General features: G+C 66.6%; 50 protein-coding genes, 2 tRNA genes and 3 pseudogenes (2 of these 55 running past the window's edge). 29 read left to right on the forward strand and 26 right to left on the reverse strand.

What is annotated here, in order from left to right; all coding sequences use genetic code 11:
* A pseudogene (locus tag XarbCFBP7408_RS09330) lies at nucleotides 1-1484 on the reverse strand (hypothetical protein) (its annotated part extends 1573 nt beyond the left edge of the window); the annotation flags it as partial.
* Nucleotides 1485-1618: 134 nt separating this feature from the next.
* On the opposite strand from XarbCFBP7408_RS09330, the gene aroQ reads away from it, so the two are divergent.
* The 4 genes from aroQ (at nucleotide 1619) to accC (ending at nucleotide 4464) form a co-directional block, all read left to right on the forward strand.
* Nucleotides 1619-2065 (forward strand): type II 3-dehydroquinate dehydratase, encoded by a 447-nt coding sequence (gene aroQ, locus XarbCFBP7408_RS09335; protein ID WP_104562716.1) that lies wholly within the window; start codon nucleotides 1619-1621, stop codon nucleotides 2063-2065.
* Nucleotides 2066-2162: 97 nt separating this feature from the next.
* A complete protein-coding gene (accB, locus tag XarbCFBP7408_RS09340) occupies nucleotides 2163-2648 on the forward strand; it encodes an acetyl-CoA carboxylase biotin carboxyl carrier protein (RefSeq protein ID WP_016903367.1) in 486 nt (161 codons plus the stop codon).
* A 76-nt stretch (nucleotides 2649-2724) separates the two neighbouring features.
* Nucleotides 2725-3054 carry a four helix bundle protein gene (locus XarbCFBP7408_RS09345; RefSeq protein WP_258072092.1) on the forward strand — a complete coding sequence of 110 codons (330 nt, stop codon included), beginning with the start codon at nucleotides 2725-2727 and terminating at the stop codon, nucleotides 3052-3054.
* Between the two features lie 42 nt (nucleotides 3055-3096).
* Nucleotides 3097-4464, forward strand: a complete 1368-nt coding sequence (gene accC / locus XarbCFBP7408_RS09350) for an acetyl-CoA carboxylase biotin carboxylase subunit (RefSeq protein WP_016903366.1) — start codon at nucleotides 3097-3099, stop codon at nucleotides 4462-4464.
* Nucleotides 4465-4627: 163 nt separating this feature from the next.
* Here the strand turns inward: accC and XarbCFBP7408_RS09355 are convergent, their stop codons facing one another.
* Nucleotides 4628-5005 carry a hypothetical protein gene (locus tag XarbCFBP7408_RS09355; protein ID WP_104562718.1) on the reverse strand — a complete coding sequence of 126 codons (378 nt, stop codon included), beginning with the start codon at nucleotides 5003-5005 and terminating at the stop codon, nucleotides 4628-4630.
* Entirely contained in the window at nucleotides 5002-5928 is a 927-nt protein-coding gene (locus XarbCFBP7408_RS09360) for a hypothetical protein (RefSeq protein WP_104562719.1), read from the reverse strand. The genes XarbCFBP7408_RS09355 and XarbCFBP7408_RS09360 overlap by 4 nt, the downstream gene beginning before the upstream one ends.
* Nucleotides 5929-6295: 367 nt before the next feature.
* Between XarbCFBP7408_RS09360 and prmA the strand changes: the two genes are divergently transcribed.
* Nucleotides 6296-7216, forward strand: coding sequence for a 50S ribosomal protein L11 methyltransferase (prmA, locus tag XarbCFBP7408_RS09365; protein ID WP_104562720.1), 921 nt, complete (start codon nucleotides 6296-6298; stop codon nucleotides 7214-7216).
* 12 nt (nucleotides 7217-7228) lie between these two features.
* Here the strand turns inward: prmA and XarbCFBP7408_RS09370 are convergent, their stop codons facing one another.
* Complete coding sequence (locus XarbCFBP7408_RS09370; RefSeq protein WP_104562721.1) at nucleotides 7229-7732, reverse strand: hypothetical protein; 504 nt, start codon at nucleotides 7730-7732, stop codon at nucleotides 7229-7231.
* A gap of 147 nt (nucleotides 7733-7879) precedes the next feature.
* Between XarbCFBP7408_RS09370 and XarbCFBP7408_RS09375 the strand changes: the two genes are divergently transcribed.
* The 3 genes from XarbCFBP7408_RS09375 (at nucleotide 7880) to fis (ending at nucleotide 10112) form a co-directional block, all read left to right on the forward strand.
* Nucleotides 7880-8257 (forward strand): helix-turn-helix transcriptional regulator, encoded by a 378-nt coding sequence (locus XarbCFBP7408_RS09375; RefSeq protein WP_104562722.1) that lies wholly within the window; start codon nucleotides 7880-7882, stop codon nucleotides 8255-8257.
* 344 nt (nucleotides 8258-8601) lie between these two features.
* The gene (locus tag XarbCFBP7408_RS09380; protein ID WP_104562723.1) at nucleotides 8602-9723 is read left to right on the forward strand and encodes a DUF3426 domain-containing protein; all 1122 of its coding nucleotides are present in this window, start codon (nucleotides 8602-8604) and stop codon (nucleotides 9721-9723) included.
* 116 nt (nucleotides 9724-9839) lie between these two features.
* Complete coding sequence (gene fis / locus XarbCFBP7408_RS09385) at nucleotides 9840-10112, forward strand: DNA-binding transcriptional regulator Fis (RefSeq protein ID WP_002804983.1); 273 nt, start codon at nucleotides 9840-9842, stop codon at nucleotides 10110-10112.
* Between the two features lie 322 nt (nucleotides 10113-10434).
* Here the strand turns inward: fis and XarbCFBP7408_RS23120 are convergent, their stop codons facing one another.
* A complete protein-coding gene (locus XarbCFBP7408_RS23120; RefSeq protein ID WP_181106370.1) occupies nucleotides 10435-11889 on the reverse strand; it encodes a hypothetical protein in 1455 nt (484 codons plus the stop codon).
* Nucleotides 11890-12383: 494 nt separating this feature from the next.
* On the opposite strand from XarbCFBP7408_RS23120, the gene XarbCFBP7408_RS23475 reads away from it, so the two are divergent.
* From XarbCFBP7408_RS23475 to yccS, 4 genes are all read left to right on the forward strand, one after another.
* Nucleotides 12384-12686, forward strand: a complete 303-nt coding sequence (locus XarbCFBP7408_RS23475; protein WP_181106372.1) for a hypothetical protein — start codon at nucleotides 12384-12386, stop codon at nucleotides 12684-12686.
* Nucleotides 12676-14259: a bifunctional phosphoribosylaminoimidazolecarboxamide formyltransferase/IMP cyclohydrolase gene (gene purH / locus XarbCFBP7408_RS09405; RefSeq protein ID WP_104562724.1), complete on the forward strand. Its 1584-nt coding sequence runs from the start codon at nucleotides 12676-12678 to the stop codon at nucleotides 14257-14259. The genes XarbCFBP7408_RS23475 and purH overlap by 11 nt, the downstream gene beginning before the upstream one ends.
* 125 nt (nucleotides 14260-14384) lie before the next feature.
* Entirely contained in the window at nucleotides 14385-15695 is a 1311-nt protein-coding gene (purD, locus tag XarbCFBP7408_RS09410; RefSeq protein ID WP_104562725.1) for a phosphoribosylamine--glycine ligase, read from the forward strand.
* A gap of 116 nt (nucleotides 15696-15811) precedes the next feature.
* On the forward strand, nucleotides 15812-18025 hold the full coding sequence (gene yccS, locus XarbCFBP7408_RS09415; RefSeq protein ID WP_104562726.1) for a YccS family putative transporter: 2214 nt from the start codon (nucleotides 15812-15814) through the stop codon (nucleotides 18023-18025).
* A 143-nt stretch (nucleotides 18026-18168) separates the two neighbouring features.
* Here yccS and XarbCFBP7408_RS09420 read toward each other — a convergent pair whose 3' ends face one another.
* Complete coding sequence (locus XarbCFBP7408_RS09420; protein WP_104562727.1) at nucleotides 18169-19359, reverse strand: MFS transporter; 1191 nt, start codon at nucleotides 19357-19359, stop codon at nucleotides 18169-18171.
* 97 nt (nucleotides 19360-19456) lie between these two features.
* Here XarbCFBP7408_RS09420 and XarbCFBP7408_RS09425 point away from each other — a divergent pair, with 97 nt between their 5' ends.
* From XarbCFBP7408_RS09425 to XarbCFBP7408_RS09440, 4 genes are all read left to right on the forward strand, one after another.
* The gene (locus tag XarbCFBP7408_RS09425) at nucleotides 19457-20359 is read left to right on the forward strand and encodes a LysR family transcriptional regulator (protein WP_104562728.1); all 903 of its coding nucleotides are present in this window, start codon (nucleotides 19457-19459) and stop codon (nucleotides 20357-20359) included.
* A gap of 67 nt (nucleotides 20360-20426) precedes the next feature.
* The gene (locus XarbCFBP7408_RS09430) at nucleotides 20427-22349 is read left to right on the forward strand and encodes an MFS transporter (protein WP_104562729.1); all 1923 of its coding nucleotides are present in this window, start codon (nucleotides 20427-20429) and stop codon (nucleotides 22347-22349) included.
* A gap of 240 nt (nucleotides 22350-22589) precedes the next feature.
* Entirely contained in the window at nucleotides 22590-22934 is a 345-nt protein-coding gene (locus XarbCFBP7408_RS09435) for a CD225/dispanin family protein (RefSeq protein ID WP_016902410.1), read from the forward strand.
* The gene (locus XarbCFBP7408_RS09440; RefSeq protein ID WP_104562730.1) at nucleotides 22934-23344 is read left to right on the forward strand and encodes a DUF2752 domain-containing protein; all 411 of its coding nucleotides are present in this window, start codon (nucleotides 22934-22936) and stop codon (nucleotides 23342-23344) included. Before XarbCFBP7408_RS09435 ends, XarbCFBP7408_RS09440 begins: the two co-directional genes overlap by 1 nt.
* A gap of 41 nt (nucleotides 23345-23385) precedes the next feature.
* On the opposite strand, the gene XarbCFBP7408_RS09445 is transcribed toward XarbCFBP7408_RS09440, so the two are convergent.
* Nucleotides 23386-24279: a hypothetical protein gene (locus XarbCFBP7408_RS09445; RefSeq protein ID WP_104562731.1), complete on the reverse strand. Its 894-nt coding sequence runs from the start codon at nucleotides 24277-24279 to the stop codon at nucleotides 23386-23388.
* A 79-nt stretch (nucleotides 24280-24358) separates the two neighbouring features.
* On the reverse strand, nucleotides 24359-25249 hold the full coding sequence (gene nudC / locus XarbCFBP7408_RS09450) for an NAD(+) diphosphatase (protein ID WP_104562775.1): 891 nt from the start codon (nucleotides 25247-25249) through the stop codon (nucleotides 24359-24361).
* Between nudC and XarbCFBP7408_RS22355 the strand changes: the two genes are divergently transcribed.
* Nucleotides 25209-25511 (forward strand): hypothetical protein, encoded by a 303-nt coding sequence (locus XarbCFBP7408_RS22355; RefSeq protein ID WP_146093755.1) that lies wholly within the window; start codon nucleotides 25209-25211, stop codon nucleotides 25509-25511. The genes nudC and XarbCFBP7408_RS22355 overlap by 41 nt on opposite strands.
* 68 nt (nucleotides 25512-25579) lie before the next feature.
* Here the strand turns inward: XarbCFBP7408_RS22355 and XarbCFBP7408_RS09455 are convergent, their stop codons facing one another.
* The 4 genes from XarbCFBP7408_RS09455 to XarbCFBP7408_RS09470 all read right to left on the reverse strand — a co-directional run bounded on the left by XarbCFBP7408_RS09455 (nucleotide 25580) and on the right by XarbCFBP7408_RS09470 (nucleotide 29142).
* A complete protein-coding gene (locus tag XarbCFBP7408_RS09455; RefSeq protein ID WP_104562732.1) occupies nucleotides 25580-26842 on the reverse strand; it encodes a lipase family protein in 1263 nt (420 codons plus the stop codon).
* Between the two features lie 640 nt (nucleotides 26843-27482).
* Nucleotides 27483-27869 (reverse strand): iron-sulfur cluster insertion protein ErpA, encoded by a 387-nt coding sequence (gene erpA / locus XarbCFBP7408_RS09460; protein ID WP_024938186.1) that lies wholly within the window; start codon nucleotides 27867-27869, stop codon nucleotides 27483-27485.
* Between the two features lie 82 nt (nucleotides 27870-27951).
* Complete coding sequence (locus XarbCFBP7408_RS09465; RefSeq protein WP_016902416.1) at nucleotides 27952-28401, reverse strand: bactofilin family protein; 450 nt, start codon at nucleotides 28399-28401, stop codon at nucleotides 27952-27954.
* Nucleotides 28402-28404: 3 nt separating this feature from the next.
* Entirely contained in the window at nucleotides 28405-29142 is a 738-nt protein-coding gene (locus tag XarbCFBP7408_RS09470) for a DUF6776 family protein (protein WP_104562733.1), read from the reverse strand.
* 143 nt (nucleotides 29143-29285) lie between these two features.
* Here XarbCFBP7408_RS09470 and XarbCFBP7408_RS09475 point away from each other — a divergent pair, with 143 nt between their 5' ends.
* From XarbCFBP7408_RS09475 to XarbCFBP7408_RS09485, 3 genes are read left to right on the forward strand one after another with little or no spacing between them, the layout of a single operon-like run.
* Nucleotides 29286-29912 (forward strand): DUF4126 domain-containing protein, encoded by a 627-nt coding sequence (locus XarbCFBP7408_RS09475; protein WP_104562776.1) that lies wholly within the window; start codon nucleotides 29286-29288, stop codon nucleotides 29910-29912.
* Between the two features lie 38 nt (nucleotides 29913-29950).
* Complete coding sequence (locus tag XarbCFBP7408_RS09480) at nucleotides 29951-31912, forward strand: EAL domain-containing protein (protein WP_181106376.1); 1962 nt, start codon at nucleotides 29951-29953, stop codon at nucleotides 31910-31912.
* Between the two features lie 39 nt (nucleotides 31913-31951).
* Nucleotides 31952-34219: an ATP-binding protein gene (locus XarbCFBP7408_RS09485; protein ID WP_181106389.1), complete on the forward strand. Its 2268-nt coding sequence runs from the start codon at nucleotides 31952-31954 to the stop codon at nucleotides 34217-34219.
* Between the two features lie 324 nt (nucleotides 34220-34543).
* Here the strand turns inward: XarbCFBP7408_RS09485 and bfr are convergent, their stop codons facing one another.
* From bfr to XarbCFBP7408_RS09500, 3 genes are all read right to left on the reverse strand, one after another.
* Nucleotides 34544-35014 (reverse strand): bacterioferritin, encoded by a 471-nt coding sequence (bfr, locus tag XarbCFBP7408_RS09490; RefSeq protein ID WP_104562735.1) that lies wholly within the window; start codon nucleotides 35012-35014, stop codon nucleotides 34544-34546.
* Nucleotides 35015-35365: 351 nt separating this feature from the next.
* The gene (locus XarbCFBP7408_RS09495) at nucleotides 35366-35575 is read right to left on the reverse strand and encodes a (2Fe-2S)-binding protein (protein ID WP_104562736.1); all 210 of its coding nucleotides are present in this window, start codon (nucleotides 35573-35575) and stop codon (nucleotides 35366-35368) included.
* A gap of 80 nt (nucleotides 35576-35655) precedes the next feature.
* On the reverse strand, nucleotides 35656-36273 hold the full coding sequence (locus XarbCFBP7408_RS09500) for an RNA pyrophosphohydrolase (RefSeq protein WP_024938192.1): 618 nt from the start codon (nucleotides 36271-36273) through the stop codon (nucleotides 35656-35658).
* A 118-nt stretch (nucleotides 36274-36391) separates the two neighbouring features.
* Here XarbCFBP7408_RS09500 and XarbCFBP7408_RS09505 point away from each other — a divergent pair.
* Nucleotides 36392-36468: transfer RNA gene (locus XarbCFBP7408_RS09505), tRNA-Met, on the forward strand.
* 52 nt (nucleotides 36469-36520) lie between these two features.
* Nucleotides 36521-36594: transfer RNA gene (locus tag XarbCFBP7408_RS09510), tRNA-Gln, on the forward strand.
* Between the two features lie 453 nt (nucleotides 36595-37047).
* On the opposite strand, the gene rpsI is transcribed toward XarbCFBP7408_RS09510, so the two are convergent.
* Nucleotides 37048-37440 carry a 30S ribosomal protein S9 gene (gene rpsI / locus XarbCFBP7408_RS09515; RefSeq protein ID WP_016902423.1) on the reverse strand — a complete coding sequence of 131 codons (393 nt, stop codon included), beginning with the start codon at nucleotides 37438-37440 and terminating at the stop codon, nucleotides 37048-37050.
* 2 nt (nucleotides 37441-37442) lie between these two features.
* Nucleotides 37443-37871: a 50S ribosomal protein L13 gene (gene rplM, locus XarbCFBP7408_RS09520; protein WP_003483082.1), complete on the reverse strand. Its 429-nt coding sequence runs from the start codon at nucleotides 37869-37871 to the stop codon at nucleotides 37443-37445.
* A 181-nt stretch (nucleotides 37872-38052) separates the two neighbouring features.
* On the opposite strand from rplM, the gene coq7 reads away from it, so the two are divergent.
* Nucleotides 38053-38706, forward strand: a complete 654-nt coding sequence (gene coq7 / locus XarbCFBP7408_RS09525) for a 2-polyprenyl-3-methyl-6-methoxy-1,4-benzoquinone monooxygenase (RefSeq protein WP_104562737.1) — start codon at nucleotides 38053-38055, stop codon at nucleotides 38704-38706.
* A gap of 330 nt (nucleotides 38707-39036) precedes the next feature.
* Here the strand turns inward: coq7 and XarbCFBP7408_RS09535 are convergent, their stop codons facing one another.
* On the reverse strand, nucleotides 39037-39351 hold the full coding sequence (locus XarbCFBP7408_RS09535) for a DMT family transporter (RefSeq protein WP_104562738.1): 315 nt from the start codon (nucleotides 39349-39351) through the stop codon (nucleotides 39037-39039).
* 162 nt (nucleotides 39352-39513) lie between these two features.
* Nucleotides 39514-40308, reverse strand: coding sequence for an adenosylmethionine decarboxylase (speD, locus tag XarbCFBP7408_RS09540; RefSeq protein WP_005990692.1), 795 nt, complete (start codon nucleotides 40306-40308; stop codon nucleotides 39514-39516).
* A 137-nt stretch (nucleotides 40309-40445) separates the two neighbouring features.
* Between speD and crp the strand changes: the two genes are divergently transcribed.
* Entirely contained in the window at nucleotides 40446-41138 is a 693-nt protein-coding gene (gene crp / locus XarbCFBP7408_RS09545; protein WP_024938194.1) for a cAMP-activated global transcriptional regulator CRP, read from the forward strand.
* Between the two features lie 287 nt (nucleotides 41139-41425).
* Here crp and XarbCFBP7408_RS09550 read toward each other — a convergent pair whose 3' ends face one another.
* The 7 genes from XarbCFBP7408_RS09550 to XarbCFBP7408_RS09585 form a co-directional block, all read right to left on the reverse strand.
* A complete protein-coding gene (locus tag XarbCFBP7408_RS09550) occupies nucleotides 41426-42142 on the reverse strand; it encodes a haloacid dehalogenase-like hydrolase (RefSeq protein WP_104562739.1) in 717 nt (238 codons plus the stop codon).
* Nucleotides 42135-43007, reverse strand: coding sequence for an indole-3-glycerol phosphate synthase TrpC (gene trpC, locus XarbCFBP7408_RS09555; RefSeq protein ID WP_429001379.1), 873 nt, complete (start codon nucleotides 43005-43007; stop codon nucleotides 42135-42137). The genes XarbCFBP7408_RS09550 and trpC overlap by 8 nt, the downstream gene beginning before the upstream one ends.
* Nucleotides 43008-43061: 54 nt before the next feature.
* Nucleotides 43062-44099 (reverse strand): anthranilate phosphoribosyltransferase, encoded by a 1038-nt coding sequence (gene trpD, locus XarbCFBP7408_RS09560; RefSeq protein WP_104562741.1) that lies wholly within the window; start codon nucleotides 44097-44099, stop codon nucleotides 43062-43064.
* Nucleotides 44100-44221: 122 nt separating this feature from the next.
* Complete coding sequence (locus XarbCFBP7408_RS09565; RefSeq protein ID WP_104562742.1) at nucleotides 44222-44854, reverse strand: flavin reductase family protein; 633 nt, start codon at nucleotides 44852-44854, stop codon at nucleotides 44222-44224.
* 190 nt (nucleotides 44855-45044) lie between these two features.
* On the reverse strand, nucleotides 45045-45623 hold the full coding sequence (locus XarbCFBP7408_RS09570; protein WP_104562743.1) for an anthranilate synthase component II: 579 nt from the start codon (nucleotides 45621-45623) through the stop codon (nucleotides 45045-45047).
* A 1133-nt stretch (nucleotides 45624-46756) separates the two neighbouring features.
* Nucleotides 46757-47545 (reverse strand): DUF1868 domain-containing protein, encoded by a 789-nt coding sequence (locus tag XarbCFBP7408_RS09580; RefSeq protein ID WP_104562745.1) that lies wholly within the window; start codon nucleotides 47543-47545, stop codon nucleotides 46757-46759.
* Between the two features lie 9 nt (nucleotides 47546-47554).
* Entirely contained in the window at nucleotides 47555-50230 is a 2676-nt protein-coding gene (locus tag XarbCFBP7408_RS09585) for a TonB-dependent receptor (RefSeq protein WP_181106378.1), read from the reverse strand.
* A 102-nt stretch (nucleotides 50231-50332) separates the two neighbouring features.
* On the opposite strand from XarbCFBP7408_RS09585, the gene XarbCFBP7408_RS09590 reads away from it, so the two are divergent.
* The 5 genes and pseudogenes from XarbCFBP7408_RS09590 to XarbCFBP7408_RS22730 form a co-directional block, all read left to right on the forward strand.
* Nucleotides 50333-51490, forward strand: coding sequence for an ROK family protein (locus XarbCFBP7408_RS09590; RefSeq protein ID WP_104562746.1), 1158 nt, complete (start codon nucleotides 50333-50335; stop codon nucleotides 51488-51490).
* A 143-nt stretch (nucleotides 51491-51633) separates the two neighbouring features.
* The gene (gene avrBs2 / locus XarbCFBP7408_RS09595; protein WP_104562779.1) at nucleotides 51634-53784 is read left to right on the forward strand and encodes a type III secretion system effector avirulence protein AvrBs2; all 2151 of its coding nucleotides are present in this window, start codon (nucleotides 51634-51636) and stop codon (nucleotides 53782-53784) included.
* Between the two features lie 454 nt (nucleotides 53785-54238).
* Nucleotides 54239-54387 (forward strand): annotated as a pseudogene (locus XarbCFBP7408_RS23130) (transposase); the annotation flags it as partial.
* Nucleotides 54388-54414: 27 nt separating this feature from the next.
* Nucleotides 54415-54902 (forward strand): annotated as a pseudogene (locus XarbCFBP7408_RS22360) (hypothetical protein); the annotation flags it as partial.
* A gap of 153 nt (nucleotides 54903-55055) precedes the next feature.
* Nucleotides 55056-55467, forward strand: the 5' portion of a protein-coding gene (locus XarbCFBP7408_RS22730) for a hypothetical protein (protein WP_429001786.1). 443 nt of this gene lie beyond the right edge of the window; only the first 412 of its 855 coding nucleotides appear in the window; the start codon lies at nucleotides 55056-55058; its stop codon lies beyond the right edge, outside the window.

Below are 55467 nucleotides of genomic sequence, written 5' to 3' on the forward strand. Positions count from 1 at the left end.
TGCTGGGTGGTCTGTGCCTGCTGCTCCTGCAGTTGGCGTTCTTCCTGTTCGCGTCGTTGCTCTGCCTGGCGTTGACCTTCCAACAGCGCGTGCGCCTGGACTGCTTGTTCGCTCTGCGCCTGATCTTCGCGCTCAGGCTGTGCCTGCTGGAGGTGCTCGCGCACCTGCGCGACGTGCTGCTCTTGCGCAACACGATCTTGCTGTTCGCGTTCTTGTCGCGCCTGCGCCGCAATAGAGGCCTGCATGCGTGCCTGGAGGTCGAGCACTTGCTGCGCACTGGAAGAATCGGAGGCCGAGGTGTCCGCATCTCCCGTCGCTTCGGGCGCCCGAGCAACGGTTGCCGGTTCCTGTCGGTGGTCCCGTGCCTCACTCAACGCCTGCCGGATGTCTTCGCTGCTGGTGACGGCCACCACACGCGTGATCCCATCGCTGCCGCGTTGAAGGTGCGCGATGGGGCTGTCATAGCCATATTGCCCCGACGCATTGCGCTGCAACTGCTGCATGGTCGGCCCGGTGATGCTGTTGGCGTCCCTGGTCCGCTGCGCGGCCAACTCCACGGCCCGTTGGGTGTCCGGATTGACGTTCAAATCAACGCCTGCCGCCCGGTAACGATGCAGCAGTTCGTTGTGCTCCATCTGCGCAGCCGTTGGCGCGGGAAGCGCCTGGATCGCTGCCAAGGCTTCCTGGGAGCGCTCGATCGAGGGCTGCCGCAGTTGGTCGGTCAGTTCCAGCTCCACCGCCAGATTGCCAGTGGCAACGCCATCCTTGCCTGCCCACTGTGCTGACTCGGTGCGCTGGTAAAGCTGAGCGTCCGAACCGAGCACAGCGCCGGGCTTGGCCTGGGCGGCTTGGACGGCCGCAGGCACCTCGACACCGTAAGCCTGTGCCCGCTGCGCGGCATGGTGTTCCAGGTAGGCGGCGGCGATGGCTTCGCGGCCCGTGGCGATGTTGCTTTCGACGCGTCCCAGGGCTTCTTGGTTGAGCTGTTGCGCGCGTTCCGGGGAGGCGGTTTGGTGTTCGTAGCTGCCTCGGTCGTTGGCACCGGACACGGCGGTTTTGACTTGGCGCTCCCATGCCTGGCTCTCGGGATTGCGATGCCAGTTCTGGTTGTCCAATCCCACCTGGTCGCTGGCCCGTGCAGGGAGGTTGAACGGGTCCTGCGGTGGAGGAGCCTTGCCCAGCGCCAGCTCCACTGCCTTTGCGTTGGCCAGCGCGCCCAGTTCCTGCGATTTTTCGTAGCTCGCCACCACGGGCTGCTCGCCGCTCGTGCGCCGGCCATCCTGGGCAAGATCGATGGCCGCTTCGCGCTGCCAGTTGCGACCGTTGAACTGCCACTCCACGCCCGCCTTGTCGGTCTGCTGGTAGATGGCGCGGTTGTCCAGCAGATCGGCGCCTTTGTCGACCCCCTTGCTCATCAAGAGCGCGTCGCCGACCACCAACGCAGCCGGCACGAAGCCGCTGCCGCCCCGTGCTGCGGCCGTAGCGCATGCAGCTCGCGCAATGCTTCTGAATTCTCGGCAAACTTAAAACAATTGTTTAAAACAGCTATAACTTCTGCTATCTGGACAGCATCGGCGACATCGCGCAGACTTCCGGCCTTTCCGCTCTCCCGGATGTCATGGCCCACCTGCTGCTGTTGCACGGCCCCAACCTCAACCTGCTCGGCACCCGCGAGCCGGAGGTCTACGGGCGTACCACGCTGGCGCAGATCGATGCGGCCCTGGTGGACCGCGCGCAGGCCGCCGGGCATGCGCTGACCTGCCTGCAGTCCAATGCCGAGCACGTGCTGGTGGAGCGCATCCACGCCGCGCGCGAGGACGGCACCGCCTACATCCTGATCAACCCGGCCGCCTTCACCCATACCTCGGTGGCGTTGCGCGACGCGCTGCTGGGCGTGGGCCTGCCGTTCGTGGAAATCCATCTGTCCAATCCGCATGCGCGCGAGCCGTTCCGGCACCACAGCTATCTCAGCGACAAGGCCGACGGCGTGATCTGCGGCTTTGGTGCCGACAGCTACCGGCTGGCGCTGGAAGCGGTGATCGCGCGGCTGGAACGCGACGCATGACATCCCGCTCACCCACGCCGGCGCCCGCGCCGACGGCCTGACCCCCTTCCGCCGGCAGCCGCCGGCAACCTCCACCGATTCACCTCATGAGGCCCGTATGGATCTCCGCAAAATCAAGAAACTGATCGACCTGCTCGAAGAATCCAATCTCGCCGAAATCGAGATCAAGGAAGGCGAGGAAAGCGTGCGCCTGGCACGCGTGCCCAAGGGCACCACCGTGATGAGCGCGCCGGTGCAGCAGTACGCACCCGCCCCGCCCGCGCAGGCCCCGGCCGCCCCCAGCATGCCGATGCAGTCGCCCACCGAAGCCTCCACCGGCGGCGCCAAGCAGGCGGCCGCCCTGCCGGAAGGCCACGTGCTGCGCGCGCCGATGGTCGGCACGTTCTACACCTCGCCCTCGCCGGACAAGCCGGCCTTCGTCACCGTCGGCCAGCAGGTCAAGGCCGGCGAGACGCTGGCGATCATCGAGGCGATGAAGATGTTCAACCCGATCGAAGCCGACGTCTCCGGCACCATCGTGGCCATCCTCGGCGAAACCGGCCAGCCAGTGGAATTCGATCAGCCGTTGTTTGTGATTGGCTGAGAGCCGGGAATCGGGAGTGGAGAATCGGGAATCGGCAAAGCGGCCTCATGAACGCCTGGAGGCCTGGCGCGATTCCATGGAGCTTGTGGAAATGATCTATCGGTTCACCGAGGTCTTTCCCGAGCAGGAACGCTACGGCCTGACGGCGCAACTGCGCCGTGCGGCCATCAGCGTCCCGTCGAATATCGCCGAAGGTGCGGCGCGACGTTCAACTCCCGATTACGCGCGGTTTCTCTCGATTGCGCGCGGCTCGCTCTTCGAACTGGATACACAGGTCCAGATCGCCGGACGACTGGGCTATAGCAACACCGAAGACGAAGACATCGTCAGCCAGCAGGTCGACCAGGTCTTCGCCAAGCTCACCGCATTGATGAATGCCTTACGCAGACGTGGAGCCGCACCATGATGCCCGCTTCTCCCCATTCCCCATTCTCGACTCCCTATTCCCATGCTCGATAAAGTCGTCATCGCCAACCGAGGTGAAATCGCGCTGCGCATCCTGCGCGCGTGCCACACGCTCGGCATCCGCACGGTCGCGGTGCATTCCACGGTCGACCGCAACCTCAAGCACGTGGCCATGGCCGACGAGTCGGTGTGTATCGGCCCGGCTGCCTCCAGCGACAGTTACCTCAACATCCCGGCGTTGATCGCCGCGGCCGAGGTCACCGATGCGCAGGCCATCCATCCCGGCTACGGCTTCCTGTCGGAAAACGCCGACTTTGCCGAGCGCGTGGAAGAATCCGGCTTCATCTTCATCGGCCCCAAGGCCGACACCATCCGCCTGATGGGCGACAAGGTCGAGGCGATCCGCGCGATGAAGGCCGCCGGCGTGCCGTGCGTGCCCGGTTCGGGCGGCCCGCTGGGCGACGACATCGTCGCCAACACCAAGGTGGCGCGCGAGATCGGCTACCCGGTGATCATCAAGGCCGCCGGCGGCGGCGGCGGGCGTGGCATGCGCGTGGTGCATTCGGAGGCCGCGTTGAAGGCCGCCATCGAAACCACCAAGTCCGAAGCCAAGGCCGCCTTCAGCAACGATCAGGTCTACATGGAGAAGTTCCTGGAAAATCCGCGCCACGTGGAAATCCAGGTGCTGGCCGACGGCCAGGGCGGTGCGATCCATCTGGGCGAACGCGATTGCTCGATGCAGCGCCGCCACCAGAAGGTGGTGGAAGAAGCGCCGGCCCCGGGCATCACCGAAGAACTGCGCAACGAGATCGGCAAGGTCTGCGTGGATGCCTGTATCCGCATCGGCTATCGCGGCGCGGGCACCTTCGAGTTCCTGTTCGAAGACGGGCGTTTCTATTTCATCGAAATGAACACGCGCATCCAGGTGGAGCACCCGGTCACCGAGCGCATCACCGGCATCGACCTGGTCTGCGAGCAGTTGCGCATCGCCGCCGGCCGCAAGCTGACCATCAAGCAGAGCGACATCGTGCTGCGCGGGCATGCGATCGAGTGCCGCATCAATGCCGAGGACCCGGAAACCTTCATGCCCAATCCGGGCCTGATCACCGCGTTCCATCCGCCCGGCGGCCCGGGCGTGCGTGTGGATACGCACATCTACGCCGGCTACAAGGTGCCGCCGAACTACGACTCGATGATCGGCAAGCTGATCGTGCATGGCCCCGATCGCGAGACCGCGATCGCGCGCATGCGCGTGGCGCTGAGCGAGATGGTGGTGGACGGCATCAAGACCAACATCCCGCTGCAGCAGCGCATCATGCGCGACAAGGGCTTTCAGGCCGGTGGGCAGAACATCCACTATCTGGAAAAGCGCCTGGCCGAGCGCAAGAACAAGTCGATCGCGCTGGTCTGATCGCACTGGTCAGTGCACCGCGTAACAAGCCCGGGAAACCGGGCTTGTTGCGTTGTTGCCCGGTGCATTGCGCAGGCCAGCCGACCTGTGCGTAGGAGCGCACCCGGGCGCGACCGCGCTTTATCGGTGGAACCTCGTCGCGCCCAGGTGCGCTCCTACGGGATCAGTCGTCCGCGCGGCTGCGCCGCGGTGCCGGCTGCTGGCTGCCCGGCACCGGCACGATGCCGCTGGAGGAGGCCGGGTCGACCACGGTCATGGTTTCGGTGGAGCCATCCGGCCACACCACCTGGAAGGTGGAGCCGGCCGGCAATGTCGAAAACGGCATCGCACTGCTGGCGCGGTAGACCGCGGCCACCTGGCTGGCACCATGCCGTCGCTGCTGTTCGTCGGCGGCGACCGTGGTCAACTTGACCGACAGCGGCTGATAGCGGTGATCGGCGGTGTCGATCATCACGATGCCCACGGCCGCGGCCGAATACGCCACGAACAACGCGACCCAGAACCAGAACTTGGCGCCATGCGCCAGGCGACGGTAATTCATGACTGCGCTCCCGGCTCGGAGACCAAGCGATCGACCATCTCATCCACTCTGTCTGCTCCCTGCCGCGGCACCGCGGCATCGAATACGAACGACACGAAATCCTGTGCGCTGTCGCGCGAGCAGATGCCCGCGTTGGCGCAGTAATTGGTGACCAGGGTACTGTCTGGGCTGCAATCCAGCCCCAGCCGGCATGCAGCCACCTGCCAGGCCAGCTCGGCGAACTGATCGCCGGCCACGTAGCCATCCAGGCTGTCATCGCCGCTGGCGCGCGCACCCATCGCCGGCGCCAGCGCCAGGTAGGCCTCCGGGTCGCGCGAGGCCAGCACGCGCTGCACCAGCGCGCGCTTGTAGCTGGACGAGCGCTGCAGCGGCTCGCCCAGCGCCAGCAACGCCGCCTCGGCAGCCAGGTTGCCTGCACGCGCGGCCGTCTGCCGCTGCTGCGCCACCAGCCGCGGGCCCAGGCCGTCGCTGGGCGCAAAGCCGGCGCAGCGCTGCGCCACGCGTGCGCGCGCGGCGTGCATCGCCGCCACGCCGGGCGTGTGCTGCGCGGCGATCCAGGCGCTGTCGGCGGCGTAACCGGCCGGGCTGGCCGCATACGACGCGCAGTAATCGTAGACGCGGCTCAGGCGCCACCCCGCCTGCGCATCGCCGGCGCGCACCTGCTGCTGCAATTGCTGCGCATAGCGGTACAGGTCCGGCTGCGCGTCCACCGCATCGCGGTACGGCAGCTGCAGGGCAGCGCCGCGTTCGGCGGGCACGTGCGCCACCGCTGCCGGCACGCCGGCACGGGCACTGCCTGCCGTCGCTGGCAGCGCGGCGGTGGGCAAGTCGCCCGGTTGCGCGCGCACATGCCACCAGGCCGCCGCCGCGAGCGCGACGGGAGCCAGCAACAGCCAGAGATGGCGGGCACGAGCAAGCGGCATGGACAGCGGCGACCCTGCTGCGGAAAGCCCCGCAGCGACGGCGCGGAGTCTAGCACCCGCCTGCGTGCGCGCTGGCGCGCAAGCGGACGCCGCCGGTGCGAACTGCGGACGGTGCACTGCATGTGGACGGTGCTCTGCGCGGGTGTGACGTGAGTGGCGCGCAGCGGCAGTTTGGTTGCCGGCGCGTCTGCGTGCTGCGCCGGCAGCGGCCGGCGCCACCGCGCTGCATGCGCTGATTGCACCGATCAGGCGACGGCATCCGCCGTATCGCAGGCGCAATGCGCCTGCTGGCCCAGCCCCCGTCGCGCAGGAGTCCGCCTGCATGAATGGTCTACGATGCACGCTTTCGAATTGCCCGACCGCCACGATGCCGTTTCTTGAACTGACCCTGCCCTGCTCCGACGCCACCCAGCCCCGTTACCAGAATGCGCTGGACGACATCGGCGCGCTGGCGGTGACGCTGCTCGACGCCAATGCCGATACCAGCAACGAGCGCGCCATTCTCGAACCCGGCGTCGGCGAAACGCCGCTGTGGAACACCATGGTGCTGAACGCGCTGTTCGACGGCGACAGCGATGCGCTGGTGCTGCTCGCCGCGCTGGAAGCGTTCGACCCCGGGCTGGACTGGAGCCAGGTGGCGTTCCGCACCGTCGACGACAGCGACTGGGAACGCGCCTGGATGGATCAGTTCAAGCCGATGCAGTTCGGTGCGCGGACCTTCATCGTGCCGTGGAATCACGCGCTGCCCGAGGCCGCGCAAGCGCCCGACGCCGCGGTGATCCGTCTGGATCCGGGCCTGGCGTTCGGCTCCGGCACCCACCAGACCACCGCGCTGTGCCTGCGCTGGCTGGACAGCCTGGCCGGCAGCGGCGAGCTGCAGGGCCGCAGCGTGCTGGATTTCGGCTGCGGCTCGGGCATTCTCGCCGTCGCCGCGCTGAAGCTGGGCGCCGCCAGCGCGGTGGGCGTGGACAACGATCCGCAGGCGCTGCTGGCCACTGCCGACAATGCCGAGCGCAACGCCTTGCAGGCGCAGCTGGCGGTGTACCTGCCGCAGGACGCGCCGGTGCAGACCTATCCGGTGGTGGTCGCCAACATCCTGGCATCGGCGCTGGATGCGCTGGCCGACACCTTGTCCGCACGCGTGGCGCCGGGCGGACGGATTGCGCTGTCGGGCATTCTGCATGGTCAGGAAGAGGAGTTGCTGCAGCGCTACGCGCCCTGGTTCGAGCAACTGCGCTGCGAACGCGACGAAGACTGGATGCGCATCGACGGCGTGCGCCGCCACTGACGCCGCGTCGGGTCAGCGGTGTGGCCGGCCGGCACGGATCTGCGCGGTGGTCACCGCATCGGCCACACTGATGGCGCGCAGGCGGGTCACCGCCTGCCAGCCGGCACGCCGCAGCGCCGCGCTGCGCCACGGCCCGGCCCGTCGGGCCAGCTGCACGCGCAGGCCCAGCTCGGCCAGCAGCAACGCCGCCCAGGCCGGCAGCGACCACGTCCGCGGGCCCAGGCTGGCCAGGCCGCCGGCCAGCGCCAGCAGAACCACACTCAGCGCCAGCAACCGCCAGTGCCGCTGGCGCAGCGCCCACCACCGCGGCGCCAGCCCGGCCGACCATTGCGTGCCGTCGGCCACGGCGGTCCACGCGCCCTGGTGCTGCCAGACCTGGTAACACGGCGCGCCACGAAAGCGATTGATCGCCGGATCCAGCGGCGAGTGTGCCGGCCATGCCGCGGGCGGTGGCGCGGCGGGCGGCGTTGCCGGCATGGTGGAACGGGCGGATTTGGGAGCGGCTGGCTCGACCATGGATGTCCTCCTTGAGTTCGCTGTGATCCCGTCATCATTGACACCGGGACAGTATCGCAAACATATCGGCATATGAAAGGTATACGAACTATCTCTGATTGCTGCTAGGGCTATATCTCCCGGCCCGTTCCCCACTCACGGTGCCGTGTGAGCAAGTTGTACGAACGCGTCCGCGAAGCCCGCGCCCTGACCAAGCTGACCCAGGAAGGCCTGGCCGGCGAGCTGGGCGTGACCCGCAGCGCGGTAGCGCAGTGGGAGATGGCCGAAGGCACCGCGCCTTCGGTAGACAACCTGATCGGCCTGGCCAGGCGCAGCGGCATGGCGTTCGAATACCTGGCCACCGGCCGCGGCGAGCGCACCTTCGGCCCGCCGGTGCCGGCGATCGCCGAAGAACCCGCGCAATACCGCCACCTTGACGAGCAGCAACGCGTGCTGCTGAACCGCTTCGACACGCTGGCGCCGCGCCAGCGCAGCGGCCTGCTCGATCTGTTGCTGGCCGAGGGCAAGACGCGGCGTCGGCGTTGAGTTGGGGAATCGGGAATCGGGAATCGGGAATCGGGAATCGGGGGCAGGCTGCTAGGCGCTTCGTTTGTGAGGCAAGCTCGGAGTTTGGAGCTGGCTCAGATGACGTGCGCCGGTTGTTGCGTTTGCTTGTCGGCTGAAGTGCGGCCTGCGCTGGAATGCGGCCTTGGACTGCGGCAGGGTGGTCACAGCGGCGCGACGGTTGGCCGACCAATGGGATGCGTATCCGCAGTCGATGGAAGCGGCATCAGCGCCTGCGGTTACTTGCCGCGCACGCATGACGCGCCCGGGTTCGCCCATTGGCGTGCGCGTGGTTGAATAGGGTTCTTCCCGCTGCACGCCTGCCGATGTCCGAGACTCCGCCACCGCGCCGCCCCCTGGCCACGTTCCTGCGTGCGACGCCGGCTGCCCCGTCGCTAGTCCCGACCCCGGTGGTGCCTGCCGCCGAAGCGCCGCTGCACGCACCGCCGGTGCCGGCCGGCGCATTGGTGCCGGCGCCGTCGGCGCCGATCGTTCCGCCACCGCCTGCACCACCGGCGACCGCGTCGCATAACGACTCCGCGCCGGTGGATATCCTGCTGCCACCCGGCGATGCCGGCCAGGCCGCGGCAGACACCGCCGAGCCGGACCGGCCGGCGTGGACCACGGCAGCCACGCGCCAGCTGCCCGGCGATCCCCTGCAAGGCATCGCGGCCGGCCCCGGCGACACCCACGTCGCGCTCGCCGGCACTCCTGCTGCACAGCCGGCCACCGCGCATCCGCGCGGCGTGGCGGCCGCCGGCGTGGCAGGCACAGACCGGCAGCGTGCGCACGGCACCGCGTCCGCTCCCGCCTCCGACCTGGCCGCCCCACCAGCACCCGGCAGCGCTCCGGACACGGACGCCGAGCCAGGCGACGACGACGCGGACACTGCCGGCGCAGCGGCGCCCGCCCAGTTCCAGCCGCTGCCAGCCCAGGCCGCGCCTGCATTCGCGCGGCACGGGCTGAGCCGGCCGCGGCTGCGCGCCAGCGGCCGCCAGTGGGCGCTGCTGGTCGGGCTGGTCGGCCTGCTGGCCTTGCAGATCGTCATCGCCGACCGTGCGCAGCTGGCCGCCGATGCGCGCTGGCGCCCGCTGGTCAGCGCCGCCTGCACGGTGGCGCGCTGCACCCTGCCGGCCTGGCGCGAGCCGGGCGCACTGAGCTTGCTCAATCGCGAGGTGCGCCCGCTGCCCGGGGTGCCAGGCGTGCTGCAGATCCAGGCCAGCTTCCGCAACGAGGCACGCTGGGCGCAGGCCTGGCCGTGGCTGCAGCTGTCGCTGTCCGACGCCGACGGGCGGGTGATCGGCACGCGTGTGCTGGCGCCGCAGGAGTATCTGGGCCAGCCGCCGGCGGCGCAGGACACGCTCGCGCCGGGCCAGGCGGTGCAGGTGGCGTTTCGCGTGCGCGAACCGGCCGCGAGCACGGCGGCCTTCAGTTTCGACTTCCGCTGAGCGGACCCGACCTGCGCCCACGGCCACACGGGCGTGGCGAGCGGGGAGGTCACGCGCTAGACTCACTCCCCCTCGCCGGCCACGCGTCCCGGCTTCGTGACACTGGGAAACCTCCTTTGAACGCAGCCCCCTCTCGTCCTGACACCAGTCGTGGCGCCCCGAAGTCGCCGCTGCGCGAACACGTGGCCCAGTCCGTCCGCCGTTACCTGCGCGACCTGGACGGCAGCGACGCCGACGACGTGTACGAAATCGTGCTGCGCGAGATGGAGATCCCGTTGTTCGTGGAAGTGCTCAACCACTGCGAAGGCAACCAGAGCCGCGCGGCGGCGATGCTGGGCATTCACCGCGCCACGCTGCGCAAGAAGCTGAAAGAGTATGGGCTGACGTAAGCCGGGAATCGGGAATCGGGATTGGGGAATCGTTAGAGCGTTGGGGTGTGCTGCGGGCTGGTAATGCGCTGCGCTGGCACGCTTGGTGATGACGCGGCCGATGGACGATCTCGTTGCGTGTTGTGGAATGCGCAGCATGTTGATGTCGGGTCGGGCTGCCCAAAGTGTTCGCTCTTGATCCCACGCCTTGGCGCAGGACTTCCGTCGCGTCCAGCGTGCCCTGCTCGCGCGCCTCTTCATCTGATCGGGCCAACCGCCGGGGATCCGGCGGTTGGCCGCGGTGCTCAATCGGCGATGCCGATCGCCTGGGCGAGTTGCCTGCTCAGTTCGGCAATTGCGTCGCCGCTGCATGATCCGCTGCCGAGGCCGGGCCGCTGCCATGGTCCGCCACGATGGTGGCGAGCGTGTCGAACGGATCGTCGAACTTCTCCACCACGTTCTTGTCGTCATCGATCTGATAGGCGGTGTCGGCCTCGACGCCCTCTTCCCCGGTCTTGGCGATGATGTTGGTGTAGCGCTTGCCGTCCCAGCAGCGGAAGATCAGCACCGAGTCTTCGCCATCGGTCAGGGTGGAGCCCAGGCTGCCGATCAATCTGCTGTTGGCGCCCGCCGTCAGGATGCTGTTCTTGCCGGCGGTCAACTTGCTGCGGTCGCCCGCCATCAGCGTGCAGTCATCGCCGGCGGTGAGCCTGCTGCGGTCCCCGGCGGTGAGGAGGCTGTTGCTGCCGGCCAGCAACTTGCTGCGATCGCCAGCGATCTGGGTGCTGTCGGCGCCGGCGATCAGCTTGCTGCGGTCGCCCGCGGTCTGCGCGCTGCCCATGCCGGCGATCAACGTGCTGCGCGAACCGGCCGTCTGCGAACTCAGCTTGCCGGCAATCAGCATGCTGCGGTGACCGGCAATCTGGGTACTTTCGTGTCCTGCGATCAGCGAGCTGCCATAGCTGGCGATCTGGTTGCTGCCGTAGCCGGCGGTCAGATAGCTGCGCACGCCGCTGGCCAAGCTGCTGCCATAGCCGGCAATCAGCGAGCTGTCCTGCCCGGCGATTTCGGTGCTGCCGTAGCCTGCGGTCAACGAGCTGTTGTCCTGCGCGGTCAGGGTGCTGCCATAGCCGGCCGTCAGCGTGCTGCCCCCGCCTGCGGTCTGGGAACTGCCGTAGCCGGCCACGATGGTGCTGTCGGATCCGGCCACGCCGGTGCTGCCATAGCCGGCGATCAACTCGCTGCCGTTACCCGCGGTTTCGGTACTTCCGTAGCCTGCGATCAGCTGGCTCTGATCGGCGCCGGTGAGCGTGCTGCCGTAGGTGGCGATTTCGCGTGTGCGCACGATCGCAGCTGTCGCGTATGCGGCCTGCGGATCGATGCCGTGGGCCGCGACCGGCATTGGCGCGGTGGAATGCGCAGCGCTTTCGACGAGCGGTGCCGCGAATTGCGCCTGCGCTGCCTTGGGAATGAAATCCGCGGCAATGCACTGCATGGCACCGGCACGGCTGCCGGCGTAGACCACCTCGGCCCGGGGAAACTTGATCATGCCCTCCTCGCCCAGCCAGATGATGTCGGCGGTATCGACCATGCAGACCACCCAGTGCGCATCGGCATGCATGTTCAGATGCGCATTGGTTCCCTGTCCCCACAACAGGCCGGTCAGGCCGTTTTCCTGCTTGATGCTGGGCTGCCAATGCCGGCATTCGACACTGCCCGACTGCGGCCAGATCAGCCCGCAGTGATCGGACATGTTGTTGGTGCAGGTGCGTAATGCCAGGACTTTTGCGCGATTCATAAGGGTGATCTCATAGGAATGTTCCGAGCAGCTGCGCAAACCGGCATGCCTGCCCTGGCCGGCGAACGGGTGCGGATCGTCCCGCCGTGAGGGCGAGACGGATCTGCCCATTGGCAGGGGGCAGTACCGGCACTGCGACGGTGGGTCGTCGACGAACGCCACAAGGCGCACGCGCGCTGCGGTGTCTTACTTGAATCGCAGGGTCATGGACGGCCGTGACGGCAAGACGCAGCGGGGAGTGATGGCAAGGCTGGCTCCTGCGCGACAGCCGTTGCAGCACATAGCGACGGGACGCCTCGCCGAAAGCGTCGTTGCTGGTGAACCGGTTGAGTGAATCGATCAGCGAGCACAGATCGTCGGTCAGCCCGGCGCTGGCGACTGTCGCCGCAGCGGAAGACAGGTGCGGATTACCGAAGCACAGGCATGCGCTCCACGCCCGAAACCCGGTTTTCTTGATCAATCTGCGACCGGCTCCGGATTGTGTTCGCCAGTGCATGGCCCGAACCAAAAGAGTTTCGCGCAGCCATCAGATCCCGTCGCGGTGGCACACGTACATGCCCGGCCACAGCGGATGCCGTGGCGGCCAGCAGCAACGCCACCGCTGCCGCGAGCGCCCGGTCGGCGCTGAGCTGATGCCGCCGCGCGACAGCGCGCCCGCCATCGGCCGCAGCAGCGCCTGGCAGCGCCTTTTCAGCGCATGGATCGACGCCATTGCGGGGGCTCGGGTCCATTCGAGCGCCGGCGCGGCCTACAATATGGGTTGCCCCGCTTTGATATCCCCCACCGATGGCTTCTGATCTCCTGCCCGTGCGCCGGGCCCTGCTCTCCGTTTCCGACAAGACCGGCCTGATCGATCTGGCCCGCGCGCTGGCAGCGCGCAACGTCGCGCTGCTGTCCACCGGCGGCACCGCCAAGGCGATCCGCGAGGCGGGCCTGCCGGTCACCGACGTCGCCCAGCTGACCGGTTTCCCGGAGATGATGGACGGCCGCGTCAAGACCCTGCACCCGCTGGTGCACGGCGGCCTGCTCGGCCGCGCCGGCATCGACGAAGCGGTGATGGCCGAACACGGCATCGTGCCGATCGACCTGCTGGTGCTGAACCTGTATCCGTTCGAGTCGGTGACCGCCAAGGCCGACTGCACCCTGGCCGATGCGGTGGAAAACATCGATATCGGCGGCCCGGCGATGCTGCGCAGCGCGGCGAAGAACTTCGCCCGCGTGGCGGTGGCCACCGACCCGGCGCAGTACGCCGAGCTGCTGGCCGAACTCGACGCCAACGACGGCCAGCTGTCGGCGGCCAGGCGCTTTGCGCTGTCGGTGGCCGCGTTCAACCGCGTGGCGCAGTACGACGCGGCGATCAGCAACTATCTGTCGGCGGTGGCCGACAGCACCGAAAACGTGCCCACGCGCAGCCCGTTCCCGGCGCAGATCAATTCCAACTTCGTCAAGGTGATGGACCTGCGCTACGGCGAGAACCCGCACCAGGCTGGCGCGTTCTACCGCGACCTGTATCCGGTACCGGGCACCCTGGCCACCTTCCAGCAGTTGCAGGGCAAGGAGCTGAGCTACAACAACCTGGCCGATGCCGACGCGGCATGGGAATGCGTGCGCCAGTTCGATGCGCCGGCCTGCGTGATCGTCAAGCACGCCAACCCCTGCGGCGTGGCTGTGGGCGCAGGCTGCGGCGATGCCTACGAGCTGGCCTATGCGACCGACCCGACCAGCGCCTTCGGCGGCATCCTGGCCTTCAACAAGACCCTCGATGCGGCGACCGCCAAAGCCATCCTGGACCGCCAGTTCGTCGAGGTGCTGATCGCGCCGGACTACGAGCCCGGCGCGCTCGACTATGCCACCAAGAAAGCCAACGTGCGCGTGCTCAAGATCCCGCACGGCAACGGCCTCAACAACTACGACACCAAGCGGATCGGCTCGGGCCTGCTGATGCAGTCGTCCGACAACCGCGGCATGTCGCTGGGCGAGTTGAGCGTGGTCACCCAGCGCGCGCCCAGCGAGGCCGAACTGGGCGATCTGCTGTTCGCCTGGCGCGTGGCCAAGTACGTCAAATCCAACGCGATTGTCTACGCCAAGGACCACCGCACCATCGGTGTCGGCGCCGGGCAGATGAGCCGCGTGGTCAGCGCCAAGATCGCCGCGCTCAAGGCCGAGGAAGCCAGGCTCACGGTGGCCGGCTCGGTGATGGCGTCGGATGCGTTCTTCCCGTTCCGCGACGGCATCGATGCCGCCGCTGCGGCCGGCATCCAGGCGGTGATCCAGCCCGGCGGCTCGATGCGCGATGGCGAAGTGATCGCCGCCGCCGACGAACACGGCATCGCGATGGTGTTCACCGGCGTACGGCATTTCAGGCACTGACATGCCGGGAATGGGGAGTTGGGAATCGGGAATCGGGAAAGCGGTTCCCTGGATGCCACTCCACATCGTACGGCCTGCAGAACCAAAGACTTTGCTATTCCCCATTCCCCATTCCCGGCACTCACATGAAAATCCTCGTCATCGGCTCCGGCGGCCGTGAACACGCCCTGGCCTGGAAGATCGCGCAGTCCGCGCGCGTGAGCGAGGTGCTGGTGGCACCCGGCAATGCCGGCACCGCCACCGAAGCCAAGTGCCGCAACGTGGCGATCAAGGTCGACGACCTGGACGGCCTGCTCGCGCTGGCGCAGCGCGAAGCCGTGGCGCTCACGGTGGTCGGCCCGGAAGTGCCGCTGGTGCTGGGCGTGGTCGACCGTTTCCACGCGCTGGGCCTGCGCATCTTCGGGCCCACCGCCAAGGCCGCGCAGCTGGAAGGCAGCAAGGCCTTCGCCAAGGATTTTCTGGCGCGCCATGGCATCCCCACCGCGTATTACGCGGTACACACCGAGGTGGACGCCGCGCTGGCCTACGTGCGCAGCAAGTCTGTTGAAAGCGGGGGCGCACCGATCGTGGTCAAGGCCGATGGCCTGGCCGCCGGCAAGGGCGTGATCGTGGCGATGACGCTGGGCGAGGCCGAAGACGCGGTGCGCGACATGCTCTCGGGCAATGCGTTCGGCGATGCCGGCGCGCGCGTGGTGATCGAGGAATTCCTCGATGGCGAAGAAGCCAGCTTCATCTCGATGGTCGACGGCACCCACGCCTTGCCGATGGCCACCAGCCAGGACCACAAGCGTGTCGGCGATGGCGATAGCGGCCCCAATACCGGCGGCATGGGCGCGTACTCACCGGCTCCAGTGGTCACGCCGGAAGTGCATTCACGCGTCATGCGCGAGGTGGTCGAGCCGACCGTGCAAGGCATGATCGCCGACGGCGTGCCGTTCACCGGTTTCCTGTATGCCGGGCTGATGATCGACGCGCACGGCGCGCCCAAGGTGATCGAGTTCAACGTGCGCTTCGGCGACCCGGAAACCCAGCCGGTGATGCTGCGCCTGCAGTCGGATCTGGTCGATCTGCTGGACGCCGCCATCGACGGCGAACTCGACACCACGCAGGCGCAGTGGGACCCGCGCCCATCGCTCGGCGTGGTCATCGCCGCCAGGCCGTATCCCGAAGCCCCGATCACCGGCGAGGTCATCAGCGGCCTGGACGCGGTGCCTGCCAGCGCCAAGGTGTTCCATGCCGGCACTGCATTGAATGCAAACGGTGAGGTCGTCAGTGCCGGTGGCCGCGTGCTATGCGTTGCCGCGCTGGGCGACAGCGTGCTGGAGGCGCAGCGCAATGCCTATGCCGGCCTGCAGCCGATTCACTGGGCCAGCGCCTTCCAGCGCAGCGACATCGGCTGGCGTGCGATCGCCCGCGAGCAGGGCGCACAGGCCTGAGCGCCTTGCCCCAGGCACTTGCGACAACGCGGCTACTGACAAAGAACTAGCCGCCCTCCACCCCGACGGCGCGTGCCTGCGGCAATAATGCCCGGGCACCTTGCCTTGCAGAGACTGTGGCCACTTCCTCCTTCGACACCCGCCTCAGCCGCCTGTGGGCCCATGAAAAGGCCAGCTATGGCCTGCGCGTGTTCATCGCGCTGGCAGTGGCGATGGGGGTGTGCTGGCACTGGCAGCAGCTCACCGCGGTGCCGGCGCTGTTTCTGGGCGCGATTGCCAGCGCCATCGCCGAGACCGACGACAACTGGCTGGGCCGCATCAAGTCGGTGCTGCTGTCGCTGCTGTGTTTTGCCGCCGCTGCCGCGGCGGTGGTGCTGCTGTTTCCGTATCCGCTGGCGTTCGTGACCGGCATGGCGGTGGCGACCTTCTCGCTGACCCTGCTCGGCGCGCTGGGCGAGCGCTACGCCTCGATCGCGCAGGCCACCGTGGCCTTGTCGATCTACGCCATGATCGGCATGGACCAGCACGGCAGCCACGATCCGTCGATCGCCTGGCATGGCGCGGCGCTGCTGCTGATCGGCGCCACCTGGTACGGCGTGCTGTCGATCCTGTGGACCATCCTGTTCGCCAATCGCCCGGTGCGCGAGCGACTGTCGCGGCTGTTCTTCGAGCTGGGCCGTTATCTCAGGCTCAAGGCCGACCTGTTCGAACCGGTGCGGCAGAGCGACCTGCACGCACGCCGGCTGGCGCTGGCCGAGCAGAACGCCAAGGTGGTCGGCGCGCTCAACGCCGCCAAGACCGCGATCATGAGCCGCTTCGGCCGCTCGGGGCGGCCGGGCGTGCAATCGGGCCTGTATTTCCGCCTGTACTACATGGCGCAGGAATTCCACGAGCGCGCCAGCTCCTCGCACTATCCCTACGAAGCGCTGACCGACGCGTTCTTCCACAGCGACGTGCTGTACCGCTGCCAGCGCCTGCTCGCGTTGCAAGGCAAGGCCTGCGCCGCGTTGGGCGAGGCGATCCGCCTGCGCCATCCGTTCGATTATGGCGACAACAGCCGCCTGGCCACCGAAGATCTGCGGCAATCGCTGGACTATCTGCACGCACGTGCCGACCCCGCACTGACGCGGCTGCTCGGCGCGCTGGAGTTGCTGGTGACCAACCTGCAGAGCATCGAACGCAGGTTGTCGGAAGCGGCGCAATCCGATTCCACCAGCGACAACCTCGACACCCGCCTGCGCGACTCCTCGCCGCACACCCTGCGCGAAATGGCCGCGCGTCTGATGCAGCAACTCACGCCCGGCTCGGTGCTGTTCCGCCACGGCCTGCGCATGGCCATCGCGCTGGTGGTCGGCTACGCCATCATGCAGTCCATCCATGCCGACAACGGCTACTGGATCCTGCTCACCACCGCCTTCGTGTGCCGGCCCAACTACGGCGCCACCCGCCTGCGGCTGGTGCAGCGCATCGCCGGCACCCTGATCGGCCTGGTCGCCACCTGGGCACTGATGCAGCTGTTCCCCGGCACCGAGGTGCAGCTGCTGCTGGCGCTGGCCGCCGCGCTGGTGTTCTTCATCACCCGCACCGATCGCTACATGCTGGCCACCGCCGGCATCACGGTGATGGCGCTGTTCTGCTTCAACCTGCTTGGCGATGGCTTCGTGCTGATCTGGCCGCGCCTGATCGACACGGTGATCGGTTGCGCAATCGCCGCGGCCGCCTCGTTCCTGATCCTGCCGGACTGGCAGGGCCGCCGCCTCAACCAGGTTATGGCCACGGTGCTGGCCAGCTGCGCGCGCTATCTGGCCCAGGTGCTGGAGCAATACGCCAGCGGCATGCGCGACGACCTGCCCTACCGCATCGCGCGCCGCGACATGCACAACGCCGATGCCGCGTTGTCGGTGGCCTTGTCCAACATGCTGCGCGAACCCGGCCGCTATCGGCGCAATCTGGATGCGGGCTTCCGCTTCCTGGCGCTGTCCAACACCTTGCTCGGCTATCTGTCCGCACTCGGTGCGCACCGCGCCGCGCTCGATGGCGAACACGATCCCGCGATCGCGCAGGCTGGCGACTACCTGCAGCGCGCGCTGGGCGAAATCGCCACCGCCTTGCGCGAACGCCAGCCGCTGCCGGCGCACGACGAAAGCCAGGAAATCGTCACCGCCGAAGCGCTGGAGCAGCATGCCGTGCAACTGCCGCCCAAGCAGCGCCTGGTGCGCGACCAGCTGGCACTGACCCTGCGGCTGCTGCCCAAACTGCGTGCCGCTGCCGTGGCGGTCACCGCCGCGCCGGCAGAGGGCGCACCGCGCCTGGCGACCGGCAAGGCCTAGTGCGTCGTCGTCGATGCGCGTGCACGGTGCGCATGCGCGCCGCGCAGCCACTGCCGCATCGATGTGGGCGGCGATGCCGACGCACCCCGATGCGCGCGCAGGCCACTTGCTCCGATGACCGCGGCGCCGTTCCGGCAATGCACCTACTTCCAGTGCTTGCGCGCCACGCTCAGTCCCACCCAACCCAGCGCCGCCGCAGCAAGCACCGCGCCACCGATCACCACACCCATCCAGCCGGCCTGCGCATACGCCGCCGTGCCCAGCGTGGAACCCACCGCACCGCCGATGAAGTAGCAGGTGATGTAGGCCGAGGTGATGCGATTGCGCGCATGCGGGTTGCGCTGATAGATCACGCTCTGGTTGGCGATATGCACGCCCTGCACCGCGCTATCCAGCAGCAGTACGCCGACGATCAGCAGCGCGATCGACTGCGGCGCAAACGCCAGCAATCCCCACGACAGCAGCAGCATCACCAGCCCGCCCCAGCTGACGCGGTCGCCGTGGCCATGATCGGACCAGTGACCGGAGCGGTTGGCGGCCAGCGCGCCGGCCGCACCGATCAGGCCGAACAGCCCGATCACCGCCGTGCCATAGCCATACGCAGGCCCGGACAACAGGAACGCCAGCGTGGTCCAGAACATGCTGAAGCCGGCAAAGATCAGCCCGCCCAGCACCGCACGCGAGCGCAGCACCGCATCGTCGCGCAGCAGCGTCAGCACCGAGCCCACCAGTTGCGGATACGACAGCTGCGCATTGCCCGGGTGCCGCGGCAGCCCGCGCCACAGCAGCCAGGCGGTGACCAGCAACAGGCCGGAGGCGATCCAGTACACCGTATGCCAGCCGCCAATGCCGGCCAGCACCCCGGCCGCGGTACGCGCCAGCAGGATGCCCAGCAAGAGGCCGCTCATCACCGTGCCGATCACCCGGCCGCGCTCGTTGGGCGCCGCCAGCGTGGCGGCGAACGGCACCAGAATCTGCGCTGCCACCGAGCTGGCGCCGGTCACGATCGTGCCGACCAGCAACATCGCAAACGTGTGCGAACTGGCGCTGACCAACAAGCCAATCGCGCTCAGCACGAACAGGCCCACGATCAGGCCGCGCCGCTCCAGCCGGTCGCCCAGTGGCACCAGCAACAGCAGCCCCGCCGCGTAAGCCAGCTGCGCGGCCGTGACCACCGCACCGGCGCTGCGCACCTGGATGTCGAATGCCTGCGCCAGCGTTTCCAGCAGCGGCTGGGCGTAATAGTTGCTCGCCACCGCCAGCCCGGTGGCGGCAGCCATCAGCAGCACCAGCCGGCGCGGCAATGGCGGGTGGGCAATCGGTTCGACGGTCATGGCAGGTGCATGCTGTAGGAATGGCCGCAGTGTGGGCAGCGACGCGGCATCTTTCCAATGTATTGTTTTCACCGTAGCCATCGCGTTTGGAGATCGCATGCTGACCCTGCGCCAACTGGAGTTCGCCGTGGCCGTGGCCGAGGAAGGCGGCTTTACCGCCGCCGCACGCCGGTGCAACACCGTGCAATCGGCGCTCAGCCACCAGGTCGCCAAGATCGAGGAAACCCTCGGTGCGCGCCTGTTCGAGCGCGGCACCCGCCAGGTGCGGCCCACCGCGGCCGGCGAGGTGTTCCTGCACAACGCCCGCCAGACCCTGCGTGCGGCCGAACGTCTGCACGAGGAAATGGCCCAGGCCCTGGGCACGGTGCGCGGCCGGCTCGCGCTCGGGCAGATCTCCTCGCTCACCACCGTGCAGCTGCCGACGCTGCTGCGCGCGTTTCGCAGCGCGCATGCGCGGGTGGACGTGCACCTGCGCACCGCCATGAGCGAGACCCTGCTGCACGACCTGGGCGAAGGCCGGCTGGATGTGGCCCTGGTCGGCGTCGGCCCGCAGGTCGCGGTGCCGCAACAGCGGCTGCTGCTGCACGAGGAAGCCCTGGCCTTGATCGTGGCGCCCACCCATCGCTTCGCCACGCGCAAGCGGGTGGCGCTGGCCGAGCTGGACGACGAACCGATGGCCGGGCTGATCGCCGGCGCCGGCGTGCGCGGCATCGTCGATGCGGCCTTCGCGCAGGCCGGCCTGCGGCAGCGCCAGCAGTACGAAGTCACCCATGCCGATCTGGTGCGCGAGCTGGTCGCCGCCGACCTGGGCGTGGGCATCGTGCCGCAGACCATGGCCACGGCCATGCGCGGGGTGGTGACGGTCGCGCTGAAGGAGCGCTACCGCTTTTTGACCTATGCGGTGTGGCGGCCCGATCCCACCCCGGCCGCACGGGCCTTCGTCGCCTTGCTGCGTGCCCAACACGCGCCCCGCACGCCGGCAGCACGCGCGTCGCGCTGAGCGAGGCGGCAGCAACCATCGCGCCGTGGAAGCCTGCTAGGCTGCGCGCGTTCGCAAAGGAAACTGCATGTCCGGTCACAGTCAGTTCGCCCTGCTCAGGCAGCGCCGCTTCTTGCCGTTCTTCGCCGTGCAGGCATTGGGCGCGTTCAACGACAACGTCTATCGGCAGGCCATCATCGGCCTGTTGTTCTACCTGGGCATCGATGCGGCGCAGCGCACGCTGTACACCAATCTGGCGCCGGCATTGTTCATCCTGCCGTACTTCCTGTTCTCGGCGCTGGCCGGGCAGATCGCCGAGAAGCTGGAGAAGCAGAAACTCATCGTGATCACCACCACGATGGAGATCGCGATCATGTCGCTGGCAGCGGTGGGGTTTGTCACCGAGAACATGGTGATCCTGCTGGTCGCGCTGTTCTGCACCGGCCTGCAGTCCACGCTGTTCGGGCCGGTGAAATATTCGATCCTGCCCTCGGTGCTGAAACCGGAGGAACTCACCGGCGGCAACGGCCTAGTCGAGATGGGCACCTCGATCTCGATCCTGTGCGGCATGATCTTCGGCGGGCTGATCTTCCAGATCGCCGGCAGTCATGGTCCCGAGGCTGCGGCCACCGCGGTGATCGCAATTGCCGTCACCGGCAACCTGGTCGCGCGGCTGGTGCCCAAGGTCGATGCCGGCGCGCCCGAGCTGAAGATCCACTGGAACCCCATCCCCGAATCGCGCGCCATCATGCGCCTGACCCGGCGCACGCCGGCGGTGCGCAACTCGGTGCTGGGCGTGTCGTGGTTCTGGTTCGTCGGTACCGTGCTGACCGCGCAGCTGCCCACCTACGCGCAGGTCAATCTTGGCGGCCAGCAAGACCTGTATGTATTCGCGCTGGCGCTGTTTTCGATCGGCACCGGCATTGGTTCGCTGCTGTGCGAACGGCTGTCCGGGCGCACCGTGGAAATCGGCCTGGTGCCGCTGGGCGCGTTCGGCATCAGCGCATTCCTGCTGGACCTGTACTTCGCGGGTCCCGGTGCTGCACCTGCCACTGATCTGTCGATCGGCCAGTTCGTGCAGCAGGCCGGCAGCGTGCGGTTGATCATTGATCTGGTCGGCATCGGCCTGTTCACCGGTCTGTTCGTGGTGCCGTTGTTTGCGCTGATCCAGAGCCGCACGCCCAAGGCCGAACTGTCGCGCGTGATCGCCGGGCTCAACATCCAGAACTCGTTGTTCATTGTGGCTGCGGCCGTCATCGGTATCGCTTTGCAGTTGCCGCAGGTGGTGCTGTTCGGGGTGCGGATTCCGCTGCCGGGCCTGAGCATTCCGCAGGTGTTCCTGGCACTGGCAGTCGCCAACACGCTGGTGGCGCTGTGGATCTTCACCCTGGTGCCCGAGTTTTTGATGCGCTTTCTCAGCTGGGTGCTGGTGAGCGTGCTGTACCGGCTGCGCGCGCGCGACATCGACGCGCATGTGCCCGACGACGGCGCGGCGCTGCTGGTGTGCAATCACGTCAGCTACATGGACGCGCTGATCCTGTCGGCGGTGATTCCGCGCCCGGTGCGGTTTGTCATGTACTACAAGATTTTCCGCATCCCGGTGATGCGCTGGATCTTCCACACCGCCAAGGCCATCCCGATCGCCGGCGCGCGTGAAGACCCCGCGCTGATGCAGCAGGCCTTCGACCGTATCGATGCGGCGCTGGCCGACGGCGAGCTGGTGTGCATCTTCCCCGAAGGCGCATTGACCAGGGATGGCGAGATCGCGCCGTTCAAGTCGGGCGTGGAAAAGATCCTGCAACGCCGCCAGGTGCCGGTGATTCCGATGGCGCTGCGTGGCATGTGGTCGAGCATGTGGAGCCGCCGCGACACCCGCCTGGGCCGCATGCGCGTGCCGCGCCGGATCCGCGCGCATATCGAAGTGGCCGCCGGCGCAGCGGTTCCCGGCGACGCCGCGACCGCCGCGCTGCTCGAACAGCAGGTCCGTGCACTGCGCAAGGATCAGCCGTGACTGCGGCCGCGCGGGCTTTGCGTCCGCCGCGTGCCGCGAGTAGCCTGTGCGCCATTGCACGTATTGCCGCCGCGCTCGCCTAGCGGGCGCGACAAGAAGGACCTGGGGAAGTCGTCGTACGCCACATCACCGTGTCAGACGTGTTCGCCGTGATCGGTGGACGCTGCCTGCGCGGCCCATCGCTGGCTTCCCCACGCGCTGCAACATCTCGCTGTTGTTTACCACCCAAGGAGCTTCACCATGAGTGCCATCCCACCGCCGATCCATCCCTCGCCCAGCGCCGCACCGGGCCCGATTCCCAATCACCTGATCTGGGCGATCGTCTCCACCGTGCTCGGCTTCTGCCTGTGCTGCCCGGCCCTGATCACCGGCATCGTGGCGATCGTGTTCTCCAGCAAGGTCAACGGCCTGCTCAACCAGGGCGACATCGACGGCGCACGGCGTGCCTCCAACACCGCCAAGACCTGGTGCATCGTGACCAGCGTGCTGGCCGTCATCGGCCTGCTGATCAACATCGGCATGGTCGCCACCGGCGGCATGCAGGGCTACATGGACTACATGCAGCAGTTGCAGCACATGCAGTAATGCAACTGCGTCCACGCCATTGGCTTGGACTCGGGGCGGCCACTAGCGTGGCCGCCTTCGGCGTGTCGCTGCTGTATCGCTTCGATCCGAACGCGAGCAACAGCCCGTTCCCGCCCTGCGTGTTCCGTGCCGTGACCGGCTGCTACTGCCCTGGTTGCGGCATGACCCGCGCGCTGTATGCGCTGGTGCACTTCGATCTGCCCGGCGCCTTCGCCATGAACCCGGCCGCCGTGCTCGGCCTGTTCACCCTGCCCGGCCTGATCGCCTGGAAAGCCGGTTGGCGCGCGCGCTGGTTCGCACCGGTGGTGGCCGTGATGTCCGAGCCGAAGTTCTGGTTGTGGGCGTTGCCTGTGTATTGGGTTGCCAGGAATTTGCCTTGGTACCCGTTTACCTTGCTGGCACCGGGTTAGCAGGTCGCGAACAGCCGCTCGATCGAAATCAGCCTGCGCGCCTACCGCACCCAGCCGGCGATCACCAGCAACGCCAGCACCACCATCCACAGCAGCAGCACGCGCCAGACCAGGCTCATCGCATCGCGCACCTCCGGCAGGCGGCGCCAGACCGGCACCAGTCCCGAATCGGTGTAGTCGTGCGCTTCCTCGCGCAGCTCGGCGCTGACGCTGGCACGCGCCACCGCACCGAGAAAATGCGGCTCCAGCGACCAGCGGTTGCCATGCGCCTGCCGCCAGGCACGGAACACCGTGTCGAAATTGCCTACCAGCGCCATCGACACGGTGATCAACTGCGCCACCGGCCATTCCAGCGCGGCCAGCAACCAGCGCGCGCCGGCCAGGTTGCGCGGCGGCAGCAGCACCGAGAGCGGGCTTTCCACCGCCAGCGCCGTCAGCCGATACAGCACCGCGCCGAACGGTCCCAGCAGCAAGAACCACCACAGCACCGCGAACCAGCGCCGCAACCCGTTGACCACCACCGCTTCCACCAGCGACGGCGCATCCTCGTGCACGCTGCCGCCGGCGGCCTGCAGCTGCGCGATCGCATCGCGGCGCGCGCCTGCTTCGTCGGCATCGATCACCGCTTCCACATCGCGATCCAGATCGCGCGGCCCCCAGGTCCAAGCCAGCACCGCCACGCCGAACAGCAAGGCCCAGAACCCGCGCCATACCTCGTCCAGCAGCCATTGCAGCAGCACGACCACCAGCAAGGCCGGCAACAGCGCCAGCGCGACGCCATAGCGCCCCTGCCACGCACCGCGCCCGGCGGCATGGCTGTCCAGCCGGCGCAGCCACTGGCCGAACCATTCGAAACGCCGCAGCCGCGCCACCTGGGCGGGCGCCAGGTGGCCCAGCGCAAGTGCGACGACGACAGCAACCAGGGTGGTGAACATGGGTAGGCCTCCTCAGCCGAGTCTAGCCGAGCCGATGCACGCGCAGCCGATCTGCCCGTGCTGCAGCGCTCGCCCAGGCTCAGCCATGCGCGCGATGCCAATGCTCCACCAGCGCCCGCGCGATGGAAATGCGCGGCGGCAGCCCGATCTGGCCTTCGCCGGCCAATGCCGCGGTGACCTCGGCATGGCTGACCCAGCGCGCGTCTTCCAGCTCGCCGGTGACCTGCGGCACCTCGCTTGCCGCAGCGCGCGCGGTGAAGCCCAGCATCAACGCACCCGGGAACGGCCACGGTTGCGCGCCCAGATAGCGGCAGTCCTGCACCTGCACACGGGTTTCCTCGAACACCTCGCGCGCCACGGTCTGCTCCAGCGACTCGCCGGGTTCGACAAAGCCGGCAATCACCGAATACCGCCCCGGCGCCCAGCTTGCCTGCCGCCCCAGCAGCAGGCGCGCGCCATCGCTGACCGCCACGATGATCGCCGGGTCCACGCGTGGGTAATGCTCGGTCTGACATTGCGTGCAATGGGCGATGAAGCCGGCTCGGCGGAACGCGATCGCCCCGCCGCAGACGCCGCAGAAACGTGTGCGCGACTGCCAGTGCAGCATCGCGCGCGCGTAGGCAAAGGCAGTGGATATGTCTGCCGGCCAGTCGGCGGCGGCCTGGCGCAGGTCGATGCGCTGCGGCGCGTCCACACCGAGCACATCGGATGGCAGGCAGAACCAGCCGACGCCATCGCGCAGCCCAAGAAAGATCGCCCCATCCGGCCCGTCGCCAAGCGCGGCACCGTCCATCAGCAGCGGCTGGCCATCCGCATCGGCCAGCGCAGTGCCCTTGGCATCGAGCAGCAGCACGCGGCCTTGCGGCCACAGACGCGCCAGCGCCGCGGGATCGTCACGCAGCAGGTCGCCACGATCCAGCGGCGCATGGGTGAAGGCAAAACCGGAGGTTGAAAAAGAGGACTCTGACATCGGCGCAAGCCTGCCGATAATCGGCATCGCCCGCAAGCAGCGCACCATCGATGCAGGCCCGGCCGGCGGCGCGCGTTCAGACGTCGACACCACCTGGCGCCCGCCGGGCGGTCATGAGCGCGTCACATTGCGCGCCACATCGCAGAGCAGGTCACGTGCGATCGACATGGTGTTGCAGCCAGCCGGGTCCGAATTCCGGCATCCCCGGCCTTGCCGCCTGCGCCTGCGCCTGCGCCTGCGACAAGGCTCCATCGAAGGGTGAGGCATCCCGGCGAGCGCGGATGCCGGACGCGACGATCACCCAGCTGTCAGCGACACGCTCTCCCGGTCTCAGCGCTGCTTGTCCAGCAGCTGATGCCGTACCGCGACGATGCACGGTTCGTTGGTGGTCAGATGCACGAACGCCGAGTTGTCGTTGGGGTCGCCACTGCCGATATCGACCAGCGCTGCCTGGGTGCTGCCGCGACGCTTGAAGGCGGCGATCGCGGTCACCGCATTCTTCAGCGGGATGGTGGCGTCGTTGGACGAACCGCATAGCAGCGTCGGCGTCTGCGGTGCCCAGTCCAGCAGGTCGTTGCGTGCCAGGTCCTTGCGGAATGGATTGCCGGGATTGCTGGCAAAATCGCGATAGAACCCCGGCTGGAAGTAGGCCTTGAGCTGATCGATCCCGGGCAGCGTATCGCCCAGGAACAGATCGGTCAGGCCCAGTTTGCCGGGAAACAGCGCCTCGACCCGGGCCGCCCACCGATCCTGAAACACCTGCCCGGCCGCCAGATAGATATTGCGATACGTGTGCTGCATCGCGACGATCGCGTAGCTGCCCAGGATGATGCCGAAGCTGCTTTCGCCGACCGCGTTGCTCCCGCTCCAGCTGTCCACGAAGGTCTGCTCCAGTGCGTAGGGCCCGGAGATCGGCGCGCTGGCAACCAGATGGAACTCCTTGGACAGATGCGCTTCGATCTCCCGCTGGGTTGCCAGTGCGGCATGGCCGCCTTGCGAATATCCCGACAGCATGACCTTGCCCGATAACGGCGTCTTCAAGCGCTGCAGCACGCTGCGTGCCGCGCGCAAGGCATCGATCGTCGCACTGGCTTCGGTCGCGCTATGCAGGTAGGGATGGGAGCGGTAGCTGGATTGACCGAGCCCCAGATAATCGCTGCTGACCACCACATAGCCCTGGCTGGCCAGCCGTGTGACCAGCGGGTCGTCGCCCTTGGCGTCACGGATGTCCTTGGCCTGTTGCTCGTTGCGGATCGTCGCTGTCGACCGCCCCCAGCCCAGCAACGGATACGGCCCGGTGCAACGCTCGCCGCCTGGAATCAGCACCACGCCCGACGCAGTGGCCGGTTCGCCATCGACACCGACGGTGGCATAGGTGAACTCGGCCACGCGCACATTGCATCTGGGCTGTTCGGCCTGCGGCTCGGAGGTGAGCAATGCGGCAATCGCATCACGGGTGTAGCTGGTCAGGAAATTGCTGCTGAGCAAGCTGCCGCGTGCGGGCGATGCCTGCGCGCTGGGCGCAAGCACTGCGCTGGCGATACCAAGCATGGCCAGCAGGCTCAACGTCGATCGGGATCTGATCTGCAACATGGTGAGGCTTCTCTCGTGGATGACTGCGATGGCAGGGGACTGGCATGTCGAAGGATCGAGATCCGTTGCGCGATCAACGCACGCGGGCTGGGCGGCGCGGTGACTGCACCATGGGGTGGGATCGGCGCGGTGTGCGGCACGCTCGGTCAGCGCAATGGCGACCGCCCGCGTGCGTCACGCAAGACAAGACGCGATGCATGAATCGAACCGGCATGTGCTGGCACCAGCGCTGAGCATGCGTGCAGTATCGCCATCGCCGCACGCGGCCCGGTTCGCGCGCACGAAGCTTGCGCGCGCATGGCGAACCCCGCAGCACACGACTGTTCACAGCGCGTTGGACATGCACGTCGATAGCGCGTGGCGCCTCGCCAGTGCATCGGCGGGCATCTGCGCAGTGCATGGATCACATAGATCGAGGTTGGAAAATCCGCCCGGCTGCGGTGTCGTTGACCCGCGACACGCATCGCACCCAAAGTCATACAGCGCGCGCAAGCGACGCACAGCGTGAGGCCATCTCGGCGCACGCTACTGACGCTACCACCGCACCATGTCAGACCTGAGAACGTCGCAGGCAGCAGATTGCCCGCGACTCGACCGGAACATCACACACAAACAACCAAGCGCCGGCAACCGCGTCGATTCAGACGCTGAAGCTGCTACCGCACCCACAGGTGGTCTTGGCGTTCGGATTGCGGATCACGAACTGCGCCCCGGTCAGGCTTTCGGTGTAGTCCACTTCGGCGCCCATCAGGTACTGCAGGCTCAGCGGGTCGACCAGCAGCGTCACCCCGTCGGTAGCCACGGCCAGGTCGTCCTCGGCGCGGTTCTCGTCGAACTCGAAGCCGTACTGGAAGCCGGAACAGCCGCCACCCTGGATATAGACACGCAACGCCAGCTCGGCGTTACCTTCTTCCTGGATCAGCTCGCGCACCTTGCTGGCGGCGGCCACGGAAAAGTTCAGCGGCCGGTCGATGGACTGATAGTCCGGGGCCGGAGCGGCGGTGGGAAGCGAAACGAGCGTACTCATGGCGTCAGCATGGGGGCCAGGCGGCCCCACTTCAAGCGCTGCCTGCCAAACCTGGCGCCCCGCTTCAGCCGGGGCCACGCGCTCAGGCGTCGGCAGTCTCGGCCTGCAGGGCCTTGACGGGCTCGGCGCGGCCGGCCTCCGGCGCCGGCAACGCGGCGGTCGCGCCGGCGGTGGCGGCATGGATCAGGCGGCCGGTGAGCTGCGCGCCGGCGCTCATCTCCACCACCTGATAATGCACATTGCCCTGCACCCGCGCGTTGGCGGCCAGCTCGACCCGCTCGGCGGCATGCACGTCGCCGGTCAGCTGGCCGTTGATGATCACCACCGGCGCACGCACCTCGCCCTCGATACTGCCCTGCTCGGCCACCGTCAAGGTGGCGCTGGCGCCGTCTTCGGCAATCACCTTGCCCAGGATGCGGCCTTCCACATACAGGCCGCCGCTGAACATCAGGTCGCCGCGGATGACCACCTGCGGCCCGATCAAGGTGTCGACCACGGTCTGCGCACCACGGTTGGATTTGTTTCCGAACATGAGCTACTCCCCCGCGCCATTCCCGGCGACTGTCCAGTCGAATGTCTGATTGACCGGCGCCCCATCGCCGCTCAGGGAGATTTTGACACGTTGCGGGGTGAAATCCTTCGGCAGGATCACGCTGCCGTCCAATTGCTGGAAATAGCGGAACGAGTACGGCTGCCCGGCCGCCTCCGGCTTCTGGTGCAGTTCGTTCCAGCTCACCGTGACCAGCTTGCCGGCACGCACGCCTTCCACCGAAAAGCGCAGCTGGCCCTGGCTGATCGCGCCGCGGTTGAGGTTCTGGGTCAGCACCACGCTGTAATTCCAGGTGCCGCCGGCCTCGGCGGTGAATTGCACCGAGTGCGCGTTCAGCCCCTTGCGCTGCGCAGTGGAGCCCACCAGGCGCTCGTAGAACGCCACATCCGCGCGCAGTGCGGCGATCTGCTCGTCGCGCTCGGCCAGCGAAGCCTGCACCTCGGTATTGGCGGCGCGGCTGATCTTGTCGGACATCGCCAGGTTGACCTGGCGCTGCTGCAGCTGCGCGATCTGCCGACGCTGCTGGGCCTGGTTGCGCTGCGCCTGCTGCAGCGCCGCCTCGGCCTGGACCAGACGCGGCGCGGCAGTGCGGCTGGCCATCCACCACGCCCCGCCCAGCGATGCCAGCCACGCCAGCGCGATCACCAGCCACAACCAGCGGCCGCGGGAACGGCCACCGCCGGACTCACGTTGGACGATCTGAACGCGTGCGGCTGGTCGCATGGGCATCGGGTCCGGACGGGCCGGCGCAGTCATGGGCGGCGTAGTGTGCCAGAGCGCCACTGACCGGCGTGCTGGCGCTGGACCGGCGGTTATCCCAAAGTTCTGCGATAGTTCTGCAATTGTTTGCAGGGATCGACGACGCCATGAGCGAAGCCCATCTGTTCGTGATCGGCATCCTGCTGGCCTGGCTGGCCGGCATCCGGGTCTATCTCACCGTGTTCGGTGTCGGCCTGGCCGGCCTGCTCGGCTGGATCGAGCTGCCGCCCGCCCTGCACCCGGCACAGTCGTGGTGGGTGCTGGGCACCTCCGGTGCACTGGCGGTGGCCGAATTCTTCGCCGACAAGATCCCCGGCGTGGATTCGGGCTGGGACCTGCTGCAGACCCTGGCACGCGTGCCGGCCGGCGCCTTTCTGGCCGCAGCCACACTGTCGCCGGACGGTGATCTGAGCACGGGTGTGCTGGCCGCCGGCGCCGGCGTGGCGCTGACCAGCCATACCCTCAAGGCCGGCACCCGCGCCTTGCTCAACACCTCGCCGGAACCGGCCAGCAACTGGGTCGCCTCGCTGGCCGAAGACACCGTCGCCACCACCGCCCTGGCGCTGGCACTGGCGCACCCGTGGCTGGCACTCAGTATTGCGGTCGGCTCCAGCGTGCTGGCCACGCTGGTGGTGTGGTGGGTGTGGCGCTTGCTGTGGCGGGGCATGCGCCGGCTGGTCGCGCCGATGCGCTCCACCACCACGCCGGCTGCACGTCGCTCCCCGCTATCGTGAAGTTCATCGCATAATCATCGCGACTGCAGGGAGTATCGATGGCCGCCCGAGATCCGGTTCCTTTTACCCGTGACGACACCGCCACGCGCAATCGTCCACTGCGCGCCGAAACGCCGCCGGCCGACTATTGGCGCCGCTGGGCCGACGAGGCGGCGGCGTCCACCGCCGCCGAGCCGGTGAGCGCGGCCATCATTCCGGCGCCTGCGCTCGCCGCCGCACCCGCAATGATCGTGCCGCCTGCGCCGGCGCCGGCGCAGGCCGTTGCAGCGGGCAGCAACGCGCACGCGACGGCGGCAGCGCCGACATCAACGACTGCCTCGACCCCACGCGAGGGCGATGACAACGTCGCCGCCGACGCGCCGTACCGCGTGCTGATCGTCGAGGACGACCGCTCGCAGGCGCTGTTTGCGCAGAGCGTGCTGCACGGCGCCGGCATGCATGCACAGGTCGAAATGACCGCCGCCAGCGTGCCGCAGGCGATCCAGGACTACCACCCGGATCTGATCCTGATGGATCTGCACATGCCCGAGCTGGACGGCATCCGCCTGACCACCCTGATCCGCCAGCAGCCGGGCCAGCAACTGCTGCCAATCGTGTTCCTCACCGGCGACCCGGACCCGGAGCGCCAGTTCGAAGTGCTCGACAGCGGCGCCGACGATTTCCTGACCAAGCCGATCCGCCCACGTCACCTGATCGCGGCGGTGTCCAACCGCATCCGCCGCGCACGCCAGCAGGCGCTGCAGCAGGCCGGCGAACCGGTCGGCGTGCGCAGCAATCCGGAAACCGGCCTGCCGACGCGCGGCCATGTGATGGAACTGCTGGCCGATGCGCTGGCGCGCAAGCAGTCCGGCGGGCTGTTCTTCATCGAAATCGCCAGCGCGCTCGGCCTGCGTGAGCGCTACGGCTATGCCGCCTACGAGCGCCTGATGACCCAGGCCGGGCATCGCCTGGCCAGTGCCGCGCACCCGTATCCGCTGGCGCGCTTGAACGACAACAGCTTCCTGCTGCTGGGCGTGGACATGCCCGAATCCAGCCTGGAACAGCACGCGCTGGAGATCCGCCAGCGACTGGCCACGCATGCCTTCCCGGTGCGCGAGGAGGAATCGGTGCACGTGCGCTGCGCCATCGGCGTGGCGCCGTTGGGCCTGGGCTTCGACGACACCGGCAGCGCGCTGGAAGCGGTCGAGCGCACCGCGCTGCAGGCACGCCTGCGCAGCGATGGCGTGCAGGCCTATCTGGCCCCGAGCCAGGCCGAACAGCAGGAACAGCTGCGCCTGGTCGAAGGCCAGCTCGAACTGGCGTATCAACCGATCGTGGCGGTGGCCGGCGGCGACACCGCGCAATACCAGGTGCTGCTGCGGCTGCGCCAGGCCGACGGCACGCTGCTGTCGGCCGGCCAGGTGATTCCCGCCGCCGAAGCGGCCGGACGCATCGCCGATCTCGACCAGCAGGTCATGGACCACGCGCTCGGCCTGCTGCATCTGTACCAGCATGCCCACCCGCCGCTGCGGCTGTTCGTGTCGCAGTCGCCGCGCACGCTGGCACGCGATGCCTTTGCCGACTGGCTGCTCAAGACGCTGGTCGAGCGTGGCGTGGCCGGGCAGTCGCTGATCGTCGACCTGCGCCTGGACGATGCGCTGATCCACGCAGTCACCGTGCAGCAGTTCTGCGCCAGATTGATGCCGGCCGGCGTGCAGTTCTGCCTGAGCCAGTTCGAGACCGGCGACGAGGCCAACGCGCTGCTGGGCCAGTTGCCGCTGAGCTTCGTGCGCATGGCCAACCGCTTCGCCGATGCCCACGGCAACGCGGCAGTCCGCGACGAACTGCGCAGCGTGATCGATATCGCCCATCAGCGCGGCCTGCTGATCATCGGCCAACGCATCGAAGATCCGCAGGCGGCCGCGGCGATGTGGATGAGCGGCGTGGACTTCATCCAGGGCAACCTGGTGCAGACGGTCGGCAAGGAACTGGACTTCGACTTCACGAACGCGGTGCTCTGAGTGACGTCGCGGGCAGGAGGCCTTCGCGCCTGGAGCAGCCTGGCCACGCTGACCGCGCTGGTCGCTGCGCTGGGTGCGGGCCTGCAGTGGTCGGCCATCGACGGGTCGTGGCGCGCAGTGACGGCGCTCTCTGCAGCCCTGGCGGTTGCATTCGGTCTATGCGCTGCAATTGCCGGCTACCGCAGCGCGCGCGCGCAGCACGCCCTGTTGCAACGGCTGCAAGAAGCCGACCTCGCCCGCGAGCGCCTGCAGCAGGAGCTGCAGCGTCACGGCGCGCTCGAACAGGAGCTGTTGCGCGCCAAGCAGGCCGCCGAGGCCGCCACGCTGGCCAAGGGCGAATTCCTGGCCACCATGAGCCACGAGATCCGTACCCCGCTCAACGGCATCATCCCGATGCTGGAATTGATCTCCAGCGGCCAGCTCAGCCTGGACCAGCGCGACATGCTGCAGACCGCCACCGGCAGCTCGCTGCAGCTGCTGCGCATCGTCGACGACATCCTCGACTACTCCAAACTCGAAGCCAACAAGCTCGAACTGGAGATCACCACCTTCAACCTGCGCGAGCTGCTCGACGGCGTCGTGCAGCTGTTGCAGCGCACCGCCGAAGGCAAGCAGCTGCGCCTGGGGCTGGATATCGAACCGTCGGTGCGCCTGCTGGTGCGCGGCGACCCGATCCGCCTGCGCCAGGTGCTGGGCAACCTGATCGGCAATGCGATCAAGTTCACCGAGCGCGGCAGCGTCGACATCCAGCTGCGCCGCCTGGGCGAGACCCGCGCTCAGCATCTGCTGCGCTTCCAGGTGCGCGACACCGGCATCGGCATCGCCCCGGACCAGCAGGCGCGCCTGTTCCGCTCCTTCGCCCAGGCCGATGCCTCCACCACGCGGCTGTACGGCGGCACCGGCCTGGGGCTGGCGATCTGCAAGCGCATCATCGACCTGATGGGTGGCCGCATCGGGGTGGAATCCGAACCCGGGCGCGGCGCCACGTTCTGGTTCGAAATCCCGCTGCTCAAGGTCATCGGCGACCTGCAGCAGAACACCGCCGCCGATGCCGCGCGGGTGATGGTGATCAGCTCCGACACCCGCCTGTCGCAGCGCCTCAAGCGGCTGCTCGACAGCTGGGGCGTGCCGCACATGTTGATGGAGACCACCCAGGAAGCGCTGGAGCGGGTGCGCCGCCACAGCGACAGCGAAGGCTTCCGCTGCGTCATCGCCGACCACGACACGCTGCGCTACAGCGCGCGCGCCCTGCATCGCGCACTCGCGCGCCCAGACGACCTCGGCGGCGCGCGCCTGATCTGGCTGTACGGCGACGAGCCGGTACCGTCCGAGCTGCAGGACGATGCCACCCTGGTGCCGCGCCTGAGCCCGGACGAGACCCTGCGCTCGTTGGTGTTGCCGCCCGAGCCAAGGCCGGCCCACGCGGCCACGCTGGCCGCGGCGATGATTCCCGGGCCGATGGCGCCGGCGCTGGCCAGCGCGCGCGACGTACGCATCCTGCTGGTGGAAGACAACCCGGTGAACCTGCTGGTCGCGCAGAAGCTGCTGGCCGTGCTCGGCTTCGAGGCCGACACCGCCACCGATGGCGAAGCCGCGCTCAGCAGCATGGAGTCCACCCGCTACGACATGGTCTTCATGGATTGCCAGATGCCGGTGCTGGACGGCTATGCCGCCACCCGCCGCTGGCGCGCGATGGAAACCGAAAGCGGCGGCCGCCCGATCCCGATCGTGGCGATGACCGCCAACGCCATGGCCGGCGATCGCGAACGCTGCCTGGCCGCCGGCATGGACGACTATCTGTCCAAACCGGTCGCCCGCGAGCAGCTCGACGCCTGCCTGCAGCGCTGGCTGCCGCGCCAACCGTTGCTGCCTGGCCCGGCCACTGGCAGCCAGGCCGCAGGCGACCCCGAGAGCACCAGCAGCGCCGCGCAGGCGCGCGCCCTGCCGATCCTGGACAACGGCGTGATCGATGAGCTGTACGAGGTGGCGGGCGCGGACACCATCAGCATCCTGCAGCTGTTCCTGGAAGACGCACCGGGCATCATCGAGCGACTGGAAACCGCAGCCACCAATCGCGACAGCATGCAGCTGCGCGACCTGGCGCATACGCTCAAATCCTCCAGCGCCAACGTCGGTGCCCAGGCGCTGGCCAATGCCGCGCGCCGGATCGAACTGGCCGCGCGCACCGGCACCATCGAACGCCCCTCGGTGATGGTGGCGCTGGTCATCGCCGAGTACGCACGCGCCCGCCTGGCGCTGCTCGGCCAGGTGGCCCGCCTGCAAGCCGCAACCCGCGCAGCCGGCTGAACCGCGCAAGCCCCGAGCCGACCACAGGAACCGGCCGGGCAACGCAGTCGAAGCCATCCCGCAAAGAAAAATCCAGCCGCGCTCCAGCCGCGGCGAGAAGCCAGCAGTTGCGCGTCATTGGCGCGCGTGCCTTTGCAGCACCCACCTCGCAAATGCGGGCCGGGGGTAAGGGTGCGCGCGCAGTCACACGCGGCCAGTCACAGCTACGGCGCGGCACCCATGCGCGCCCACAACGCCTGCATGCTCCCGGCGTTGCCAGCGCCTAGTGACTCACCCTCTCGCGCTGATTTCGACACACCGCTACCAGCACCGTACCGCGCGCCCTCAGTCGTCCAGCTTGGTCAGCAGGTAATTCGGCTCGCCGATGCGCACCACCAGATCCAGCTGCGTTTCCAGCCAGTCGATGTGCTCTTCTTCCGACTCCAGGATGTCCACCAGCAGCTGGCGGCTCACGTAGTCGTTGACGGTCTCCGCATAGGCCACGGCCTCGCGCAGCACGGCAACTGCCTCACGCTCCAGCGCCAGATCGCAGCGGAACATCTCGGTGGGGTTCTCGCCGATGCGCAGCTTGCCCAGCGCCTGGAAATTGGGCAGCCCTTCGAGGAACAGGATGCGGTCGGACAGCTTGTCCGCATGCTTCATCTCGTCGATGGATTCCTTGTACTCATGCTCGGCCAGTTCCTTCAGGCCCCAGTTCTTCAGCATCTTGGCGTGCAGAAAGTACTGGTTGATCGCAGTGAGTTCGTTGTAGAGCACCTTGTTGAGGTACTCGATGACCTTGGTATCGCCCTTCATGCGATGTCTCCGAGACAGTGAGCCGGCCGCACTGTAGCGCGTTGCCGCGGGGCATGAAGGAACGCGAATCGTGATCAGTTGCGCGACGCCTGCACGCTCCCGGGTGGGCCGTCATCCGGCCTGTCGCAGGAGCGGAGCGCGCAGCGATCATTCACCGAGCGATCGTTGCAGACTGCCGATCGAACCATGACTGCAGCCGGTCCCGAACCGACCGCGTGGACGGCAGCCAGGAAGGCGACCTATCGATTGCGCGTTGGTGGCGCGAGGGGAAAGCGGCAGCGCGAGCCAGCAACCCGGCAACTCGTCTGCGGCAATCTGTTATCGACAGCGCGCGAGCACGCTGGAAGGCACTCAGGCAGCGCTGGCAAGCCCCAGCATGGGCAGCGGCAGGATGCGGCTCGCATGGGCCTGGCTCAGCACCTCGCCCGCCATTTCCAGGCACGCCCCACAGTTCGAACCACAGCCGGTGCGCATGGTCAGTTCGGCCAGGCTGGCGCAGCCATTCTCGGCCGCTTCGCGGATCTGGTGGTCGGTGACCCCATTGCAGATGCAGACGTACACGGTATCGGTCGGGTGCTGGCGATCCGGAGAGGACCGGCACTGATTGCACCTCAAACGAGAATAGGTGTCAATTCCAAACGTTAATCATTATTAATCCGCACCGCACGAGGCCCGCCCCGCTTGCGCGGACGCTTGCGCGGGCTGTCGTGCCCGGCCGCGCTGCTGCCTGGCAACCAGGCCTCCAGCGCGCGCTCGGGCATCACCCCGACCGCCGCCGAGCCCGCGATGGTCTGCGCCAGCGGCGCCAGATGACGCAGCGCGCGCGCATAGACCCCGCGCTTGAACATCACCACATGCTCGACCGGATACCAGAAATCCACCCAGCGCCAGTGGTCGAACTCCGGCGTGTCGGTATGGTCGAGCTTGAGATGGGATTCGTGGCCGGTGAACTGCAGCAGGAACCACACCTGCTTCTGGCCGATGCAGACCTGACGCTCGTTGCGCCGGACTGCCCGGCTCGGCAGGCGATAGCGCAGCCACCCAGGGGTGGCACCGAGCAATTCGACATGCTCGGGCAACAACCCGGTTTCTTCGCGCAACTCGCGGTACATGGCTTCTACGGGTGTCTCATCGGTATTCATGCCACCTTGCGGGAACTGCCAGCCGTCCCTGCGCACGCGTCGTGCCCAGAACACCTGACCATCCTCTCGCATCAGCACGATGCCGACGTTTGGCCGGAAACCGTCCGGATCGATCACGATGCGGACTCCTGAAAATCTACTGTCACCGACTCTGCCACGGCGACGGCCGGCTCACAAGCTGAAAACGAAATGCTTGACAACACGCGAGCGCTTGGTAAGAATTGCCGGCTCCCTAGGCTATGTAGCTCAGCCGGTTAGAGCACAGCACTCATAATGCTGGGGTCGGTGGTTCGAGTCCACCCATAGCCACCAAGGTGTTCATGCGCACACAGGCATGCAATAATCTTGGCCCAACACGTTTTATTGCCCCGTCGCCAAGCGGTAAGGCACCTGACTCTGACTCAGGCATCGGTGGTTCGAATCCATCCGGGGCAGCCAAACACGAAAGGTCCGATCTGACGATCGGGCCTTTTTTGTTGCCCCAAATTCCTCTTGCCGGCATTGCTGCAGCCAGCAAGGGTGCAGCGCGCGCATGCCCGCCCAAGGCCGAACAACGATCACTTCAGGCGAGACCCTACCCGCCCTGGTCGGAAATGGATGCCGGGCCAGCCAGGCATCCAGCAGACAGGCACCGAGCCCGGCCACTGCGCATGGCGTCACCCAGGCGGCCGTGCGCAGGCGCAGCAGCCGACACTCGTAGCCGGCACCAGATGACCGGCCAGCGTTCGCGAAGCCCGCCAGACCTGGAAAGAAAAACCTGCCTCGACATAGCGGGTCGCAGGGCGCCGACTGCAGTCTCCAATGCGCAGGCCCCAAAACGACAAAAGCCCGGCATGGCCGGGCCTTTGAAGTAGGCGCCCCGGCGAACCGGGACGCAACAAACGCAATGGATCAGCGCTTGGAGAACTGGGTCGCGCGACGGGCCTTGTGCAGACCGACCTTCTTACGCTCGACTTCGCGGGCGTCACGGGTCATGAAGCCGGCCTTGCGCAGCTCGGACTTCAGGGTTTCGTCGTACTCGACCAGTGCACGGGCGATGCCCAGACGGATCGCACCGGCCTGGCCGGTGGTGCCGCCGCCGGAGGCGGTGACCAGGATGTCGAAACTTTCGGTGTTCTTGGTGAGTTCCAGCGGCTGACGCACGATCATGCGTGCGGTCTCACGGCCAAAGAACTCGTCCAGCGGACGGTCGTTGACGGTGATGTTGCCGGTACCCTTGCGCAGGAACACGCGAGCGGTGGAGGACTTGCGGCGGCCAGTGCCGTAGTTTTGCGTGATAGCCATGATTAGATATCCAGAACTTGCGGCTGCTGGGCGGCGTGCGGATGCTCGGCACCCGAATAGACCTTGAGCTTGCGGTACATGGTGCGGCCCAGGGGGCCCTTCGGCAGCATGCCCTTGACGGCGATTTCGATCACGCGCTCCGGGTGGCGCTGCAGCGCCTGCTCCAGGCTCTCGGTCTTGAGGTTACCGATGTAGCCGGTGAAGCGGTGATACTTCTTGTCTTTCAGCTTGTTGCCCGTGACCACGATCTTTTCGGCATTGATCACCACGAGGTAATCGCCGGTATCGACGTGCGGGGTATAAACCGGCTTGTGCTTGCCGCGCAGACGGCGGGCCAGTTCGGTGGACAGACGGCCGAGCGTCTTGCCGGCGGCGTCGACGAGATACCAGTCGCGCTGGACGGTCTCGGACTTGGCGGTGAACGTAGTCATGAGAAAACTCTTGAGTGGTCGGGCGGATTGCAGCGGCGGCGACCGCTGGAACTTTGCCACGCGTTGTGAAGGCGAAACAGAAGAGGCAGGAGTGTACGGGACGCACGGCGGCGGCGCAAGTTGCAGCGACAACCGAGCCATGGCGGTTGGCAGCACGGCGGAGCGGGGCCAGAATCGCCGTATGACCCAGATCTCCCCCAACCGACTGCACAGCCCGCTCGACCGGCTGCTGGTCGAAGCCCAGCGCGCGCTGGACACCGTATTCGGCAATCCGCCGGCCGAACGCCCCAATCCCGCTGCCGACACACCCGACGTCGCACTGGACCCGGAGCAACGTCGCCACGCCGCCGGCCTGATGCGCATCAACCATGTCGGCGAGGTCTGCGCGCAAGGCCTGTATTTTGGCCAGGCCGCCGTGGCCCGCGATGCCCACACCCAGCACCATCTGCTGGAGGCGGCGCAGGAAGAGACCGACCATCTGGCCTGGTGCGCGGACCGCCTGCACGAGCTGGACAGCCGCCCCAGCCTGTTCAACCCGCTCTGGTACGCCGGCAGCTACGCCCTGGGCGCCCTGGCCGGTTTGCGCGGCGACGACTGGAGCCTGGGCTTCGTGGTCGAGACCGAGCGCCAGGTCGAAGCGCATCTGGACGAACACCTGGAAACCCTCCCCGAGGCCGACCAGCGCAGCCGCGCGATCCTGCGCGTGATGAAGATCGACGAGGCCCGCCACGCCGACCAGGCCGAACAGGCCGGCGCACGCCCCCTCCCGCCCCCGATCCCCAGCGCCATGGCCCTGGCCTCCAAGCTGATGAAAGCGGTGGCGTACCGGCTGTAGCCGGCGGGATTGGGGATTGGGGATTGGGGATTGGGGATTGGGGATTGGGGATTGGCGGCTGGCGGCTGGCGGCTGGCGGCTGGCGGCTGGCGGCTGGCGGCTGGCGGCTGGCGGCTGGCGGCGCCCAGCAAACCATGCCCATACCTCTTGCAACACCCCACTGGAGCAGAGCCCCCTTTTGTTAAGGGGGCGCGCCGAAGGCGCGGGGATAGGGTGCTACGAAGTGGGGCCCAAGGTTTGCGTAGCAAACCTTGGGGGGTCAGGCCCACGCAGTGGGGCTGACCACGCAGGGCTGACCACGCAGGGCTGACCACGCAGGGCTGACCACGACTACCCCACCAGCTTCAGCCCGATCACCCCGGCCACGATCAGGCCGATGCAGGCCAGGCGCGACCACGACGCGCTGTCGCCGAACAGCGCGATGCCGGCGATGGTCACGCCCAGCGCGCCGATCCCGGTCCAGATCGCGTAACCGGTGCCGACCGGGATGGTCTTCAGCGCCTGGGTCAGGAACCACAGGCTGATGCCCGCCAGACCGACCGTCAGCACGGTCGGCCACAGGCGGGTGAAGCCGTCGCTGTACTTCAGGCCCATGGCAAAGCCGATCTCGAACAGGCCGGCCAGCAGCAGATAGATCCAGGGCATCGCAGTACTCCTCACAAAAAACGCACAAAAAAAAAGCGACCCAGTGCTTGCACACTGGGCCGCCGTCGGCTGTGGAACGCGAGGTCATCGCGTGGCGGGCCGTCCCGCCTTGGTTCTTCCGCGCGCCTGCAGGCAGGCCGCGCAACAGCGCGCTCGCTGCGCTTATTCGCTCAGGTTGCGCCCGTGAAACAATTCTTCGATCTCGCGCTTGAGCAGCGTTTCGATCTTCATGCGCTCCTTGAACGAGAGGTTCTTGGCGCGCTCCTCGAACAGGTACTGGTCCAGGTCGAAGTCCTTCAGGTGCATCTTGGTGTGGAAGATGTTTTCCTGATAGACGTTCACGTCGAACATCTCGTAGCGCGACTTCACGTTCTTGGCGAGGAAGTGCTGGATCGAGTTGATCTTGTGGTCGATATAGTGCTTCTTGCCCTTCACATCGCGGGTGAAGCCACGGACGCGGTAGTCCATGATCACGATGTCCGACTCCAGACTCTCGATCAGGTAGTTCAGCGCCTTCAACGGCGAGATCACGCCGCAGGTGGCGACGTCGATATCGGCGCGGAAGGTGGCGATGCCTTCCTGCGGGTGCGTCTCGGGATATGTATGGACAGTGATATGACTTTTGTCCATATGAGCGACCACGGCATCGGAGATCAGCTCCTTGCCGGCCTGCTTCTTGTCGATGACAGGCTCTTCCGAGATCAGGATCGTGACCGATGCGCCCTGCGGATCGTAGTCCTGACGTGCGATATTGAGGATGTTGGCGCCGATGATCTCGGCCACATCGGTCAGAATCTGCGTCAGACGATCGGCGTCGTACTGTTCATCGATATATTCGATGTAGCGCTGACGCTCCTCTTCGGTACGCGCGTAACAGACGTCGTAGATGTTGAAGCTCAACGCCTTGGTGAGGTTGTTGAACCCCTGCAGCCTCAGGCGAGGCAACGGCTTGACCACGTCGGTCTGTCCTTATGGAAGGCGGGAAAGGAAACAATTATGAGCCAAAGATCCCAGCAACGAAATGCCGACGTTAAGAATGGTTTACCTTGCATGACTCATGCCGTTAAGCTTCAGGAATTACACGCGGAACTACCATGAGCCCAGGAAACACGACGGTTGTGACTACGACGGTACGTAACGCTACCCCTTCTCTGGCGCTGGACGCGGGCACGATCGAGCGTTTCCTGGCGCACAGCCATCGCAGGCGCTATCCGACCCGGACCGATGTGTTCCGGCCAGGAGACCCGGCTGGCACCCTCTACTACGTGATCAGTGGCTCGGTGAGCATCATTGCCGAGGAAGATGACGATCGTGAGTTGGTGCTGGGCTACTTCGGTAGCGGCGAGTTCGTCGGCGAGATGGGGTTGTTCATCGAATCCGATACCCGCGAGGTGATCTTGCGCACCCGCACCCAGTGCGAGCTGGCCGAGATCAGCTACGAGCGGCTGCAGCAGCTGTTCCAGACCAGTCTGTCGCCGGATGCGCCCCGCATCCTGTACGCGATTGGCGTTCAGCTGTCCAAGCGGTTGCTCGACACCACAAGGAAAGCCAGCCGCCTGGCATTCCTGGACGTGACCGACCGCATCGTGCGCACCCTGCACGACCTGTCCAAGGAGCCGGAAGCGATGAGTCACCCGCAGGGCACCCAGCTGCGCGTGTCGCGGCAGGAACTGGCACGGCTGGTGGGCTGTTCGCGCGAAATGGCCGGGCGCGTGCTCAAGAAGCTGCAGGCCGACGGCCTGCTGCATGCACGCGGCAAGACCGTCGTGCTGTACGGCACCCGCTGAGCGGCTGTTGGCGCGGCTGGTGCAGCACTGCACCGGCCGCAGCTTGGCCGCATGCCGCACGGCATGCGGACCGATGTGGTCGGGCGCGTTCCGCCGCCGAGCGCTGCGCGTGTTTTGCCGCAGCAGCGGGTTGCCGTTCCGCGCCGCTTCGGTGGGCGTGGAGTGACCAATACCCCGGGGAACAACCGCCGGATGCGCGCGAATCCAGCCGCGTGTGCGCCGGGTAGCTGCTGCGTTCGGATGCCTGCCGCACCCGCCAGGCTGCGCGCCGCTAACGGCGCCAGGCGCTACAGCGCCTTCCCACCGCGATCGCGACATCCCCAGTTGAGGATCGGCGTGCCTGTCGGCAGCACCTGCCGGAACAGCGCTTCGCGATTGGCCTTCGGATTGACCACCACCGGCGCGCGCGCCGCCTTCAGCAGCGGCAGATCCGCGGTGCTGTCCGAATAGGCAACGGCGATGTCGGCATAGCCGCGCTCGCGCAGCATGCGCATCTTCTCTTCGTTGTGGCAGTGACGTCGCGCGGTGACCGCCCCCAGGCGGGGGCCGACCAGGCTGCCGATCACCGGCACGTCCTGATGGGCGACAAAGCCGAGAATCGCGCGCGCCAGTTCCGGCGGCGCGCCGGTGGCCACCACCACACGGTCGCCGGCAGCGCGGTGGTCGGTGAACACCTTCAAGGCGTGCGGCAACAGGCGCTGGCGGATCTGCGCCTCATGCTTGAGCACGTAGGCATCGGTGAAACGGTTGAACTCGCGCGTGCGGTGCAGGCCGAAGGTGGCGATCCACACATACCCGGACACGCCGCGGCGGCGGGTCGACAGCATCGCCACCATCGGGCCGAGGATCGGCGAGGCCAACAGCGCCACCAGCAGACGCAAGGGGTTGCGCCTGATCAGCCAGGCGAACAGATGGCTGCCGGAGTCGCCGTCATAGAGCGTGTGGTCGAAATCGAAGACCACCAGCGGTGCGTCGTCGCGCGGTACGGGATACGCCTCAGTCATGCGCGAAGAATAGCTGACGCAGCGACTCGCCGGGTTCGGGCGCGCGCATGAAGGTCTCGCCGACCAGAAACGCGTTCACGCCGTGGCTGCGCATCAGCTGCACATCGTCCGGGGTGACGATGCCGCTTTCGGTGACCAGGATGCGGTCGCGCGGCACCGCGGCGCGCATGTCCAGCGTGGTCTGCAGCGTCACCTCGAAGGTGCGCAGATTGCGGTTGTTGATGCCGACCAGCGGCACCGGCACCTGCACCGCGCGCTCGAGCTCGTCGATGTCGTGCACTTCCACCAGCACGTCCAGGCCCAGTTGCATGGCCAGGCCGGAGAGCTCGGCCAGTTGCCCATCGTCCAGGGCCGAGACGATCAGCAGGATGCAGTCGGCGCCGAGCACGCGCGCCTCGTAGACCTGGTAGGGGTCGACGGTGAAGTCCTTGCGCAGCACCGGCAGCGTGCAGGCCTCGCGCGCCTGGCGCAGATAGGCATCGGCGCCCTGGAAGAAGTCCACATCGGTCAGCACCGACAGGCAGCTGGCGCCGCCGAATTCATAGCTGACCGCGATGTCGGCCGGGTGGAAGTCGGGCCGGATCACGCCCTTGGACGGGCTGGCCTTCTTCACTTCGGCGATCACCGCCGGGTCGCCGGCGGCGATGCTGGCCTGCATGGCGGCGGCAAACCCGCGCGTGAGCGGCAGGTCGGCGCTGCGCGCGATCAGCTCGGCCAGCGGCACGCGCGCACTGCGCTCGGCGATTTCTTCGGCCTTGCGGGCAAGGATGGTGTTGAGGATATCGCTCATCGTATCGGGTCCTGGCGGTCGGGCATTATCGGTCAAGACGGCCGCAACCGGCCGCCACGCGCCAGCCCCCAGCATGCCAGCGGTCATGATCAGGATGCCGCCACATGCCTGCCGGTGCAGTGGGAGGGGTCAGGCCTGTGAGGCAATCTGCCGGGTGAAGGCGACATAGGCGTCCAGTCTTGCACGCGCCGAGCCATCGGCCAGGACCGCACGCGCACGCACGACGCCCTCGGCGATGCTGTCGGACACGCCTGCCACGTATAGGGCGGCACCGGCGTTGAGCGCGACGATGTCCAGCGCCGGGCCGGGCACGTTGTCCAGCACCTGCAGCAGCATCGTGCGCGATTGCGCGGCATCGGCCACCTTGAGGTTGCGGCTGGCCGACATGGCGATGCCGAAGTCTTCCGGGTGCACTTCGTACTCGCGTACCTGGCCATCGCGCAGTTCGCCCACCAAGGTGCCGGCACCGAGCGAGAGTTCGTCCATGCCATCGCGCCCCCATACCACCAGCGCGCGCTCGGCACCGAGTTCCTGCAGCACGCGCGCCTGGATGCCGACCAGGTCCGGATGGAACACGCCCATCAGGATGTTCGGCGAGCCGGCCGGGTTGGTCAGCGGGCCGAGGATGTTGAAGATGGTGCGCACGCCCATTTCGCGACGCACCGGCGCCACCACCTTCATGGCCGGGTGATGCACCGGCGCATACATGAAGCCGATACCGGTGTGCGCCAGCGAGGCCGCCACCTGCTCGGGTTGGAGCTCGATCACCGCGCCCAGCGCTTCCAGTGCATCGGCGCTGCCGGACTTGGACGACACGCTGCGGTTGCCATGCTTGGCCACCTTCGCGCCACCGGCCGCAGCCACGAACATCGCGCAGGTGGAAATATTGAAGGTGTGCGAGCCATCGCCGCCGGTACCGACGATATCGACCATGTGCTGGCGATCACTCACCTCTACGCGGCGCGAGAACTCGCGCATCACGGTGGCGGCGCCGGCGATCTCGCCGATGGTTTCCTTCTTGACCCGCAGCCCGGTGAGGATGGCGGCGACCATCATGTCCGACACCTCGCCACGCATGATCTGCCGCATCAGCTCGACCATTTCGTCGTGGAAGATTTCGCGGTGTTCGATGGTGCGCTGCAGGGCTTCTTGCGGTGTGATGGGCATGGGAACAACCGTGGCAGAACGTGATGGGTGGCTACGCAGGCGACGTGCGCCGCGCTCGATCAGTGTGGGAACGGGCGCAAGCTAGCAGATGTACCAGGGCGAAGCAGCTGCACCTGTGGCGATCATTGGCCTGGACGCTTCATGCGAAAGCGCGCTTGCGGCTGCACTTCGTAATAATCGGCCGGCCCGCCTGCGCGCAGAATCGTCTGCACCGCGGCCGGGTCGTAGATGCCCTCGTGCAGTGCCGACGCAGCCAGATGCACGCCGACGACCTCGCCCAGCACCAACCAGGTCTCGATGGCGTGGCCGGTAGCGGTCTGCAGCGGCAGCAGCTGGCTGAGCCGGCATTCGAAGCTCACCGGGCTGGCGGCAACCCGTGGCGCAGCGATCAGGCGTGATGGCGCCATCTGCAGGCCGGCAAGATCGAATTCGTCGACATCGGAAGGCACCATCGCCGCGCTGGCGTTCATTGCTTCGGCCAGCGGGCGGGTCGCGAGGTTCCAGGTGAATTCGCCAGTGGCCTCGATATTGCGCAGGCTGTCCTTGCGACCGATGCTGGCAAAGCCGACGATCGGCGGCGTGTAGTTGAAGGCATTGAAAAAGCTGTACGGCGCAAGATTGGCGATGCCCTCGGCGCTGCGCGAACCGATCCAGCCGATCGGGCGCGGGCCGACGATGGCATTGAACGGATCGTGTGGCAGACCGTGGCCCTGGGTCGGCTCATAGAAATGGATGTTGTCGTCGGGCTGGTTCATCGTGAAGCGATCTCTGGTGACTGCGACGCGCGCAGGCATTACTGGGTGAGGAAAACGCTGGTTGCATGCGTCGGCGAGGCCGTCCGCGAGCGGCGACGTAGCGTCTCGTAGACAGCCGCGCTCCCCGCTGGTGCGTGGATGCCGATGCAAGCTGCGCCGATGACGGCCATGTGCGTGACGACCATCGCGATCAACGCTGCAGAAAGTTTTTCAGCAGCGCATGACCGTGCTGGGTCAGGATCGACTCGGGGTGGAACTGCACGCCTTCCACCGGAAACTGGCGATGGCGCAGGCCCATGATCTCTTCCACCGAGCCATCCGGATTTTCGGTCCAGGCGGTGACTTCCAGCGAGTCCGGCAGAGTGGTCTTGTCCACCACCAGCGAGTGATAGCGCGTGGCCTCGTAGCTGTCCGGCAAGCCGGCGAACACGCCCCTGCCTTCGTGGCGAATCGGCGAGGTCTTGCCGTGCATGATGTTGCCCGCACGGATCACATCGCCGCCATACACCTGACCGATGCTCTGGTGGCCCAGGCACACGCCCAGGATCGGCGTGGTCTGGCCCAGCTGTTCGATCAGCTGCAGCGAGATGCCGGCCTCGTTCGGCGTGCACGGACCGGGCGAGATCACGATGCGCTCGGGCCTGAGCGCGGCGATCTGGTCGACGCTCATCGCATCGTTGCGCACCACCGTCACCTCGGCCCCCAGCGCCTGCAGGTACTGCACGAGGTTGTAGGTGAAGCTGTCGTAGTTATCGAGCATGAGCAACATATCAGGCCTATCTATTTGTTTTTAAGAGGGCCATTGGCCCAGTTAGACTCTCAATACCCGCTCCAATACCCGCTTATTTCTTCGATACACGAGGTGCCGGGGTCGGCAGGTACCACTCGTGGCATATCTTCGCACGAGCCTGCTCTCGGCTTTTCAAACTAGGGCGCTGCGCAGCCGGTAAGCACATAGGTCCGGGGCCGGCCAGCGAATGCACTACGCCTCCCCCCGTGGGGGTTTCGTCCTGCAAAACAAGAACCACCAACGCAAGCCCCCCCGCCCAACTTGTTCGCCGGGACAGGGAAGGATTGGGCCTGGCAGCCACTGCTTCCGGCCGCCAATCACAAGAATCGCAACTTAGGGTGGCCAGCGGGGTGCCGATGTTCGCCGGCGCCCCTAGTGCCCGGACCAGAGCCGCCGTCAGATGCGATCAGGTTCGGCGTTGATCTGAGTGAATAGCTGCTCGGCCGTCTGGCGCGCAACGGCATCGGCGTCGTTTGGGAGCGAAGTCAAGTCTATGCCCTCGTTGCCGCCGTTTTTCGTAGGCTGCTCCCCCGACGTCATCGTTGTAAGGCGAGCTATCCTCATAGATAGCCTCGTATCTGTCTTTACTCAGGTCGTGCTCCAGCAGGCGGGACAGGTACATCCAAACCCACGCCCGCTCGTCTGGTTCTTTATGGTCGAGGATCAGCTCGCGCATTGCGCCGATGTCGCCTTCTGCGCAGCGGCCGTTAGCCAATAGCGAGCCGTCTCTCGATCTCCGTACTCGCTTGCGATATCGATCATGCTCATCGGGTCCATTTCGGACGTATTGCTGAACGCGCGCCCGAACTCTCTGGCAACTTACTGCCCAGACTCAGCCTGGAGCGACGCAGCTTCGAGCCTAACAACGACGAAATCGAACGTCCGTCCACCAATTTGCGAGAGGGGCGGTGGGATGCCGTAGCCTATGTAATCTTGCAGTTAGTGATCGTGATAGGAGTAGGGCCTCTGCGGCCTCGCTAGCTGCTCCTGCCGGTGCGAACGCACAAGATAGGTGGGCGCCGGCAACTGACGGTTGTAAGCATCGCCCGTTGTGGGTTGGCGAGATCATGCACCTCACTTCAATCCCAAATTCTCACTCCCATACCTCCACTTCAGACCTCGCGCAAGGTACGAAACGCGTACATATCGGCGAACGTACAAAAATGAAAACGCGGAATGGTGATAGGCCCCGCAGCGGCAAGTCGCTTGAGCCAGTGGCCGACTGCAGCACGGTAGTCAGCCTGCTCTGCAGGATGGAGCGTTTCGCACCGGTAGGCGAGTGAGATATGGAACTGGAAGTTGGTGTAGTCCGGGCGCTGCAGCCGGGTCAAGGTCATCAATGCGTGGCGCGCTGTTTCCAACCGTTGTGCGGTCTGCTCGTCCGCAGGTTTCAGTGGGATGAGCAGATTATCGTTGGCGCCGGTCCTTGCCGTTGCTGGGTTGACTGCAAAGTTGCACGCACTCAGCGGTGCAGCAGTGCGTTGCGCCAGCCGCGATAGAAACGCAGCATTGATCTCGCTCAGTGCGACATCGCGCGCCATATCACTTGGCCAAGGCCCGCGCACGCGATCGATCTCATTGACGCCGCCTAGCAAGGTCACGTGGTAACTGCTCGGCGGCAGCAACGCGAACTTGGTGGCGAAGCGGTGCTCGGGCAGTTCGCGATAGATGTCCAGCACGCGGTCGAAGCTGTCGTAGCCCTCGCCCTGCTGTTCGAGATGGCCAACGAACGTGTTGCCGGCAAACGGCATCGGCCGCCTGGAGTGCAGGAACTTGCGGCCCACATCCGGCGGTGGCGGTGTCTCGGCAAGCGTGGGTAGGGCGGTGGCCAACACCGCGGTGCCTGCAGCGGCGGCCAGCAGCCGGCGTCGGCTGAAGGGGGTATCTAGACATGACGACATGCACGCTCCTCAAAGTTTGACGTTGACGCCGAGCATCACGGTGGGGGCCATCTTCCAGGCTGATTGCACGTATTCCTGATTGCGGCCGATGCGGTATTGGTAGCCCTGTCCAGCCAGGTTGAGCACGTCCAGACTCACGGCGACCGATGGCGACACGTCCCAAGCCAGTTTCAGATCGATGCGGTCCAGCGGTTGCTGGTAGCGGTTGCGATAGAACTCCTGCTGGTTGCTGTAGTTGGGGTAGCGGTCATCCCACAGTTCGCCGGTCCGACTCCAGGCCAGCGAACTGCGCAGCGGCCCACGGGCATAGTTCAGGGTCAGGTTCCATAACTGCTTGGGCTGCTGCGGCAACACCGAGAGCGTGGTGCGCGAGCCATCGCCGAGTACCACCGGGTAGTCCACGTCCAGGACGGTGACATTGGCACCGACCGACAGCCCGGCCAGCGCAGGCAGCCACGGGCCCAGTTCCTTGATCGCGCCCAGTTCGGCACCGCGCATGCGGACCGGCCGGTCGGTATTGCGCGGCTGGGTGACCAGTACCTGCTCGCCGTCAATGGTCTGCAACTGCCCGTAACGGAAAATCTCGTTGTCGATGGTCTTGTGGAACAGCGCGATCGACAGCAGGCTGCCGCCGTCGTCGAAGATCCAGTCGTGGCTAAGGTCCAGATTCTGCGAGCGGCGCGGCTGCAGGTCCGGATTGCCCTGGTTGAGCGTGGGTGGGGTACTGCCCGGCGTGAGCACGCCACCGTTCAACGCCATCTGGTCCAGACGCGGTCGCCCGATCGAGCGGGACACTCCAAAGCGCAAGGTGCCGGCGGCGCTGGTCTGCATCTGGCCGGCCAACGATGGGAGCCAATTGCGGTAGGTGCGCTGCGCGCTGACCGGGGTCCAGGTGGTTCCGCTCAGTTGCTGGCCGCTGCTGCCAAAGCGTGTCTGCTCCAGGCGCACGCCGCCGGCCAACCGCCAGCGCTCGCCGCGCCACTGTGCTTGTGCGAAGCCGGCGCGCACCTGCTCATCCAAGCTGTAGGTGCCGCTGTTCTGCGCGGTGATGTCCGCCACGCCGCGCGCCTGGCCGGACACCGCATCCCAGCGTGCGTCGGCCAGGTCCGGGTCGATGATCAACATGGGCGCATTGCAACCCAGGGCGCAGGTGGGGTTGCCCAGCACATCGGCCAGCGAATAAGGCAACCCGCTCCAGGTCGTGCGCTGGAACGCGGTCTGCATGTGCGTGCGCACCTGTCGCAGGCCAAAGGCCAGTCCCAGCCCCTGGCTGTCTTCGTCCATGTTGCGACGGAGCTCCAGTTGCAGGTCGCTCACCCGTTCGGCGTAGGTCGTGCGCTCCTGCTGGTGGTTGAGGTTGGCGTAACGGGTCGGGTCGTCGGCCAGGGCCGGGTCCAGGGCCGTGAATGCCGGCAGGGTGCCATTCCAATCGAAGCCGTAAGCCAGGCCATTCTGCTGGAAGCGGTCCCAGGTCTGCGGGTTGTCCACCGTGGCGCGCGAGGTGCTTGCGCGCAGCGCGCCGCGCCACTGGTCAGGCAGCTCGGCCAGCAGTTCGCCGTTGATGCCGGACAGCCCGCGCTTCCAGCGTAGCTGCCCCAACTCGACGAGCTGGTTGAGATTGTCCAGCGTGCCGCTTTGCGGGCCGCTGCGGGTCAGGCGCGCGCTGTTCTGCACCTGGGCGACCTGGGCATTGCGGTCGGAAGATTCGTGCTGGTCGAACGTGTAGCCGGACACATGGCCGCTGAGCGGACCATCCGGCTGCCAATCCACGCGTGCGGTCACGCCGCGCCGTTCGCGGGTGTTGTCGTAGTTGTACCAGCGCCGTTCGCTAGGCACCGCCGCGCCGGTGCCGCCATAGGCCGACGCCGCGCGCGTGCCGTCGGCGTTGTACCAATTGAGGGCGCCGCCATTTTCCTGCTGCGGCACCGAAATCTCACGGCGCCAGACACTGGCCGCACCCAAAAACGCGAACTGGCCGTCACGCCCGAAGCGCTTGCCCCATTTCAGCTCGCCTTCGCCCACCGGCGTGCGGCCGCCATAGCGGCTTCCCATGAGGTTGGCGCCGCCCTTGGCCGAGGCGGTCAGCAGGCCATCGGGCCGGGCAAAGCCGGTGGCGGTGACCAGATTGGTGACACCACCGATCGCGCCGCCATCGTTCTCCGGCAGCAGCGACTTCACCACATCGATGCGGTCCACGAAGTTGGCCGGCAGCACATCCATCAGCGCCTGGCGGCTACCGATGTCGTTGCTGGCGAAGGCAAAGCCGTCGATCAGCATGCTGTTGTAGTTGCCGTTGAGGCCGCGCACCGTCACATAGCGTGGTTCGCCCTGGTACTCCACGGTGCTGACGCCGGCGACCCGGCGCAGCGCATCGCCCACGTTAAAGTCCGGCAGTTGCCCGATGCTGTCGGCGGCGACCGAATCCACGATGGTGGGCGCCGCCTGCTTGGTGGCGACAGCACGCGTGTTCTGCGACTGGAACGAGGTGCAGACCTTCACCGTATCCAGGGTTTGCGCTTCATCCAGGGATGCCGCATTTGCCTCGACCGGTGTCTCGGTCGCGCGGGCTGGCCCTGGGAGCACGCCGATCAGGGCCAGCAGCAGCGCCAGCGACAACGCATGCCGGTGCTGCGGGCGAGGCGGTGGGAGGCAATGGGAGCGGGTATGAGGCTGCAACGGGCGCATGGCACGATCCGACATGGGGCGGCCCCGTGCTGGTGCCGCAGGCGGATTAAATTAAGCTCGTTAATTAAAGCGATTATGACAACGACGGAGCTTTCGCCGCGCATGCCCTCTTTTTTCGCAAATGCAGCCATCCTTTCGCACTACCGCCGTCGCAGCGATGGCCAAGCGGCCGGCCCCAGCGAGCGCCTGCTGCTGGATCTGATCCGCCGCGCCGGGCAAGTCGAGCGCTCGGATCTACCGCATGCCAGCGGGCTCAGCGTGCCCGGCATCAAGGGCATCATCGACCCACTCGTGGCCCATGGCCTGCTGCAGCTGCGGCCCTCGTTGCGGCGTGGCCGCGGCCAACCGAGCGCGCAAGTGAGTCTGGTGTCGGGGTATGCATACAGCGTGGGGGTGTCGTTGATGGTCGATGGCTTCGCGGTGGTGCTAATCGACTTCGCCGGCCAAGTCCGTGGCATGCGCCAGCTCACTGCCTTCCCGCTGACGCTGGCGGTGGTGCGTGCACAACTGCCGGCCTTGGTGGAGACGCTGCTAAGGACGGCCGGGGTGGATCGGCAGCATGTGTTCGGTGTCGGTCTGAGCATGACCGGCCCGCGCATCGGCGACGGCACCCGGGTCAATCCGCCATTGTCGCTGGCAGCGGAATGGATGCAGGTGGAACTGGATCGGTTTGTCGCCGACTGTCTGCAGCTACCGGTCTGGATGGACAACGACGCCCATTGCGCCGCCCTGGCCGAGGCCGTGTACGGCATTGGTCGCCAATCACCGGATCTGGTTTATCTGTCGATCTCCGACGGCTTTGCTGCCGGCGTGATCGCCGCAGGCAACGTGCGCCGCGGTGCGCACGGCAATGTGGGCGAACTGGGGCGCATCTCAGCCATCACCGGCATGGCGAGGCCAACGCTGGAAAGCCTGCGTCAGGCATTGGTCGCCGATGGCCACGTGCTGCCGGACCTGCACACTATGCTAGAGAATTACGATGCGGCATGGCCACAGATTGAGGCCTGGCTGGATGCGGTGCAACCCACCGTAACGCTGGCGGTGGCGGCAATCATCGCCTTGATCGATCCGCGCGTGATCGTTTTCGGCGCGCGCCTGCCGACCGATCTTGCGCAGCGGCTGATCGCCCGCATCGCCTTCGAATCGGCGCCGCAGCGTGGCATGGCATCACCTTATCCGTCCTTGCTGGTAGGACAGGTGCACGCACAGGCCACGGTGCTGGGCGCGGCCATGTTGCCGTTCAAGGAAACCCTGTTCTAGCGCAAGCGATGCCACATGCGACCAATTAAGCCAACGTTGGACGTGCGGCATCATTTCGCATTGCGGCGGCAGATTTCGCCCTGGTCGGGTATTGTCATATGGCATTGGGTCTACTGGCCGCCACCAGTGCTCCGGAGCGCATCATGCGTATTGGCCCTTCGCAACCGTCCGTCCCGCTCGCCGCCACCTTGGCAACGCCCACGCACGCCATTCCAAGCGTGCCGGCGAACGTGCCGCACCAGCCCAGTGGCAACCAGCCACCCGGGGCGCGCCCGCGCCGCCGCGCCGCCACGTTGCCACCTCTGATGCCCTTGCCCGACAGCGCTATGACCGGCATGCAGGCACTGGTGGCGCTCGACGGAGAATTCTCCGAGCAGCGCCTGGTCGAGGTGCAGTCCAGGCAGATCACCGTGCAAGCCGCGCAAAGCACGCTTTCCAAGTATCTCGCGCAGGCGGGCACGGCACGGAAAACGGGGAGCATCGCGGAGCGCTTTGCCGCCGGCACCTTGCAGCCGGTCTACCTAGAGAGCGCCGCGTTCACCGCGATGGCGCGCGGCCTATCTGGCCGCGCACGCGCCGCGGCAGGCCCGGTACTGGTCGATGCTGAGCACGGCCGCATCATCTTTGACTTGAAACGCGCGTTTGCCGCTGGCGACAACTTCAGCGATCCAGCGCGCAGCGCATTGAGCAGGGCGCTGGATCTGCCCGGTCTTGGACTAGCCACGCCGCAATGGCTACAGCCAGCATCGTCCGCGCAGCCGCGTCGCAAGTTACAGCAAGCCGCTCGGTACCACGGCCACGAGATACCGGCGCGCGATGGCGGCACAGCGTTCTTCAAGGCCAACGACCATCATCTAGTGGCCGGCAAGCAGGCGTTGCTGCGCAAGCACCGCAAGGAGCTTATCCACGAGAACTATTTCCAGGCTCCCAGCACGCGCGCCCTGGGCAAGGACGTGATGGTGCACCGGGGCTTATTCGACAATCATGCGGGTATTCCGGAGAACTCGCTTGCCGCCATCGATCGCGCTTACGAGCAGGGGTATCGCAATCTGGAACTGGATGTCGAGGTCAGCGCCGACGGCGTACCGGTGCTGATGCACGACTTCAGCATAGGCCGCATGACCGACGACCCGCAGAACAGGCTGGTGTCGCAGGTGCCGTTTGCGCAACTGCGCGAGATGCCGCTGGTGATCCGCAACCCGGTAGACGGCAATTTCATCAAGACTGACCAAACCATTGCTGCCGTAGAACAGGCGCTGGAGCACGCGCTGCACAAGCCAGAGGCGATGTCGGTCGCACTCGATTGCAAGGAAGACACCGCCGAGGCGGTGGCGATGGTGTTGATGCGTCGGCCGGATCTGCGCCAGGGTGCGGCGGTCAAGCTTTATGCGAAGTACTACACCGGCGGCTTCGATCAATTTTTGTCCAACCTGTACAAGCATTACCAGATCAATCCACTGCACTCCCAGGATGCGCCTCGCCGTGCTGCACTCCACCGGCTGTTGGCCAAGATCAATGTGGTACCGGTCTTCAGTCAGGGAATGCTGGACGACCCACAGCTGCGCGATTTCTTCCCGGGCAAGGACGATGGCCCCGAGGGACTGGCCGAGACCGCAGTGCAATGGTTGGAGAGCTGGAACAAGATGCGCCCGGTCATCGTGGAGGCGGTGGCCACCGATCAGCAAAGCGCTGCGGGCAAGGCCATGGAACTGACACGTACACGTTTGCGTCAGCCGGACTCGGCTTACGCGCAGGCGGCATTTTCGTCCGCCTACAGGTATGAGGATTTCTCCCTGCCGCGCGCCAACCATGACAAAGACTATTACTTCTGGCGCAACTTCGGCGAAATGCAGAAGCTCAGCGGCGAAGCCTTCGGCATCAAGCGCAACACTGCCGGTGCCTTTCGCAATGCCGGCGAGAGTCTGTTGACAGACCAGCCAGAAGAAGAACTGCTCGCACTATTGGAAAACCGCATGCTGGCGCGTGGCCATACCGGCATGGAACTGGATCTTCCGCCAGAGACCCCCATCGACAGCGCACGCGATGCGCAGATCGTGCAGCAGCGCACCAGCGAATTCCGCGCAGCATCCAAGCCGGCCGACCCCGCGCTGGTGGCGGCCGTGCGAGAAGGCCGCGTTCTGGACCATAGCGCAGAGCTCCAGCACGATCCCGAAGCACGGCGCGCGGTAGATGCTCGCGCCGAATCGCTGGGACGACTGAACGTGCAATACCGAGGCGCACCGGTAACCCACTATCTCAACGCGCAGGCGGAAAAGATCGGCCAGGAGCAGTGAGACTGGCGAAGCGCTGCTGCGCCAGGTGCGTTGCTAGCCGGCGCCGCTCCTCCCGGCTGGGCGCCATTCTCCAGCCGTGGACCGCAGGGCGTGCTTCGACCACGACGATCACTGTCACCGCCATCGAGCGTTCCAGATAGCGGCAAGGGCTGGTACGCGATACCGGTGTGCGGTATACGCCGAAAGATGTCGGCCGAGCCTTAAGCGGTCCGCTTGTTGCCGTTCAGTGTGATCAATGAGAGGCGTGACACGTCCGAGTCCGTTATGAAGCAAGTGATGGCACGACGGCCCGGGCGACGTCCCTACCGACAGATCGGCGATGCGCTGCGGCTGGGTCAGAGCACTGTCACACGAATCTTTATACGGGCTGGCTTGAGCTGGCTATCGGCTCTGGAGCGGCCGCCCCCAGCCAATCGCTATGCGCCCCCCTTAACGATCTGCGCTGTTTGACCTGCTAATACGGCGCAGCTTTGGATGGGTCAATCGTTTCAGGCGACTGGCACGCGACTACGAGCGATTACCGGAAACCTTGGCTGTTTGCACTTTGTTGTCTTCACGATTCTGATGCTTGGAAATGCAGCCACGCTCTTTCAAAGTTCATAACACGCTCTAAATGCCTCAGGCGCGTCGATGCTGCATGGCAACGAGAGCGCGAGCGAACGCTTCTTCGACGCCATAGACTCTTTTGAACCATTCGATCCGCCTTCCACTCTCCATCAACGCTCTGCACCACGCGATCCGCAAGTGCACACATCTGCAACAACCACCCCAACAACACGCACCGAGCGTATGGGCGCGCTGGCTGCATCGATACGATCAGGTGCAGCGCAGGGCGTGCGCATCGTCCTTGGACCGACCGCCACCGCCGTGGTGGCCGCAGCGCGTGGCGAACTGCCCATCAGTGTCGACAAGCAATACCTGGGCGCAGTGTTGGGGCACACGGTGCACCAGTCCACTTCCGTTGGTACGACCACATTCGCGCGCGAGTTGCTGGGCGAAGGATTATTTGCCGCTCTTCGCCAGCTCCCGCCCGAAGCGGTCGTCGCCATGCAGGCTGTGTCGGGTACGCTGCAGATGGCGCTGCATAGATTGCGACGCAAACTCGAGAGACGCAACTTAGGGAACCTCTGAACAGCTCGTGGCGTTGCGAGCGAACTTGGGATTTCGCTTGATCGCGACAATCTCCGTTTTTGAAAATCAATCACTTACGCGTGATGCCTCCAGCCTCAGGCGTCAATCAGAAGTCTATCGAGGAGTTGTTCAGAGCTTCCTTGGATGCTGCTGCGCGAGGTTTCCACAATCTCAGTCACGAACAATGGGATGCATTGTCTGAAGACGAACGCGACGACAAGAAAGCCGAGCAGCAACATTGCTCGGATCTGGTCACCCGGCTCGCGCTGGCCGGCATCCTGAGCAACATCGCCCTGGGCGCGTCCGGCAAGGCATCCGGCGAACCGGAGACGGCCGCCAGGCTGCTGGCCAACGACCTGAAGATCGTCGCCTATGCGGCAGCCCGCGACACCATCCAGGCAACATTCAGGATGGTGGGAATGGCTGGCCCCACCAATGGCGGAATCAGCGATCCGCACATCACCAGCGCTGGCAGGTTCTACGGTATGGCCAACGTGCTGACTAACCTGGCATCGAACGAGCTGGCATCGCCGAACTTTGCAGCAGCCAGGA

The organism is Xanthomonas arboricola pv. guizotiae, from assembly GCF_002940205.1.
Classification (GTDB): domain Bacteria; phylum Pseudomonadota; class Gammaproteobacteria; order Xanthomonadales; family Xanthomonadaceae; genus Xanthomonas; species Xanthomonas arboricola_C.

Excerpts from the sequence above, each read along its gene's own strand:
- XarbCFBP7408_RS09580 (WP_104562745.1), bottom strand. The coding sequence starts at position 47,545 with ATGTCGTCATGTCTAGATACCCCCTTCAGCCGACGCCGGCTGCTGGCC.
- XarbCFBP7408_RS09585 (WP_181106378.1), bottom strand. The coding sequence starts at position 50,230 with ATGCGCCCGTTGCAGCCTCATACCCGCTCCCATTGCCTCCCACCGCCT.
- XarbCFBP7408_RS09425 (WP_104562728.1), top strand. The coding sequence starts at position 19,457 with ATGCTGACCCTGCGCCAACTGGAGTTCGCCGTGGCCGTGGCCGAGGAA.
- crp (WP_024938194.1), top strand. The coding sequence starts at position 40,446 with ATGAGCCCAGGAAACACGACGGTTGTGACTACGACGGTACGTAACGCT.
- trpC (WP_429001379.1), bottom strand. The coding sequence starts at position 43,007 with ATGCTGGGGGCTGGCGCGTGGCGGCCGGTTGCGGCCGTCTTGACCGAT.
- XarbCFBP7408_RS09430 (WP_104562729.1), top strand. The coding sequence starts at position 20,427 with ATGTCCGGTCACAGTCAGTTCGCCCTGCTCAGGCAGCGCCGCTTCTTG.
- XarbCFBP7408_RS23120 (WP_181106370.1), bottom strand. The coding sequence starts at position 11,889 with ATGAATCGCGCAAAAGTCCTGGCATTACGCACCTGCACCAACAACATG.
- XarbCFBP7408_RS09445 (WP_104562731.1), bottom strand. The coding sequence starts at position 24,279 with ATGTTCACCACCCTGGTTGCTGTCGTCGTCGCACTTGCGCTGGGCCAC.
- XarbCFBP7408_RS09480 (WP_181106376.1), top strand. The coding sequence starts at position 29,951 with ATGGCCGCCCGAGATCCGGTTCCTTTTACCCGTGACGACACCGCCACG.
- accB (WP_016903367.1), top strand. The coding sequence starts at position 2,163 with ATGGATCTCCGCAAAATCAAGAAACTGATCGACCTGCTCGAAGAATCC.
- purD (WP_104562725.1), top strand. The coding sequence starts at position 14,385 with ATGAAAATCCTCGTCATCGGCTCCGGCGGCCGTGAACACGCCCTGGCC.
- nudC (WP_104562775.1), bottom strand. The coding sequence starts at position 25,249 with ATGTCAGAGTCCTCTTTTTCAACCTCCGGTTTTGCCTTCACCCATGCG.
- XarbCFBP7408_RS09570 (WP_104562743.1), bottom strand. The coding sequence starts at position 45,623 with ATGTTGCTCATGCTCGATAACTACGACAGCTTCACCTACAACCTCGTG.
- purH (WP_104562724.1), top strand. The coding sequence starts at position 12,676 with ATGGCTTCTGATCTCCTGCCCGTGCGCCGGGCCCTGCTCTCCGTTTCC.
- XarbCFBP7408_RS09420 (WP_104562727.1), bottom strand. The coding sequence starts at position 19,359 with ATGACCGTCGAACCGATTGCCCACCCGCCATTGCCGCGCCGGCTGGTG.
- bfr (WP_104562735.1), bottom strand. The coding sequence starts at position 35,014 with ATGAAGGGCGATACCAAGGTCATCGAGTACCTCAACAAGGTGCTCTAC.
- XarbCFBP7408_RS09465 (WP_016902416.1), bottom strand. The coding sequence starts at position 28,401 with ATGTTCGGAAACAAATCCAACCGTGGTGCGCAGACCGTGGTCGACACC.
- XarbCFBP7408_RS09360 (WP_104562719.1), bottom strand. The coding sequence starts at position 5,928 with ATGCCGCTTGCTCGTGCCCGCCATCTCTGGCTGTTGCTGGCTCCCGTC.
- XarbCFBP7408_RS09535 (WP_104562738.1), bottom strand. The coding sequence starts at position 39,351 with ATGCCCTGGATCTATCTGCTGCTGGCCGGCCTGTTCGAGATCGGCTTT.
- XarbCFBP7408_RS23475 (WP_181106372.1), top strand. The coding sequence starts at position 12,384 with ATGGCCCGAACCAAAAGAGTTTCGCGCAGCCATCAGATCCCGTCGCGG.
- XarbCFBP7408_RS09470 (WP_104562733.1), bottom strand. The coding sequence starts at position 29,142 with ATGCGACCAGCCGCACGCGTTCAGATCGTCCAACGTGAGTCCGGCGGT.
- rplM (WP_003483082.1), bottom strand. The coding sequence starts at position 37,871 with ATGACTACGTTCACCGCCAAGTCCGAGACCGTCCAGCGCGACTGGTAT.
- XarbCFBP7408_RS09455 (WP_104562732.1), bottom strand. The coding sequence starts at position 26,842 with ATGTTGCAGATCAGATCCCGATCGACGTTGAGCCTGCTGGCCATGCTT.
- prmA (WP_104562720.1), top strand. The coding sequence starts at position 6,296 with ATGCCGTTTCTTGAACTGACCCTGCCCTGCTCCGACGCCACCCAGCCC.
- XarbCFBP7408_RS09550 (WP_104562739.1), bottom strand. The coding sequence starts at position 42,142 with ATGACTGAGGCGTATCCCGTACCGCGCGACGACGCACCGCTGGTGGTC.
- rpsI (WP_016902423.1), bottom strand. The coding sequence starts at position 37,440 with ATGGCTATCACGCAAAACTACGGCACTGGCCGCCGCAAGTCCTCCACC.
- accC (WP_016903366.1), top strand. The coding sequence starts at position 3,097 with ATGCTCGATAAAGTCGTCATCGCCAACCGAGGTGAAATCGCGCTGCGC.
- XarbCFBP7408_RS09435 (WP_016902410.1), top strand. The coding sequence starts at position 22,590 with ATGAGTGCCATCCCACCGCCGATCCATCCCTCGCCCAGCGCCGCACCG.
- trpD (WP_104562741.1), bottom strand. The coding sequence starts at position 44,099 with ATGCCCATCACACCGCAAGAAGCCCTGCAGCGCACCATCGAACACCGC.
- XarbCFBP7408_RS09345 (WP_258072092.1), top strand. The coding sequence starts at position 2,725 with ATGGAGCTTGTGGAAATGATCTATCGGTTCACCGAGGTCTTTCCCGAG.
- XarbCFBP7408_RS09440 (WP_104562730.1), top strand. The coding sequence starts at position 22,934 with ATGCAACTGCGTCCACGCCATTGGCTTGGACTCGGGGCGGCCACTAGC.
- XarbCFBP7408_RS09355 (WP_104562718.1), bottom strand. The coding sequence starts at position 5,005 with ATGAATTACCGTCGCCTGGCGCATGGCGCCAAGTTCTGGTTCTGGGTC.
- XarbCFBP7408_RS09565 (WP_104562742.1), bottom strand. The coding sequence starts at position 44,854 with ATGAACCAGCCCGACGACAACATCCATTTCTATGAGCCGACCCAGGGC.
- avrBs2 (WP_104562779.1), top strand. The coding sequence starts at position 51,634 with ATGCGTATTGGCCCTTCGCAACCGTCCGTCCCGCTCGCCGCCACCTTG.
- XarbCFBP7408_RS09475 (WP_104562776.1), top strand. The coding sequence starts at position 29,286 with ATGAGCGAAGCCCATCTGTTCGTGATCGGCATCCTGCTGGCCTGGCTG.
- XarbCFBP7408_RS09590 (WP_104562746.1), top strand. The coding sequence starts at position 50,333 with ATGCCCTCTTTTTTCGCAAATGCAGCCATCCTTTCGCACTACCGCCGT.
- coq7 (WP_104562737.1), top strand. The coding sequence starts at position 38,053 with ATGACCCAGATCTCCCCCAACCGACTGCACAGCCCGCTCGACCGGCTG.
- XarbCFBP7408_RS09370 (WP_104562721.1), bottom strand. The coding sequence starts at position 7,732 with ATGGTCGAGCCAGCCGCTCCCAAATCCGCCCGTTCCACCATGCCGGCA.
- XarbCFBP7408_RS09380 (WP_104562723.1), top strand. The coding sequence starts at position 8,602 with ATGTCCGAGACTCCGCCACCGCGCCGCCCCCTGGCCACGTTCCTGCGT.
- erpA (WP_024938186.1), bottom strand. The coding sequence starts at position 27,869 with ATGAGTACGCTCGTTTCGCTTCCCACCGCCGCTCCGGCCCCGGACTAT.
- aroQ (WP_104562716.1), top strand. The coding sequence starts at position 1,619 with ATGGCCCACCTGCTGCTGTTGCACGGCCCCAACCTCAACCTGCTCGGC.